This is a genomic window from Lentilactobacillus rapi DSM 19907 = JCM 15042 (assembly GCF_001436255.1).
GTDB classification, from domain to species: Bacteria; Bacillota; Bacilli; order Lactobacillales; family Lactobacillaceae; genus Lentilactobacillus; species Lentilactobacillus rapi.
Window position 1 is genome coordinate 1 of the sequence record NZ_AZEI01000073.1, and the last position, 44880, is coordinate 44880.

Sequence of the window (44880 nt, forward strand, 5' to 3'; positions counted from 1 at the left end):
AAACATAATAAAACCCCTTGAATTAGATTTCTCCAATTCAAGGGGTTCAGTTCAGAAGTGAATGCATTACTTTTTTGGCTTAAATTCTGAGATCAAATCGCCTGTCGTTTCAAACTCGTTTTTGGAAATTAAAACGAGATTATTGGAAGGGGGCACATCTTCAGACGCATTCGATTTACCATAGATCCTCTTGTAAACGAATATCGTCTTTGTCCGTAATCTTGCGGACAACCTTACAAGGATTGCCGACTGCTAACGAATTTGCCGGAATATCCCGGGTGACCACACTGCCGGCGCCAATGACACAACCGTCGCCAATTGTAACGCCGCCAATGACCGTTACGTTGCTGGCTAACCAGCAGTTGCTGCCGATCGTAATTGGCTTGGCATATTCGTCGTCATATTGACTACCATCCGGCTTGGTTTTCATATTCCGTTCTTGGAAACGCAAAGGGTGAACGGGAGTCACCAACGTTACGTTAGGGCCGATCAGAACATCATCCCCAATTTTAATTGGGCCGGAATCTAGAACGGTAAAATTAAAGTTGGCGTAAAAGTTTTTGCCGGTCTCAGTGTATTTCCCGTAATCAAAAAACATGGGTCCCTGAATGAAGGTTCCTTCTTGGTGGTTGGGCAACAGCTCATCTAAAATGGCGTTGCGCTGATCAACTTCTTCTTCGTCCAAATTGTTATATCGTTGGCAGAGCCGATGAGCAGCTACCCGTTCGCCGGCCAGTTTGGGATCGCCAGTATCGTAGATTTTGCCACTAAGCATTTTTTCAGTTGCAGTCATGATAATCCTCCAATAACTTATTTAATAATTTAATTTTAGAGGAAATGTAAGCGCTTGTCGAATTGTAAAATTAATGTATATTTTGTATAAGTTGACTTTACTTTATTGAATGAATAATTTATACTCTGGGTCAAAGGTGATGATTATGAAGAAAAATTTTGGTGATTCAATCTCAAATAAGGTCTATGAATATCGAGTGCTGGCAAGACTATCTCAAAAAGAACTGGCTGACAAAGTCGGGGTCACGAAGCAAACCATCTTTGTGATGGAAAAAGGGCATTATATTCCATCGATGTTGCTGGCTTTTCGGATCGCAAATTTTTTTGATGTTAACGTAACTGATATTTTTACGTACTTGAAAGGAAATGATGAAGATGATCAGTGAATCTTGGTTTGAGCCCTTACGCGTATGGGCAGAACAATCCGTTGCTCAATATAATCAGGTTATTGGGTCTTGCCTCGTGTTTTTCTTTGCGGCCTGTATCTTTTATTTTTATGAATGGATCTATCTCTGGCGTGCTGACGAACGGATTAAAGTCATTAGGTACGCAAGTTATTACTGGATGTTTGGGGCCGTCGTTTTTTGTGATCTTTTATTTCCCAAAACGTATCTGTGGCACATCTTCTTTTTACTCAAGTACGGTATTGTTTTAACGGTCGGCGCACTCTATATCGTCATTCGAAAAATTAGGGATGCCGCGTAATGTCGATAATGGGCCACTATAGGAGTGAAGCGATATTATTAAAGTGATTTTTCAGTTTGCGATCCACGTTATGCCGATCATCGCTTTATTAGGATTGGCGTTTCTGATTGGATTTACGGTGGGCTTGTATTATTGATGAAGATGATTTGGGGGTGGTAAAAGACTGGGGTGATAAAAGGAGACGATTAACTTGAAATCAGTATTATTTGTCAATAATCTTAATAAGAGTTTTAAAAGTAACCAGGTTCTTTTTAACGTGACTTTTAGTTGTAAAAAAGGTCGGATTGTTGGCTTGATTGGCACCAATGGTGCTGGAAAAACAACAATTATGAAGTCAATTTTAGGACTCGTTAAGAGTAATGGTGAAGTTGAGATAAATGGGAAAACTGTCCACTTTAATCACGCTACGGGTGTTGATTCTGTCGGTGCTTTAATTGAGTACCCAGGAATTTATCCTTATTTAACTGGTAAGCAACATTTGAATATGCTTGCCAATGAAAAGAATAAGGCAGAAATTAATGACTTGGTTTCCGAGTTTAAAATGGACGGCTATATTAACAAGCGCGCCAAAAAATATTCGCTAGGGATGAAACAAAAGCTTGGCATTGCGATGGCTTTGGTTAACCAGCCAGATCTAGTCATTTTAGATGAACCGATGAACGGACTTGATCCTCAGTCAACTTATGACTTGAGGAAGTTAATCTTGTCTAGGGCGCAATCTGGGACAACCTTTTTAATTTCAAGTCATATTTTGTCTGAATTGCAAAAGTTGGCAAATGATGTTGTCCTTCTTGATAAGGGGCGGGTTATTAGAAATACTACAATGCAGGCGCTTCTCTCTAAGAGCTTAAAACGCATTGCATTAAGAACCGATGATGATCCTAAAGCAAAAAAGATTTTACAAGAAAATGGGTATCATTTAGAACCAGGTGAGCGAATTAGCATTGTGTTGGAAGATGGGAGAGGGATTGAGGAAGCTATTAAACAATTAACCGAACAGAATATTCTGATTCAGGATATTGTTCATCAAGACAGTGACCTTGAAAAAGTAGTTTTAGATTTACTGAAAGGCTAGAAAGGAGAATATCATGATTATTTTGTTCAAGCAGGAACTATATAAATTAACCCGAAGACGGAGTACCTGGGCTTGTACTTTGGGTATTATGGCTATTAATGTTTTTCTCGCGGTTATCAGTAAGCTCTATCCTCAACACTTCATCCCTAAAGAATTGTTTGTCTCTAACTATGCGGCCGATTCTTTTGTAGCATTACTATTAATTGGGTCGGCAGCATCGCTCATCTCCTCAGAGTTTGAGTACAATACGATGAAAAACATCGTTTGCCAAATACATTCTCGGCCCAAAATATTGCTGGCAAAATGGCTGCTTTTGTTGACATATTCTGTATTCTTGTACATTTGGTTTTCTGGACTTACATATTTAAATCAATTCATCTTTTTTAGAAATGACTATTCTTTGACGAGCTTGATAAGTGATCAAAAAACGCACCTGTGGGAATATTGGCTAGAAACGATCTTTAGTAATTTCTTGACCACGTGGTTGGTGTTGAGTGTGGTTCTTCTGATATCAGCCATTTTGAAAAAGAGTACCTTGGCAATAACTGTTGGTGTTTTGGGTTATTTTGCGGTAAACATCGTTGGTAAGGTGACAGCTCAGTTAATTCAGCGTTGGCCACTTTTAAAATGGAACCCAATCAATTTATTGAATTATTCGGAACAAATTGCGCAGCCCTCGATGCAAAGGGTAACCGGATTAAATTTGGATCAGCTACTTGTTGGAAATATGATGTACATCATTTTGTTCATGCTGGTTGGAGTATGGCTGTTTTCAAACAAAGAGATTTAGTTTCACTAATAATGAGTCTGTTCTCAAATAGTGCATCCTAATATTGTTGTTTGCTATCGATACGGTTACGTGGCTGGCAAAACTACTTTATAGCTACCCATTCGAAACATGTGGACGCTTTGGATCTATGTGATGCTGATCGTTATCTCGCTGGCATTAACATTTCTGATGTGGTATACAGTGGGCTTATATTATTAATAATGAACTCATTAAGACAATAAATTCTTGGGATACACAAATCCACCAATTTGGTATTTTTTGAAAGTACCGAATTGGTGGATTTTGTTAATGATGAATTAATAGATATACATAAACTTGTATGAATAAGGGTGAAATATGATATGGATTTATCCTTATATGACCTAAGAACTAGTGTGTTCGAATTGAAACTTGAGCTTTTTTTCTAAATGCGTGAGGGGGACATCTCAGTCCAACGCTTAAATTGGCGGCTGAAATTCGCGAGGTTGCTGTAACCCAGTTCGAAAATGAGAGCCAAATCCGTACGGAGTTTGACTCTCATTAAGTATCTCTCAATTATTTATCCTGTTTTAGCTCAATATCCTGGCTCGCAATCCGGTTTCTCATCAAAATTGCCGCCCCTAATGCCCCTAAAAGCACAAGAACCCCCGAAGAAATGGCTACCGCAGCCATGCCGTTATCGTAGGCAGCAATGACGATTTTTTGAAGCGTTGAGGCAAATGGCATTTGCTGCATGCGGGTTGAGAACGCGATCGTGTGACCGGAAAATGGCCCCGCGTTGACTAATGCATCCTTGATCCCGTTGACGACTTTAGCCGGCATCTGAATGAGGTGCAGGTGATTATTTAAATGAGTTTCATATTGGGCATCTTGGATCAATCCCAAGCCAACCACGCCGACGGTTGTTCCGAACTGACGGAAGACGTTGAGCAGGCCGGAGACCATGCCCATTTCTTGGGGAAGGGCGCCTTCCATGCCGGCTGTGTTCAGCAGTGGGTTGACCATTCCGTTGGTAATCCCCATCAGTACCATTCCTGGCCACAATTCAACGAAACTAACTGTTGGACTGATTGCGTAAGCCATGGCGAAGAAGCCGATCCCGCCGATGACCATACTGCCAACAATCATCCACTTTTTCGAGAAGCGGGAACTGAGAATGCCGGCAACCGGGCCCAGTACCAGCGACCAACCACTAATGGTCAACTGGCGGACTCCAGTTTGGACGGCTGAGTAGCCGATGTAGTTTTGCATCAAAGCGGTTAAAAAGGCGTTGTAGGCGTAGATCCCGGCACCTAATGCGAAAGCAATGATGATGGTTCCTAAGAAATGGGGGCGTTTAAACATCTTGATATCAATCATTGGATCGCCCACCTTGGCTTCAATGAAGACAAACACGATCATGACTAAGACCCCGCCGACAAGCAAGCCACTAACCCGGGCATCGAGCCATGACCAGTGGGGATGACTTTCTTTAACAATTAAGTCATAGATCACGGCAAACAAACCAATCGCTGAAGTGATCATCCCAGCCAAGTCAATTTTGTGGTTCTTCCCATAACTTGGCGTTTCCCGCACATAAATCAAGGTCAAAATCACGGCAATGATGCCAAACGGAACGTTGACGTAGAAAATTGATGGCCAGCCAAAATGCTCAACCAAATAACCACCAATTAACGGTCCCGAAGCCGCAGATGCCCCGATAATGGAGCCGAGAATTCCAAGGGCCAACCCACGATCTTTGCCATCAAAGTTGGAGGCAACCAGTGCCATTGACAGGGAGGTCATGCCCGCACCGCCAATTGCTTGAACCCCACGGCCAATGTCGAGGATTAATAAATTAGGCGCCATTCCATTGATTGCGGAAGCTACCACAAATAAAATGAGTGATCCTAAGAAAATCTTTTTACGACCGTACATGTCGCCTAATTTGGACATGATCATTAACGTGACGGCATAAATCAAGGTGTAGGCGTTTAGCACCCATTGTAAATCCGTAAAGGTGGTTTTAAACCCGCGGACCATTGTGGGTAAGGCCACGTTGACGACAGTGACATCAAGTAGTCCCATGAAAACGCCGAGCCCCATTGCGGTGAGGGCGATCCATTGCTGTGTTTTAGTTTGCTTCTTCATTTGTTTTTCCTCTGTTCTGATTGATTTCTTGGCGACATTTTTCAACCCAACGTTGCTTTGCCTGGCAGATTGAAATACTTAAATTAAGTGAGCGGATTGCCCAGCGGAGATGATCGCGGTTGTCTGGATCGTTGTCCATTAGAGTTTGTAAATGATCATGGACGGCTTGATAGGCCTGCAAATCAGCTTGAACTGAGTTCGCGTACTCATTAAAAATCTGCAACTGAGTAGCTGGATCAACGCCAGCCATTCCCCGAAACTTGAAGCGAAAAATTGATTCGCGTTTGGCGTCTTGGGCGACGGGTTCCGCCATGAGTTCGGTAAACCGTTTGGCGCCGAGTTCGGTAAGATGGGCCAACTTTTTATTGCGGTGATTCTTTTCAATGACTTTAAATTCGATGTAACCATGCGCTGCTAATTTCTGAAGCAGTGGGTACATCACGCCATTGGAAATTTCCCGGCGGGGAACCAGACTGCTTTCTAAAATCCCCCGTAGTTTATAGCCTGACATGTCGCGTGAGGTCAGCATGCCAAGAATTAAGAGTTCGTACAAAGTGAAACCTCCATTTGTTAATATGTCGAAGCGACTTATCTATAATAGGTCGTTGAGACGGGTAATGCAAGTGAAAAGAGTGTGCGTAGCAAAGCGGTTAGAAGTTGGAGCACAAGCCCCTCCCAGCGTAAATCCCGGTTTTGGGGATTTATGCTGGGAGGGGCTTGTGTGCAGACTTCTGCTTTGCGGAGCACCATTCGGCCATGTAGACCTAATTCCCGATTCTGGAATTTTCACTGGTGGTGCTTATGCGCAGGTTATTGCTTTGCGGAGCACCATTCGGCAATGTAGCCTAACCCGGTAATCCCGGTTTTGGGGATTTATGCTGGGAGGGGCTTGTGTGCAGACTTCTGCTTTGCGGAGCACCATTCGGCCATGTAGCCTCGGTAATCCGGGCTTTGGGGATTTATGCTGGGCGGGACTTATGTGCAGACTTCTGCTTTGCGGAGCACGATTCGCCAATATGACCCAATCCATTTTGCGGAATTAAAAAAGCCAACCTGCTTCTTCAACAAGGTTGGCTTGGCATTACTATTCTCATATGAAAATCTGATATGCATTGCTTTGTGGTGCATTCTACCGATTCATTCGGCGATAAATCAAATACAGAATCAAGGCAAAAATAATCCCAAAACCGATCAGCGGTTGTTCTCTAAAAATTAAATGGAGAAAATACACGGAGTGGAAGCCGTGAATTCCTACAACAAAAAAATTAAATATATTCATAAATGTTGGCTTCTTTCTAGTATACTAACAGTTGTAATCTTATTTTAGACCAAAAATGGCCGTCAGGAGGAAAATATGAATATTGATTGGTCATTGATCTTCAACATCATTGTTGTGGTCAACGCAATTTTTGCTATTTTTACCGTCTTTAGGGAGAAGCGAGACATTGCTGCTATCTGGGCGTGGTTGCTGGTGCTGGTGTTTTTGCCGCTAGTTGGTTTCATTGCCTACGCCTTTCTTGGCAGAAAGCTACCTAAAAATCGGTTATTCAAATTACATAAGCACGTGCAAATGCAGCTGGACGAACGGCTGAATGAACAGCGGAAGCAATTGGGTCACAATGCCAAGACACCTGCCGATGAAGTCGTTAAGCGGTCTCGGACAGCCGTTGATATGTTCATGACGACAGATGCTGCCTTCTTGTCGCGGCAAAACAAAGTCCATATTTTTACGAATGGCAATGACCTTTTTCACCGCGTGATTGAAGACATTGAGGGCGCCAAAAAGAGCATTCACATTGAGTTTTACACGTTTTATAACGATAAAATTGGCAATGAAATTCTTGGTCTTTTAGTCCAAAAAGCCAAGCAGGGCGTTGAAGTCCGGGTCATCTACGATTCTTGGGGGTCAATGGGAACAACCCGCAAATTTTTCAAGCCATTAATTGATGCGGGCGGCCACGCCTTTCCATTCTTGAACACCCGCTCAGTTGTCTTGGATTTCCGGATTAACTTTCGTGATCACAGAAAGATCATCGTGGTTGACGGGATCATCGGCTATACCGGTGGCTTCAACATTGGCGACCAATACCTCGGCCGCAAGAAAAAGTTCGGCAATTGGCGTGATACACACATCCGCATTATTGGGTCCGGCGTCTTTGGTCTGCAGGCGCGCTTCATTCTTGATTGGAACGCAACCAGTCCCCGGGATCAAATTGATGAAGAGGAAGTTGAAGCGAAATACTTCCCAGTTACGACCACTAAAGGTAATGTTAACATGCAAATCGTTTCCAGTGGGCCGGATTCTGACTTGCAGCAGATTAAGATGGGCTATATTAAGCTGATCACGATGGCAAAAGATTATTGCTGGATTCAGTCGCCGTATTTAATCCCAGATGATAGTGTGTTGGATGCGTTGCGGATTGCTGCCATGTCCGGCGTTGATGTTCGGATTATGGTTCCCAGCATGCCGGACCATCCGTTTGTCTACCGTGCCACCCAGTACTATGCCCACCAACTGGCTGAAGAAGGGGTTAAAATATACTTCTATAACAACGGCTTCATCCATTCGAAGACAATGGTGATTGATGACGAGATTTCTTCGGTGGGATCAGCCAACTTGGACTACCGCAGCTTCAAGTTGAACTTTGAAATCAACTCGTTTATTTATGATCAAAAATTCTCGACAGAAATGCGCGACATTTTCTTGAATGACATGGACGAAAGTAGCTTGCAAACGCCTGAACGGTTTAAGCAACAATCGCTATGGCTTAAGTTTAAACAAACGTTTAGCCGCTTACTGTCACCGATTTTGTAGTTGGAGGTCAAAATGACAATCATTGGGAAAAAACTGGCATTTGAAGACATTGAGCCTGGTAATACTTACGAGAATTGTCGATTTGCAACTTCAATGCAGGAAATCCGGGTGTCTGATGTCACTTTTAAGCAGTGCCAATTTGAGCAGGATAACTTTGGCGGCAGTGAATGGCTCGATTGTACCTTTAACAATAGTTCGTTTGCCAATGACCGATTTGAGGGGAGTACCTTCTATCGGGATCAATTTGAAAGCTGTCAGTTGATTGGGGTCGAGTTTCAGGAGAATAATTGGAAGAATTGTACCATTAATGATTCCAGGGCTGATTACGCTAATTTTAGCGGTTCGAAGTTGAATCATTGCACTTTTACCGATTCCAGCTTCAAAGAAGTCTACTTTAGATACCTTAAACTAGTCGGTGGTCTCAAAACCAGCCGCTGCAATTTTGAGGGGGCCAGCTTTGTCAACACTAAGCTCAAAGGGGTCGATCTTTCCCAGAGTGAGTTTGGCTATCTGGAGGTTAACCCAGATGATTTAAAGGGACTGACGATTAATCAGTTCCAAGCCGCTTCGCTTATTGGATTGCTTGGAGTTAACGTTAAATAATTTGGTAGGCAAATCAATTGAAAGCCATTGCCAACTCGAAGTATAATAATGGTGGAAGGTGAGTAGACTAATCACCTGTTAGGCAAGTGAAAGATATACAGAAATGTGTAGGCGCTAAGTCATCGAGCTTAGATCCGTGTAGCTTGTCAGTACCACTCAACAGAAGAACGAAACGAAATGTTATACCGACCAGAAGTTATGGTCAATGATTGGTCTAATACCTTTCAGGAAGTATTGTTAGATAGTGCCACATCACTCAGAGGGCGATGGGGTGCTATTTTTTGTAAGCAGTTGCTTTGGGTGGTAGTTGTATTAATACTCATATGAGTATATGATGTAATCAAGTTAGTAAGTTCAGTTCATTACTTGGCTTGCTAGCCTAGTGAATTTCGAATGGTCTACACCCCTCAATTATTCTAATTCACGGAGGTGGTTGCCATGTCGAAGTGAGTGGGTCGGAGGTATCTTATACGCTCGCAATAACTTGCGCCAGACGTTTTATATCGTTTGTCGTGGGGTCGTGTGTCTATCAATTGCGTATAGGAATATAAAAAAAGCTAACCATTAAAAACGGTTAGCCAACCTCATCATTCTAATTCACGTTTGTAGCTGTTGGAGGGGTTTCCAGCAGCTACTTTTCATATACAATAATATCATAAGGTGATAAATATGGCAAAGCAAAGGTACACAGAAGCGCAACGGGAAGCCAACGAACGATGGCGAAAGAAGAATCGTGAACGGACGCAATATCTAAATAAACGTTCAATTACGAAGCATTTTATCAGTGATTTGGCGACAGATGACGACTTAAGAGAGATACAAGAGTGGGTACGAAACAGGCTTAAACAAAACGAGTAAAAAATGCATTCAGTAGCATGGAGGTGTGTGCGATAACGGCTGTTTTTGTAATAAAGACGTAAAAGCACTTTTCATTTTCAAATGGGGGGGTATAATTAACCCCATAAAATTACCGGTTAGTTATATCGTGATAAACAAACGGTGTTAATTTTATTAAAAAGGAAAGTACGATATGGATTTGATCACGATTGCAAATAGGAGAGGTGCTACATGGACGCATTAAAGAAATTAAGCGAATTGCACGACTACGTGAAGAAAAATTATGAACAAGGCAATTACGATAGTGCCAAAGCCGACTACCAACAATGGGCCGACAGTTCGACTCATCGTGACCACAGTTCGGCTACTGCAACTCAAAGTGATTACCAGATGGGCTTCGAACAAGCAGTTCGTGATCATGAGCAGAATCGTGGTTTCCGTCATTATCCAGAAAGTTTGGTTGAGCTCGGGAATACGGTGACTGACAATCAAATGACCGAGTTGTCCGAATTTATCAAGGGGTATCATGAAGGTAAGAAGCACGTTCAAGAATCATAAAACTGTGTTCTGGTAGTAAAAAAGTTCTCTTGATCAGCAAATGGTTGGAAGGACTTTTTGATAGCTTATTCAAATCATTGTTTATCAAGTTAGATATCAATATTACGAAAAGGAGCTTCTAATGGCATCATACAGCCACTAGAAGCTCTTTTTGTAATAATCAAGATTATCTGGATTGATTTTTGGTCAGAACCATTAGATATTAAACGTTGATTCTTTACCAGCCATCACGAACTCTTTAACGTCACCATCCATATGAATCAAAACTTTCGAGTTACCCTTCAAGCCCTTGGTCGTAACGGTCACTTGATCACCTTTGCGAGTGACAGATACAGAACCGGCGTGGGCGCCATGCTGGTCAACGACTCTGGTTGTCGCTTCGGCACCGTCTAAAATTTCGTAAACATTAATATCAGGGGCATCCGTGTAATCATACTCGGCGTGTTCCGCAGCCGGATTTCTCAAGATGACGCTGTTTTCTCGAGCCAACAATGGCAGAGTTAAGTTGTCATATTGTTCAGCGAGCCATTCGCCACCCTTTGAGATGTCATACGTCTTTTCGGTGAGAATGTTGGTCCATTTGCCAGCTGGCAGGTAGTACTTAACATTGCCTTCCGCATTAAAGATTGGTGCTACCAGTAACTTGCTGCCAAGCATATATTCGTGCTCAAGGAAGTAAGTGTTGCGATCCTTGGTGAATTCCAGGAAAGCAGGCCGCATCAATGGCGTGCCAGTCTCATGCGTATTAACTGCTTCATCGAAAAGATAAGGCATCAAGGAGAGCTTCAAATCAACAAACTTGCGGGTATTTTCGACCGCTTCTTCATCAAACAACCACGGCACCTTGTACTGAACACTGCCGTGATAACGGGAGTGAGACGATAGGAGGCCAAATTGGGTCCACCGTTTGTACAAGTCTGGCGTCGCATGTTCTTCGAATCCGCTGATGTCATGGCTCCAAAAGCCAAAGCCGGAAACGAGGAATGAGAGGCCGCCACGAAGAGAATCGGCCATTGATTTGTAACGGGAAAGGTTGTCGCCACCCCAATGAACTGGGAACTTTTGCGAGCCAACAGTGGCTGAACGGGCAAAGACAACCGCTTGGTCGGCTCCCCTTTCTTGTTTGAGCAAGTCATAAACCGCTTCATTATATTGATAAGTGTAGTAATTATGCTCACGTTTCGGATCGGAACCGTCAAAGAATACGGCGTCTTCAACCGGAATTCGTTCACCAAAGTCGGTCTTGAAGCAGTCAACGCCCATATCAAGTAAGGCCTTTAACTTGCTTTGGTACCACTTAACGGCGGCAGGGTTCGTGAAGTCAACGAAGCCATTTCCAGCTTGCCAGAGATCCCATTGCCAAACGTTACCATCTTCACGCTTGATGAAGTAGCCATTTTGACGGCCTTCTTCAAATAACGGGGATTTTTGGGCAATGTAAGGGTTGATCCAAACACAGACCTTAATCCCGCGGTCATGGATCTTTTTGATTAAGCCTTCTGGATCGGGGAATTGTTCAGGATCCCAGAGGAAGTTACACCATTCGAAGCCTTTTTGCCAAAAGCAGTCGAAATGAAAAACGTCTAATGGAATCTTGCGGTCACGCATGCCATCAATGAACTTCATAACGGTTTCTTCCCGATAGTCGGTGGTAAATGAGGTTGATAACCAAAGACCAAATGACCAGGCAGGTGGTAATGAAATTTGGCCGGTCAAGCGGGTGTATTTGTTCAAGACATCTTTTGGCGTTGGCCCGTCAATCACGTAGTACTGCAAGGATTCACCCTCAACGCTAAATTGAGTGCGGTCAACGTTTTCCGAAGCAATTTCAAACGACACTTTTTCCGGCTGGTCAACGAAGATACCATAGCCCTCACTGCTTAAATAGAATGGCACGTTCTTGTATGCTTGTTCGCTACCGGTGCCGCCATCCCGGTTCCAAATGTCCACGGACTGGCCATTTTTAACCAAGGCAGTAAAACGTTCGCCGAGACCATAAATCAGTTCATCGACGCCCATGGAGAGCTGTTCCCGCATGTAATGCTTGTTGGTGTCCTTATCATGAATAACGCCTTCAGCTTTTTCCATCGACTTGGTAATCACCTTATCACCATGGAGAAAATCGAGTTCGAAATCGGATTTGAACGGTACTTTTACGGTTAACGAACCAGATTTGAACGATAATTCTTTGTCATCGGTTTCGATGGCAACATTGGGATGTTCATTTTCCAATTCAAATGAAGGCCCAGGATTGTTTTGATCAAAGTGGGTTAATTTAACCCCGATCACACCCTCAACGGGGGAGGTCAACTTAATCGTTGTCATTCCCAGGTTCAGTTCGTCATTGCGATCGTTAATCTTATTAAATGGTGCGTAGAGCGTTAATGAATCGTCGGTTTTTCGATAATCAAAAACTTCTTTTGGCGACTGAATCTCGTATTGAGGTCGAGTCAACCAGTAACCATCAGTAAACTTCATAAAGCGACACCTCTGAATTTGTATTTGAAAGTTGAATTTATTAATCGTCACCAACAGTGTAATTGTTCCGAAAATATTTGTCAACGCTTTCATCAGAAAACGTTTGTGACGTTGCTACAATAGTGGGGATCTCGTTGGAATAACTTCTATGCTAAAAAGCATGCCAAATATTGTTGACTTATGTAATCGGTTACAATAGAATTCAATTCGAAAGTTGAATTTATTAATGTTAAACAAAACTGACGAGGTGTTCATTATGAAGCAAACAGTTTCCAATGGAGAAACGTCCAAGCCAAAGCCCACAGCTGCTCTCAAGAATATGGTGCCCTGGAATGAACGATTCTCATATAGCTTAAGTGACTTTGCCTGTAACCTATCATTTCAAATGGTTGGAACCTATTTAATGATTTTCTATACGGATACATTTGGAATTAGTGCCGCCGCAGTGGGGACCCTATTCCTGGTTGCCCGGATAGTTGATGCTTTTGACGGTCCTTTCTGGGGTATTATGATTGATCATACCCATACGAAATGGGGAAAGAGCCGGCCGTATTGGTTGTGGTTCTCGATTCCATTTGCGGTCTTCTGTGTTTTGGTATTTACCACACCAAACCTGAGTTTAACCGGTAAGCTCGTTTGGGCCTATATTACCTATATTGGTGTCGATGTTCTTTATTCGGCAGTTAACATTCCAATTACTTCGATTTTGCCATCATTAACCAGCAACCCCCAAGAACGAGTAACCTTATCAACGATTCGCCAATTTATGGGAACTGCCGGCGCTGCGATCATTACTGGAATTACCTTGACCATGGTTGCCTTCTTTGGCGGGGGCTCCACGACTAGTGCTCATGGTTGGTTCATTTGGGCATTAATTGTTGGAATCGTGGTTGTCCTGATCTTCGCAGTTGTCTTTAAGAACACTAAAGAACGGGTTCAAACCAAGAGTTCGCGTCAATCAATTCCGATCAAGGAATCACTAAAGGCACTCAAGCGTAACTGGCCTTGGGCAATCATCATCTTTATCAACTTTATTTACTGGATGGGGATGCAGACCCGTTCTCAAGTGACGGTTTACTTCTTCAAATACAACATGAACAATGCCGGCTTGGCTTCGTTTGTCTTGAGCTTGCAGTTTGTTTCATTGTTAGCAGTTGTTTTAACGCCACTGACTTCCAAAATGATTGGAAAACGAAATACGATGTTAGCGGGAATGATTATGGCGGTTGCCGGCCAACTATTGTTAAGTGTTGGGGCGACTCATTTGAGTGTGACGATCATTATTATTGCCACGATTATCGGCTACCTTGGTACCGGGTATGTTTCCGGCTTGATCGCTGTTATGCTGGCGGATGCCGTGGATTATGGCGAATGGAAGAACGGTGTCCGGGCCGAAGGAATTGTAACCTCATTCTCAAGTTTCAGTGCCAAGTTAGGAATGGGAATCGGTGGCGTCATCACGGGCTGGATTCTGTCAGTCACAGGTTATGTGGCTAACAAGACCCAATCCGCTGCATCATTGCACGGAATCGAAATGAATTACATTTGGGTACCATTATTGGGATTTGCCCTTTCCGCAATCGCCTTGATGTTCTATCATGTTGATAGTATCGAAAAGAAGATGCAAACGGATTTGGCAGCTAAGCATGAGAGGGAGAATGAAGAGAAATAGTGTGTGGAGCAAAGCGGTTAGAAGTCGGAGCATAAGTCTCCACAACTGATAATTCCTGGTTCTGGAATTTTCAGTTGTGGTGCTTATGTGCAGACTTCTGCTTTGCGGAGCACCATTTGGCTATGATGCCTGAGGAATCTTGGACTTGGATTTCTGGATAAGGTGCTTACATGCAGATCCCTGTTTGGAGGAGCTGTCCTAAAAAAGTGAGCGGAGTAAAGCGGTTAGGAACTGGAGCCTAAGTCTCCTCAATCAGAAATCCCGGTTTTGGATTTTTGATTGAGGTGCTTAGGTGTAAGTTCCTGCTTTACGCAGCTGTCCTATCCCAATAACAAAAAAGTGAGCGGATAACATTGATTATTAATAAAGAAGTGATGAGAAATCATAACGAACGAACGGTTCTTCAAGCGATTATCAATAATGGACCGATTTCTCGCAATGACATGTCAAAATTGTTGGGCTTGAACAAAATGTCGGTTTCAGACATTGTCGGTACCTTTATTGACCGAAAATTGGTCAACAGCCTAGGTGAAGACAAATCTACCGGAACAAGCGGCAGAAAGCCTGAACTTGTCGAGTTTAATGCTTCATATGGTTACGTTATCAATTTCAGCATTTCTGGACACCAACTCGAGATGTTGGCAACCAAGCTGGACGGGCGGACGCTTGAACACAGTATCCAGCCAATTAATAACCAATCAATTTCTCAAATTTCAGCAATGATGGAAGAACAAATCAATCAGTTGCCCAAATTTGATTCGGTCAACGGTCTGTTGGCAATCTCAATTGCGATTTTTGGAGTGGTTTATGATGGTGAAATTATTACTTCACCGTTTATTGACTACGATGATTTTGACCTGGTGGGCTTCTTCCGCGACAAGTATTCGGTGCCCGTCATTTTGGAAAACGAAGCGAACCTGTCTGCGATTTTCGAACAGGATTTTAGTAAGCAGGAGTTGCAAAATATCGTTTCGGTTAGTATCCACGAAGGAATTGGGGCGGGCATCATCTTGAATACGCAGCTGTATACGGGAAATTATGGTCAAGCCGGTGAAATTGGCCGGATTATTATTCAGGATGCCGGCCGAAGGAAACGACGACTAACGGCGTTGCCAAACTTTGATTCGGAATGGTCCCAAACCCGGATTATCAAGAAAGCCGGTGCTCTCAAAAAGAATCAGGCTTATGCATTGGCAGACCTAATTAACGATTATAATCATGGTGATCCAGACATTGCAGAGTTGATTGAAGATTTCTGCTACCACCTGGCGATAGTAACGGCGGATCTGATTGCTGCGTATGATCCGCAAATGATCTTCTTCAATTCGCCGTTAATCGAACAAATTCCAGAAGTTTTGAAAAATATCCAAATGAAATTGACTTTCATGCCCCTGGTACCGCCACTGGTTATGTCAAAGGATGTAAACTTGGCAACCTTGCTGGGAGGCGCCTCAATGGCAATCCATAAGGCTTTGGATATGCAGGGAGTTAGATTGATTTTTCACCATTAGGACAGTGTGCGGAACAAAACGGTTAGAAACTGGAGCATAAGCCCTTCCGACCCTGAACCCTGGGCTTGGGATCGGGGTCGGAAGGGCTTATGTGCAAGTTTCTGTTTTGTGGAGCACGATTCATCCATATCGCCTAGGACCTTAACGGAAGGGCTTATGTGCAGACTTCTGCTATGCAGATCAACCCTAATCCATATAATTTATTTTTTTGACAAAGATACCCACACACACTCGTTTTACCAGTCACCAATATAACCAACACAAACAAATCGGAAGTGATAATCACATGAAATTAGATCACGATTTAATCAATCAACTAACTTTAAAAGAAAAGGCTGCTCTCGTGTCAGGCAAAGATTCCTGGTACACAGCCACAATTGAACGGCTTGGCTTACAACCAATGATGATGTCTGACGGACCATCCGGCTTGCGAAAACAGGTTGGGACCTCAGAGCAGACCAACATTAACGATAGTGTTGAAGCGGTTTGTTTTCCAGCGTCAGCGCTGACAGCCTGTTCGTTCGACCGTGAACGCCTTAACCAACTTGGCGAACATTTAGGAATTGCCGCTAAAGCCGAGAAACTGGGAGTTTTGCTGGGACCGGGGATTAATTTAAAACGTAGTCCGCTTGCTGGCAGAAACTTTGAGTATTTTTCTGAAGATCCCTATTTAGTGGGTGAATTAGCGGCTGCCTACGTTAAGGGAGTTCAAGCTGAAGGCGTTGGGGTCAGCGTCAAACATTTTGCGGCTAATAATCGCGAGGATCAACGGTTTACCTCATCTTCAAACATCGACGAACGAACGTTGCGGGAACTATATTTGGCAACTTTTGAAAAAATCGTTAAACAAGCCGATCCGGCCACAATCATGTGTTCATACAATGAAATCAACGGCACCCTCAATTCACAGAATCAGCGCCTGTTAACGAAAATTTTGCGCGATGAATGGGGATTCAAGGGGCTGGTCATGTCTGATTGGGGTGCAGTAGCTGATCATAAGGCTGCTATCAAAGCCGGCTTAGATTTGGAAATGCCTGGCAAGGGCACCGAGTCCGTTGACGAAATTGTGGCCGCCGTTGAAGATGGTTCCCTGTCCGAAGTGGATTTAGATCGCGCGGTCAGTCGGGTTTTGAAAATGATTGAAAAGTGGCAGCCTGATGATGCTGACCAAAGCGGCTCATATGACATGAATGAGCAACATGAATTTGCCCGAAAACTGGCAACGGATAGTTTTGTGTTATTGAAAAACGAACATCATGTTTTACCAGTTAATGAAGGTGAAAAGCTGGCGGTGATTGGCGAACTCGCTGAAAATCCCCGCTATCAAGGAAGTGGCAGCTCTCACGTCAATGCTCACCATTTGGTCACTCCACTGGCAGCCATTAATCGTGCCCGGCCAGATACAACTTACAAGGCTGGCTATTCGTTGGCGACTGATGACATTAATGCTAAAAGTGTTGCGGAGGCGGTTTCGGCTGCTAAACTCGCTGACAAGGTCATTATTTTTGCCGGCTATCCAGAGCGAATGGAATCGGAAGGCTTTGATAAAACTAGTATTGATCTGCCAACCAATCAAAATCAGTTAATTGACGCGGTGAGTCAAGTTAACGATCAGGTGATTGTGGTGCTGCAAAACGGTTCGGCAGTCCGAACGCCTTGGATCGACAAGGTTGCCGCCACACTGGAAACTTATTTAGCTGGTGAAGCTGTGGGTGAGGCCACTTGGGATGTGTTAAGCGGTAAAGTAAATCCCTCGGGTAAATTGGCTGAAACTTTCCCATTACGGCTGGAAGATACGCCAAGTTACCTAACGTTTGATGCGGATCCGGATGAAGAAAATTATCGTGAAGGCTTGTTCATGGGTTATCGTTACTATGATAAAAAGAAACAGCCAGTTCAGTTCCCGTTTGGCTTTGGGTTGAGTTATACGACCTTTAAGTATGACGATTTGCAGCTCAAGGTTGGCGCTGATCACGTGTCAGGGAGCCTGCGGGTTACAAATACTGGCTCCCGTCCAGGTGCCGAGGCTGTCCAAATTTACGTTGGTAATCGGACTAGCCGAATTGAGAAACCGGTGAAGACGTTGGCAAATTTTGTGAAGGTCTCCTTGGCTGCTGGTGAGGAAAAAGTGGTTACTTTTGATTTAGATCAGCGCGCATTTAGTTGGTATAATCCCAAAGCGGCTAATTGGCAGCTTGATAACGGTGCGTATGAAATTTTGGTAGGGTCAAGCAGTGCTGATATTCGGTTGAATAAAATGATTGAGCTGAATTGGACACCGGAACGACCGATCAAAGTGGATCAGAGAACTTACATTGGTGATTTGATTAAGCAGGATAAGTTCGCCGAGGCCGTCAAACAAGCTGGCTTATCAGACATCTTCAGTAAGCTGGCTGATGACGATGATCCTACTGCCAAGATGTTTCAAAATATGCCGTTGCGAGCTGCGACGACGATGGGCGTTTCACCCGAAAAGATTAACAAGCTGATTGAGATTATGAATAACTAACATGGATATGTCGATTAAAAAAGAGATTGTGACGAAAGGCGATTTGATCCCAGAATTTAAGTGAAAAAAGTAATGCATTCTGATTTTGGAATGCATTACTTTTTTGCTTAAATGGCAGGGATCAGCCGTTTGTCGCAAGTTTTGTCAATATCAAAATGGAAAGCTAAGTTGCATTTATAAACACTTTGCCGACTAATGTCCCAACCACTTAATGTCACTAATTGAGTTTTAGCTAACCATTATTCTCTAAACTCGTTTCCCTGATAATCCGTACTATATTGATCCACAGCCTTGATAGCCGCAAAGACGTCATCCGGTGTAATATCAGTTGGCATGCACTTCATCGTATCGTTTTCGTCGCAAGCTTGGGTGGCAACCTTCATTAAGTCCTTATCCGAAGCATCACCAAGATGAAGATCGGCTAAGGTTGTTGGCAGACCAAGTTTCAAGTCGAAGTTCAGGAATTTCTCGAAGCGCTTCTTGTCACTGCCATCGAGAATCAATTCAACCAGCGTACCATAAGCGACTTTTTCACCATGAGTTAAGTGATGAATATCACCGGACAATGCGGTGAAGCCATTATGAATCGCATGAGCCGCTGCTAACCCACCACTTTCAAAGCCAAGGCCACTCAACAAGGTGTTTGCTTCAACCACTTTATCCAAAGCTGGAGTTGCAACATGTTGCTTGTTGGCGGAAATTGCTAATGGACCGTATTCAAAAAGCGTATCTTCACAAGCTTGGCCAATTGAGCCGGCCACGATGGTTTGCTTAGCGCCCAACATGTTATTGGCATTGGCGGTCCGAACATCGGTTGCTTCAACGTTGGTAGCTAATGCATCAGCCATGCCAGAAATCAGGAGATGAACTGGGGCGCCGGAAATAACCTTGGTGTCCAGCAAAACAATTTCTGGGTTCTTCTTATAGAATCGATAGTGATCAAATTGACCATCATCGGTATAAATAACTGAAAGTCGTGAACACGGTGCATCGGTTGAAGCAATCGTTGGGGCAATCATTACGGCAATCCCCAAGTTGTCAGCAATGGCCTTTGCTGAATCGGCGGTCTTTCCGCCACCCAGGCCAATGATGATCTGATCTTGGCTATCTTGACCGATCTTGGTCACACGATCAATTTCTGTTTCCGAAGCTTCACCTTTGAAGGTGACCAGGTTGACGTCAAACCCATTTTTTTCTAAGTACTCGTTAAATTCATTACCAACAATTTTCAGAACGTTTGAATCCGAGAGAAGTAAGACCTTTTTACCATATTTTTCGATGTAAGATGAACTGTCGAACAATTCACCGGGACCCTGAATATAGGTGCTTGGACTAGCAAATAATTCTGTCATAATTTAACCTCCTCAAAATAAAGTGAGCGGAGCAAAGCGGTTAAAAGTCGGAGCATAAGTCTCCACCAACAGAAATCCTGGTTTTGGGGATTTTTGTTGGTGGTGCTTATGGGCAGACTTTTGTTTTGCGCAGCTGTTCTGCTATTGTGATAAAATTCACTCACACCCTTAGTATAACGGGTTTGGAAGCGGAAACAACCAAATTGCCTGACAAAAAAGCTTCATCGTCTGAACTGGAGTGTTCGGTCGATGAAGCTTTTGATGTGATGTTGCCGAAAGGGAACTTTAACGGATTAGACTCACTTATATAGGACAGCTGTGCAAAGGCAAAGCAGAAATTTGCGATCAAGTATCAGGCTCCATAGAGTAATGATGCTCCGCAAAGCAGAAGTCTGCACGTAAGCACCTCGAACAAAAATTCCAAAATCAGGAATTTCCGTTCGAGGCGACTTACGCTCCGACTTCTAACGGCTTTGCTCCGCATACTACTTTGCCAAGTCATATCTCAAATTAATCAAATAAATCACCACCGCACCAATCGTCATCGTTACGAATTCACCGATGCCGGCCGTGAGGTAGGTACTCCAGAACGTTGGCCAGAATGCTGTATGGCCGATAATTGCAATTTCAAATCCAATAATGAACATGTAGAACGTTCCAATTAGAACTGACGCCACTAATTTTGAAACGATTGACTTCATATGCTTGGTTACTAAGTAAATTGTCACCAAATTAATCAACGTTTCGAACGTGCCAACGATCATATCAATCGCACCATTTGGCGACATGATATTGGTAATAAAGCAAGCAAGCGTAATGGCGATGATATAGCGCTTGTTGAATGGAACTAGGTTGTTCAGTCCTTCAGAAAAGCGGAATTGAACGGGCCCGTAACTTACGGCTGCAAAGACCATCGTCAAAACGATGTAGAGTGCAGCAACAACGGCAGCCTTGGTTAAATCAAGAACGCTGTCGATGCCGAGAACATTAGTCTTAGAATTCATAAATAAATTCCTTCCTTGTAAATTATTTAGTTGTCAAGACAACCTTTTAACCTTACCGCTTTTCGAATCGAAGGTCAAAAGGTTTTAGCGATTCAGGATCCAGAGGAAGAAGACAAAGACGACGGCTAATCCGTACATCATTGCACTGACTTCTTTCCCACGCTTGGCAGCGATCATGGTGATTGGGTAGGTGATGAAGCCAAGGGCGATCCCATCGGCAATACTATAAGTGAATGGCATGCCGACTAATGTGATGAACGCAGGCGCAGCAATTTCAAACTGTTCCCAGTGGACGTTTTTAAGGGACTGAGCCATTAACACCCCAACAATAATCAGGGCAGGCGCCGTGACTTGGCTGGTAATGACGGTCAATAGCGGTGAGAAGAATGTTCCCAAAATAAAGAGAATTCCAACCACGATAGCGGTAAAACCGGTTCGGCCACCAACGGCAATCCCAGCTGACGATTCAACGAAGGCACCCATCGGGGATGTTCCAAGTAGCGAGCCGGCCAACATGGTTGAAGAGTCGGCGATCAATGCGCGGCCAATTCGAGGGATCTTGTTGTTCTTGATGAAGCCAGCCTGTTCAGCCAAGCCAACCAAAGTGCCGGCTGTATCAAAGAAGGTTACCAGCAAGAAGGTCAGCACGACGACAATCAGTTGAAGCGAGTTAATGTCGCCAACGTGGGTCAAGGCAACTCCAAATGTCGGTGCCAGGCTTGGCATTGCGGCTACCCATTGATGGGGAAGCGGAATTAGGCCCGTTGCCATCCCCAAAATGGCGTTGAGTACCATGCCAATAAAGATGGCACCGGGAATTCGCATGCTCATGAGGATGATGGTCACAATCAAGCCAAAGATGGTTAGCCAGGTTGTTCCCACTTGAAATGAACCTAGGCTGACCAACGTATCTTTGTTTGCTTCAATTAAGCCGCCGTCATTCATCCCAATAAAGGCAATGAACAAGCCGATCCCACCGCCAATTGCGGCTTTTAAATCTGCAGGAATCGAATCAATGATCTTTTCCCGCAACTTTAAGGCAGTTAAAATCATAAAGATGATTGAGGCAACAAAGACACCAGCCAATGCAGTTTGCCAAGACACCTTCATACCGATGACAACGGAATAAGCAAAGAAGGCGTTGATTCCTAAACTGGCAGATATGGCGATGGGGTAATTAGCGAGGAACCCCATCAAAAAGCAGCCGAATGCCGAGGCCAGCGCAGTTGCAGTAAAAACGGCACCCTTGTCCATGCCGCTAACTCCTAAGACATTCGGATTCACAAATAGGATATAAACCATTGAAACAAACGTGGTAATCCCAGCGATGGTTTCAGTTCGGAAATTTGTTTTCCGACCCTCGAAATCAAAAAAGTGGGCAATTGAATTTAACATAAATAATAGCTCCTCTATTGTTCGGATATAAATAAAAAAAGAACATATTTATACTATCATTATAGTAGAATATGTTCAATCTGCGAATCAATTAGGATAAATAGATATAATTGTTTATGTCGATCTTGGAATACTAATTAGTTATTCTTCAATACATCAAGCATGGCTGCGTTGAAATCCACTAAGTCGTCGGGGGTTCGACTAGTCACTAAGTTATTGTCGATAACGACCGACTGATCCTTCACGCGCGCCCCTGCATAGTAAAGATCAGGTTGAACAGTGAGGTAGGCAGTCATCGTGCGCCCCTTGGTGAGGCCAGTTTGGATGAATAGCTGAGGACCATGGCAAATCGCAAAAGTTGGTTTGTCTGCAAGGAGAAATGCTTTGACAAAGTTGACAAATCTGTCGTCAGCCCGTAATTGATCGGGGGAAAAGCCTCCAGGGATCAGTAAACCATCAAAGTCTGCCGGGGTAACATCAGCGATTGATTGATCTGCGGTGATATCGACACCATGTTTGCCCTTGATTTTGTTGCCGGCCTTGTTTTCAATCACGGTCACTTCATGGCCGGCATTCTTTAAGGCGTCAACTGGGGAGGTATACTCAATATCCTCAACGTCATTGGTGACAATTACAGCAATTTTACTCATTAGTCTCTTCCTTTCTTGTTAAAGCATGGTATCTATTTTATACTGAGTATCAAATCGATACAATAACGCACTTGCAGGTGCGTGCCCATTTTCGGAGGAGAAAAAATGACTGACGTAATCAGAAAAGACGTAAAGGATCGATTAGAGGGCGGCGATTTCAGCTGTTCAAAAGAATTTACCTTATCGATGTTTAGCGGTAAATGGAAAATTGTTGTGCTGTTTCATTTAGGAACTGACGGTGCCTATCGGTTTAACGAATTAATGCGGTTAATGCCAAAAGTGACGCACAAGGTACTGACCAATCAGCTTCGGGAAATGGCAGAGGACGGTCTGATTTCACGGGAAGTCACCACCGATTCCCGGGTAAAAGTGACCTACCGGATAACGGATCTGGGCCGGACCCTGATGCCGATCATTAATCAGATGTACGAGTGGGGCGAAAAACGAATTAAGGAATTGCAGATCGAGCCTCAATATAGTGTGAAGCCGGTGAGCAAAGTTCGAAGCCAAAACTAAGTGTTCTTTTAGATAGCTGTCTAGTTCTGATTTAATAATTCCTAACGTTTATAGTTTAAAAGCATTATCTACTTCATTAAATTCTTCGTCAGTCAATGCAATATTCATTGCCTTGGCGTTGCTTTGAACCTGTTGAGGTGTTTTTGCCCCCGGGATGACAACCGAGACATCCGGGTTCTTGATGTACCATGCCAAGACAACTTGGGCGATTGTAGCGTCGTGGTTATCCGCAATTGGCTGCAAGTTTTTCACTGACTGGACGATGCCACTAAAGCGGCTGCCAGCAAAGTTTGGATCATTTTTTCTTAAATCACCGGCTGGGAAATCAACTGGTGAGCCATCATACTTACCTGTTAGTAAGCCCGATGCTAGCGGGAAGAATGGCACAAAGGAGATGTGTTCTTTCCTCAAGTAAGGGAACAACGCCTTTTCCGGTTGGCGATGAATTAAGCTGTATTGGTCTTCTACGACATCGACTTGATGATTCTTGTTGGCTTCTTTGAGCTGGGCCAATGAAAAGTTTGAAACGCCAATCGCCTTGATGAGGCCTTCCTGCTTGAGTTCGTCCAAAGCAGCCACTGCTTGGTCCTTTGGCGTCTGGTCATCTGGAAAATGGATGTAAAAAATGTCGAGGTAGTCGGTCTGCAGGCGCTTTAAGCTTGCTTTCACAAATCGTTTGAGGTCTGCTGGATCATTGCTAATTGTGGTGTGCCCGTTTTTATCAACAAGCTGAGCACCTTTCGTAGCGATGGTGATTTTTGAGCGATCATAGTCTTTGATCACCTGGCCAATGAGTTCTTCCGAACGTCCCAGGCCATACGCGTAGGCAGTGTCAAGCATGGTAATGCCACTATTTAAGGCAGCTCGGACCGAGTTCATCCCATCTTCTTCGCTAAGATCCGGAAACAGGTTATGACCACCAACAGCATTGGTTCCAAATCCCAGTGGCGTTGTTTCAACAGCTGATTTGCCAATCTTTACAGTTTGAGTCATGTGCCATCCTCCTTTGATTTCTGTTGACATATATGGTACATATTAATTATGAAACAACTGAACTAAATAATAAATCATTTAGATTAGGAAGTTACGCCTTTGAAAAAATTATTGATCTTAAATGAAAATAATCTCGTTGTTCCCCAATTTGAGAAGCTATTGGCAGCCGAGCCTCAAATCAGCTATGAAGAATACCAAGGGGATCTTCAAGACATGACGGGCTATGCCAAGCGTTTAAAGGACGTTGACTGGATTTTTTCAGCCGTTGGACCGCTGGACGTTGATTTGGATTTTGGAGAATTATTCGATGCCATTGACGAAGTTCAGCCACCCCTGAGTCATTTTGTGATGCTCTCTTATGCCGGAGTTGATGATGAATTAGAAACTGTCCCCGTTTACGAGGGGGTTAAAGATTCCAAAGAATTTATAAAACAGCAAAGATATGCAATAAAAATTGTCGATGAGGCAGAAATTCCGTATTCTATAATTAGGATGACGAAGTTGACTGATCAAGCTGGATTAAATTATCAACTATTTAATGAAGGAACCGCAATGCCATACGGAGAGGTGTCCAGTGGGGCAGTTGCGAAGCTGGCATTCGAGATGTTCAACAATAATGACTTCATTAATCGATCGGTCGGAATTATCAGCAAATAGAATTGGGGTGATCATATGGCAATTAAATTGGATTCAGATCAAGTGAAGGTGTTGAAAGCACAATTATCCGAAGCAAATAAAAATTCTCATTTTGTGATTATCGAGGCGTTTCAAAAGGATGAACACACTGGCGTCCGCATGGTGACGGATTGGAATAACTATGTGAACATGAAGACGACCAATAAGGAAAATTTCCAGTTTAGAATCATTAGGGACATTCTGCCGATCACTGACAATCTGGTGTATTGGGCCGTGGCACAACAAAATTTGCATACTGCCACTCAAAAGGGCCAACAAAATGAACAGGTGATCGATGATTTGGAATACTACACCAATAAGGTGATGGAAGAAAATAAAGTGAAGAGTAGCGGCTAACCTGAATGTTGCCTGGCGACACAGGTTTCCACGATGCAGCTTAGGACAGATGGAGGCTTACATGAATTCTAAAGAAGTTGCCCAATACGTCGATTTGGCGATGAAAAATCTGCATTTCATGAAAATGCAAAGAGAAAATGTGGTGTCTGAGGTTCAACGGTTGCTGAACCATTTATCAATTGAAGAAGTTCAGAACCAATTGAATGGACACAAATAAATCCAAATGGGACTGGAAGTGATCATACCTTCCGAGTCTCATTTGGATTTATTTGTGTAAGTAACCACTATGGTCGGCTACTTTTTACTCCTCTTTTAACCTTCTCGCCATCAAATCGGCCTCAATTTTCGGCTGCATTTTATCGAACTGATAGAAATACATCAGGATTAACCCAATGCCAAACCCAATTAGTGGAACCCAAATATAATTCATTTCAATTGCTTTCAAGGCTTGAGGTGTCTGCTGGTGGTTGGCTATATAGCCGTTCATACTCAATAGGAATCCGGTAACGGCACCGCCAACGCCCATGCCGAAGTTGGAGGCAATTCCGGAGAATGAGGTCACTAAGCCTTCTGCTCGAACACCGCTTTTCCATTCGCCATAGTCCACGGTGTCGGCTAGCATCACTGGTAGTAAGCCCGCGAAGAAACCGTTCCCAAAATAACCCAGAATTGTCGCAGCAGCCAGAATTGGTACACTCAAATAGTGAGCCCCAATCCCTAAGATTGCTTGACTAATCACGCAAAGTCCCAACCCAATTGACATTGTGCCTTTCTTGCCAAAGTGAGCGGTCAGGAAAGGGGTAAAGACAATCACGACTAACGAAATAGCTTGCAGACCCAACATAACTGAGGCCAACCCCGCATCGTGCATGTTGTATTTAAAGAAATAGACGGTTACTTGAAGCTTGGTTTGCATGCCGATCCAGAAGAAGAAATACATCAATGAAATGATCATCCACGGCCAATTCCCCTTTAAAGCCTTGATGGACTCTGATAATGGTAATTTGTGATCATTTTTGGGATGAACCCGTTCGCGGGTATTCTTAAAAGTGACCAGTAGTAGACAGCTGGTCAAGACGCCAATGATTACGGCAGTCAGGAAAAAGCCGAGCTGGTTGTTGCCACGACCCAAGAGGGCGACCATCGGCAGAACCATGACTGAAATCAAGGTTGCCCCAGTGGTTGCCAAAACTTGGCGGACGGTACTCAACCGGACTCGTTCTTGAGGATTGCTGGTGAGGGATGGCAAAATCGAGGTGATTGGAATGTTGATTCCCAGATATAACACGTCGATTGCAATGTAGGTGACATATGCCCAAATCAGTTTACCCATCGAATCTAACGGCACCGAAGAGAAGGCCAGGATGAAGAAGATCCCGTATGGAATGGAGAACCAAAGGAAGAATGGTCGGCTCTTACCCCATCTGGTGTGGGTGTGGTCAATCAAGATCCCCCAAGCGGGGCCACAAACTGCGTCAACGATTCTGGCGACGAAAAACAACGTGCCGATTGCGCCGGCAGCGACGAGAAAAACGTCAGTGTAGTAATACATTAAGTAGGTTCCGACCATTCCATTGGCGATATTGCAGGCGAAATCACTGACGCCATAACTCACCCGTTCTTTGTTACTCAATTTTTCAAGATGCTCATCGGGCTGGGTGTCGGTACTGAGCTCTGAAACAGATAAGTCATTTTCTGATTTCATGATTTGTCATCCTTCCATTCCCTAATCAGCTAGGTTGGCTGAATCCAGAACCTTTGTCCAAGATTCGGATTCATCCTTGGCTTCAACAGTCAATAATTTCGTGTTAAGGTCTGCGGTTAACCGGGCCGCTGTTTTGCCATCGGCTGAGCTGCGGACAATGCTGATTTCTGATTGGCTTGGCTGCTCAACTTGGATGCTGCCATCGAGGTCAAATGCGGCGCTGGCATTGCGGAATCTCAATAATGCAAAGAGGTCCTTCACAACGGGCCGTTGGGTTTCCTGGTCAATTTCAGCTAATGAATAGTAATGCCGGTTGATGTTACGGCCTTCTTTGGTTTTCTCGAGTAAGTCCAAATCATTTTTGCCAGCCAACAAGCCTACGTAATAGATCTGCGGTATTCCTGGCGCAAAAATTTGAATTGCCCGGGCCATTAGATAAGCTGGGTCGCTATCACCAAGAGCGGAGTAGTAGGTGGTATTGATTTGGTAAACATCCAGGTTGTGATAAGCCGTACTTGAGTAGACTTTTTTGACGTTGGCACCGACCTTGTACATTTCAGATTTGGTGTAATCGAGTTCTTGATCACTCAAAATGTCTTTGGCATCGACGACCCCAATGCCGTCATGGGTGTCCAAAGTTGTGAATTGATGCATGGGGCTGGATTTCAGCCAGGCGGCCAACCGGGTTGCATCACCCGAGTAGAGGCTGTAAAGAGTCACGATTGGAAGGGCAAAGTCGTAACTGAAGTAATTGTGGTCAGTTAATTTACGGACAATGTGATAATTTTCGTGGATTTCCGGTAAAAGGGTAGCTCCTTGGGGTTGGGTGATCTTGTTGATGCTGTCCAACAAGTTCCAAATTTCAGGTTCTACGAAAAAATCATTGGTATCTAATTTCTTAACCGCATAGGCAAAGGCGTCCAAGCGAATAATTGAAGCCCCATTTTTCATGAGAAATTCCAAGGTGGCTTTGATGAAATCCTTGGTGGCTTGCTTGGTCACATCGAGATCGATTTGATCGTCACCAAATGTATTCCAAACTTTGCCGGTTTGGCCGTCCGCAAAGGTGATTTCTTGGACGGGTGCCTTGGGCTTACGCTTATAGATCAGGTCGATGTCCTTTTGAGTGGGGCGTCCAGCCGGCCAAAATTCATCCCAGTGAATAAAGAGGTCACGATATTTTGACTGGTCGTGATTCTGCAGGAAGTCTTGGAAATACTTGGAATGCTTGGAAATGTGGTTCACCATAAAATCAAACATCAGGTAATAATTCTTGGCAAGCGTTTGAATATCGTTCCAGTCTCCAAACTTGGGATCAACCTGTTGGTAATCAACGGGTGAGAAGCCCCGGTCACCGGCAGACGGGAAGAATGGCAAGATGTGGACGCCACCGACCACACCATCGAGTTGCGTACTGAGCACGTGTTGCAAGTCTTTAAGATTATCTCCAAGACTATCTGGATAGGTAATGAGCATTGCTTTATTTGTGAGTTTCATGAATTTTTCCTTTCATACATATACATATAGAGGTTGGCTGCCCACGGCTTGAGGGCAATTAGCGAATCAAGGGCTGCAGCCGGATCGTTACTTAAGACCAGGTTGGTGAGCTTGAACTGATCAGGGACCTGGAATTCAGCTGGCTGATCGCTTAAATTAGTGACAACCAGATAACCGGAATTGTTTGCTTCACGCGTGTAAACGTAGAGTTGATGGTCGTGGGTATCGATGAGGTGATATTGACCTGACAGCAGTGTCTCATCCGTGAGGCGGAGATCAATCAGCTGCCGATAAAAGTTCAAAGTGGATTGAGGCGATGGCTGTTGGTCGGCCACATTAATCTCTGGATAGTTTGAGTTAACTTCGATCCATGGTTGGGTGTGACTGAAACCGGCAAATTTGCTTGTTGACCACTGCATCGGTGTTCGGGCGTTGTCGCGGCTCTTTGCCCGTAAGCTGGTCATGATTTTGGCAACCGGCCAGCCGGCGGCCAATTTTTCTTGGTAGAAGTGCTTGCTATCGAGGTCACGGAATTGATCGATGTGATCAAATGAAACGTTGGTCATCCCAAGCTCTTGTCCCTGGTAGACAAACGGGGTTCCCTTCATCAACAGATACATCATGCCAAGTGCCTGGGCGCTTTTTTCACGGTAATCAGTATCGTTGCCAAAGTAGGAGACGGCTCGGGGAAGATCATGATTTTCAAGGAATAGGGCGTTCCAGCCGTTATCTGCCAACCCATTTTGCCAGCGGGTGAGAGCAGCTCTTAACTGAGCAACGTCTACTTGACCGACCGTGAACTTTTCCCAAAAGCTGACGTGGTCAAATTGAAAAATCATGTTGAAATAGCCATGTTGCTCATCGACCCACTGTTGGGCCCTTGACACTGGCACGCCGCCAGCCTCGCCGACGGTCATCAGGTGATCGGGTTTGAAGTCATCACTTAATTCCTGAAGAAAATCGTCAATGCCGGCCACATCATTCATAGCCTCATCAGGTTGATCAACGTCAGCGAAGGTTTGCAATTTCTTCAGATGGGAGATCGCGTCCAGCCTGAATCCGTCAACTCCGTGGCTGGCCCACCAATCAATGATCTCACTGACAGCTTGATGAACCCGGGGATTTTCCCAGTTCAGGTCAGGCTGTTGTTTGGCGAATAGGTGATAATAATACTCATCGGTTTGGGGATTGTATTCCCAGGCCGAGCCGCCGAATAAGGACTGCCAATTGTTCGGCGCCTTGCCAGCTACTGGCTTTTTCCAAATATAAAAGTCGTGGTAAGGATTGTTTTGAGACTTCTTGGCTTCTTCAAACCAATGGTGCTGGTCGGACGTGTGGTTGATGACTAAATCGAAGACTACTTTGATACCTTTATCGTGAAACTTGGTAATCATTTCAAAAACGTCTGCTAATTTTCCATATTGGGGATCAATCTGTTCGTAATTCGACACATCATACCCATTATCAACGTTTGGTGACGCGAAGAATGGGGATAACCAGACAAAGTTGACTCCTAGTGATTTGATGTAGGGAATCTTTTCAATAATTCCCTGAATGTCGCCGACACCATCTTGATTGCTGTCATAAAAACTTTTCGGATAAATCTGGTACCCAATGGCATTTTGCCACCAGGGTGGTTGGGATGAGGATTGATTCAAGCTAAACACCTCCAAATTAATGTAACCCTTTTCATGAGTTCATCATACAGGTTTGCTTTTTCTGTGTCAATCGTTTGACATAAATTAACATAAAATGGATTTAAAAATAGCTTGTGGTATACTTGGTTAGAAATAAAACGTAAGGAGACAGGCATATGCAGCCGAAATTAGATGATGTGGCCAAATTGGCCGGTGTGTCAACTACGACAGTTTCCCGGGTGATCAATGACCGGGGATACTTATCGGAAACCACAAAAGAAAAGGTATATAAAGCCATGCGGCATTTGAACTATCAACCTAGTTCGGCTGCCCGGGCACTCCACGGTAAACAATTTAAATTAATTGGCTTGATTTTTGCCGGGATCACCAATCCGATTATTGCTGAAGTGGTCGAAAAGATAGAAGACCGCTTGTTTAATAAGGGCTATAAGGCAATTATCTGCAATAGTTTGGATAATCCGGATAAGGAGCGGCAATATTTGAGAATGCTGATGGCTAATCAAGTGGATGGGATTATCACGGGTTCTCATAATGAAGGGATTAAGGAATATGGGATGACCGAACTGCCGATTGTCTCTTATGACCGATACTTCAAGGATAAAATTCCAACCGTTCGAAGTGACAATTATGGTGGTGGTCAATTGGCAGCCAAGACACTGATTGACAAAGGGGCTAAGAAGCTGTTACTTATATCCGGTAGTATCGATGTTCAGATGCCGAATAACGATCGAATTACAGGCTTCAACAAGGCCGTCGAGGAGCGGGGCCTCACTCCACAAACCGTTGAATTACCATTCAATTCAACACCTGCCATTAAACGGGCAACCATCCACCAATCATTGTTAATCGACCATCCCGATGCCGTTTTCTGTACCGATGATTTGACGGCAATTTTATGTATGCAGGAAGCTAAAAAGCTCGGTTTAAAGATACCGGCAGACCTGCAAGTAATCGGTTTTGATGGTTCCACGAATGTCCAGGAGTACAATCCGGATTTAAGTACAATTGTCCAGCCCTTGGACGATATTGCTGATCTACTCGTGCGACTGTTATTTAACCGCCTGAATGATGAGGGTGAAAACTTGTTGGATGAGTATACATTGCCGGTCAAATTGATTCAAAGAGCATCGGTTCGAAAGTGAGCTGACCAACCGGCTGATCCTGGCCATTTAACAAAAAGAACCAACTATTCCTAATTTGAATCAGGAATAATTGGTTCTTTTTGTTAAATTCTGGGATTAAATTGCCTTCCGTCCCAATCTTGTCCCTTTGAGGTTGAATAGTGAAACTATCAAAATACTATGTACCGCCTGGGGTTGCCAGGCGTTATTAGGAGTAAGAACCTATCAGCGTTTGTTTGAACTTGAAAGATATATTGGGGGTAGATCGTAAATTCTTGCTTCCGATATTTAATCGTGGGTTACGCTGACGGGCTCTCTTAACAAGATCAATGCAAGCATAAAGCTTTCATTTAGGTCAAATAATTGGATGTAAACTACATCCAATATCAATAATAGACTTTTTTTACCAATGTTCAATTATATTGATCTTTGGCTGATGGGAATTGAATAAAGCAGTTTGTGGTGGCCCCTTTGACGGGAATGATGATCGCTTGCTTCCACCTGCTGGGACTATGTTATTATGAACATAATCTAGTGAGGTGATCCAATGACACTTCAATTTGTGTTAGGAAAAAATGGGTACGATCATCAAGAAAAAATGATGCGTATTCTTAAAAATGATCGGCAACAACATGCCGGAGACAATTTCTTTTACCTAGTTCCCAATCATATTAAATTTGAATCTGAAGTTGAAATTCTTAAACGGTTGGCCGACCCAACCGCTGCCATCGCTGCCGAAAGTGACGTTCAAGTTTTGTCATTTACTCGGCTGGCCTGGTTCTTTTTGCGCAATTCGCCTAAATATCAGAAACAACGGATTAGCCAAGCCGGCATTAACATGCTGCTGTATCAAATTATTTTGGATAATCAAAATAAACTGATTTTGTTTTCTCAAGAGGTCCATCATCCCGGGTTTGTTGACCAAGTGGCTCATCAAATTGCTGAGATGCAAGCCGGCAACGTTTTACCGGAAGATCTGCTTGAACTCTATGAAAATGAAGATACGGTGATCAGCAATGACCTTCGCGACAAATTACACGACTTTTCAATTATTTATTCGGAATATGTGAAGCAGATTGATGATCGGTACTTCGATAATCATAATATTTTGAATCTGCTGAGTGATCATTTAGAGCAGCTTGACCTTTCAACTTATCACTTTTATATTTCGGATTTCTCCAAATTCACCGCTCAAGAATCTCGCTTGGTGGAGACGCTGATTAGTAAAGCCGCCAGCGTGACGGTTTCTTTGACGTTGGACCAAGCATATCGAGATGAGTTGCCAGAAGAACCCAACTTATTTTATCAATCGGCCAAATTATTTCTGCGGCTATATAAATATGCGGCTGCTGAAAAAGTGCCCTATGTCGGCGCGGTAATGGCCGACCAACCACGGGTAACTCAAGACCTGCTGAAATTAGAGCGGTATTGGGAGCAGTCGAGTCGAATGGGGGCAAACACGCCCAGTCAGCTTGAATCTAAAAAGGCCATCCAAGTTTATCAGGCTGACAATTTGTACTCGGAACTTGATCAAGTGGCCACGATGATTCATGGGATGGTTGCGAGTGGGCAGTATCGTTATTCTGACTTCTTGATTTTGACCCGCCATTTGGATGCCTACAACAATATTTTAGAGCCAGTCTTTTCGCTGCAAGCGATTCCCTACTTTAAAGATATTCAAAAGTCGATGGTCGACCATCCATTGGTGGAACTGCTGGGTTCATTGTTTGATATCTACGATCCAGCCCGTCATCGCAACTACCAATACGATGACGTCATGCGCTTTTTGAAATCCGAATTGGTGATCCCCCAAGTCGATGGGCACCCAATGGCAATTGCTGATTATCGCGAGGCAGTTTCCCGCACTGAAAATTTGGTTCTCAAGAACAATTATCAGGGAAGTCGCTGGACTCAAGACGAAGACTGGCAGTATGTATGGGTTGCTGACGATGATGAAGGCACGGTCATTACTGATCAGGACAAAGAAATTACCCAACAGATCAATGTGATCCGTCACCTGGTGAAAGACACCCTGCCGAAATTTTATCGACAACTAGCCAAAGCAAGGACGAATCGCGACGCGGCTAGTGTCTTGTATCGTTTCTTGACTGAGGCTGGGGTGGTTGACCAATTACAAGCCTGGCGGGACGCAGCAGTTGATGATAATCACATTAATCGTTCCAATCAAATTGAGCAGGTTTGGCGGATGTTTTGCTCATTGCTGGACGAAAGCGTGGCAATTATTGGTGATAAGCCATTTGTCGCGGCAGATTTTTGGGCGCTGATCTATGCCGGATTTGAAGGGGCCGATTACTCTCAAATTCCGTCAACATTGGATCAAGTGACCGTTTCTGAAAGCGGGATGGTTCAGATGAACAACCACAAAGTGACGTTCATAATTGGCGCCAACGATGATAATATGCCCGCTCGAACAGTGAACGAAAATTTGTTTGGGGATGACGATGTTGCTCAGCTACAACAAAATTTAAGCGACGATCAATATCTCAATGATTCCTCTGATGCGCAAATGGCCTTTGAACCTTATTTGAATTATTTAGCCTTTATGACCCCCTGTGAGAAGTTGATTTTTACGTATACAGGCCAGACCAATGATGAGACAAGTGTTCAGCTGTCACCGTATGTCCAACGAATTGCGACCCATTTTGGCTTGAAAGTGAATCATTACCCGGCAATTCCAACCAGTGATCAGCCAATCGATCTTTACGTTGGAACCAAGCGGGGAACATTACATCATTTAATTCAAGTGATTCAGGCCGCTTACAGGGATGATCCGACGGCACCGACATTATCGACGGCATGGCGGTTTATTTTTAGCGCCTTGGAAAACGATTCTGAGCTTAACCAGCTCACCAACCGCTTACTGGAAAGTATTGCCTACAAAAATGATCCTAAGCCATTGACGCCCGACATTGTAACGGGCCTCTATGGAGATAAATTAGATGTGTCGATTTCGCAGTTGCAGTCATTCTATGAAAATCCCTATGAATATTTTCTAAAGTATGGGCTCCGATTGCAGGAACGCCAAAAGTTTGAGTTATCGAGTGCCAGTACCGGAACCTTCTTCCATGAAGCGTTGGATCGAATCTTTAAAGAAGTTCATGAACAGCAGATTGATCTGACGACCTTGAGTGATCAGGATATTGAAGACCTGGTCGCTGAAAATGTTCAGAAGATGATTACGAATCCTGACAATTATCAGTACGTGATTTTGGCGAGTTCCAACCGGATGAAATACCTGACTTCTCAGCTGCAGGCAACAATTCAGGAAATGATTCGGGTCATGCGTGATCAGCAAACTGCCACCCCAATGCGCCCACGAACGACTGAAAAAGTTTTCGGCCAACCAAGTGGTGACAATCTCAAAGGCCTTTCATTTGAGTTGCCTAATAATCGGCAAGTGAATGTTCGTGGCCGGATTGACCGAATTGATTCGATGACGGTTGGCGATAAACGATATTTTGGAATTGTTGACTATAAGTCTGGCAACAAATTGTTTGATTACACGGAAGCTTACACCGGAATTTCGATGCAGTTGTTGACCTATCTGGACGTCTTAAAGCACAATTTGTTGGAATTGAGCCCGGATGATCCGGATGCCTCATTAGCGGGTGCCCTTTATTTGCACATTATTAATTCCAAATTAAAAACCGTTGATATCCAAAAAACTGGATTTAAAGAAGCCCTGTTGGATCAGCACAAATATCAGGGGATTTTAGTCTCCGATCCTGATTTGGTCAGTGGCTTGGAGCCTCAACTTGAGGTGGGAAGCGCTCAGGTTTATCCATATACATTAAAGAAAAATGGTGAGCCATCCAAGAAATCTGCATTAATTTCCGAAGACGCACTTGAGGCCTTTTTGACGCACACTGAACACTTGATTGTCGATGCAGCCAACAAGATTTTTGCCGGGGACATTAATTTATCACCGACTAAGTACGGCAGCCGGTCGGCCATGCAGTACACCAAATTTAAGTCGATTATGAACTTCGATCCATTATTAGGGAATCAAGATTCGCCCAATAATCGCTACCGAATCATTAACAAGCTCAAGCCAAATGACATTATCAAAAAGCTGAAGGAGGAAAAGTAATGGATTACACGCCAGATCAAGAAAAAGCGATTAATGATCGCCCTGCAGGTAATCTCCTGGTTTCTGCCTCGGCTGGTTCTGGGAAGACCCGGGTGTTGGTGGATCGAATTATCAAAATGGTCAAAAATCACGAAGCCAACATCGACCAACTGCTAGTAGTTACTTTCACGAACGCTGCTGCCAAGGAAATGCGGCAGCGGCTTCAGCGATCATTGCGGGAAGAATTCAACGCAACGGATAGTCCACAAGAGAAAGCAGCCCTGTTGACTCAAATCCAGAAGGTCTCGGTGGCTGATATCACCACGATGGATGCCTACTGTCAGAAATTAGTTTCCAGATATTATTATATTTTAGGGATTGACCCGAACTTTAGAATCCTTTCTGATGATACGGAAAAAGAACTCCTGAAGGATCAAGCATGGCAAGACGTGCGTGAAGACTTATATGGCAATGATCAGGATGGCTCCTTTGCCCGGTTAACCGAAAACTTTTCCAATGATCGCAGTGACGACGGCTTAACCAACGTGGTATACAAGATGGACGAATTTGCCAGTGTTACCGACGATCCCGACGGTTGGCTGGAAAATTCGGCACAATTTTATGATTTTCAGGGGCAAAGCTTGATCAAAAGCGATTTTTACCGCCAGTTCATCAAACCGCAAATTGATGATTTCTTCAGCCAGGTCGAGATGGATCACTTCTTAATGATTCAGTTGGCTCAGCAAGCCGAACTTTTCAAAGATGAGGAAGCCCTCGATAAGCAGCTCGATTCACTCAAGAATTTGAAGCAGCACATCGATAACTGTAGCTCGTGGGATGAGTTACGGGATGCTGTCAATCAATTTACTTTTGATAAGCTTCCATCGGCAACGGGCCTTGAAGCTGATCAACAAAAGGTTCACACCCAAATTCGTGATATTAATAATAGCATCAAGAATAAAGACAAACGATTCCAAAAATTTCAGGCACGCTACTTCTTGTTAAACGAAGCCACTAACATTAAGATCATGCAGGCAGCCAAGGGCCGGATTGAAAAATTGGTGGCCGTTGTTCAACAATTTCGTCAGGCCTATCGGGAACTCAAAAATCAACGCCACCTAATGGAATTCATTGACATTGAGCACGCTGCTTATGACATTTTGAATAACTCCAGTGACCAAGCAAAGCTGATCCAACAGAAGCTGCAGAATCAGTATTACGAAATCATGGTCGATGAGTATCAGGATAATAACCGGCTGCAGGACGCTATTTTAAATAAAATTGCCAAACCGGATCAGGGAAACCGGTTTATGGTTGGTGACTCCAAACAGTCAATTTATCGGTTTAGATTGGCAGATCCCCAGATGTTTATTGATAAAGAGGAAAGCTATACGGATCAAGATAATGATAACGAGTTGGTCTCCCTGGCGGAAAACTTTCGGTCTGCCCAAAATATTGATGATTTCACTAACCTGATTTTTGAACAAATCATGGATAAGCAGGTTGGCGAAATTGATTATTCAAAAGCTAAGCTGAAATTTGGAAATACAGAGGCCCTCAAAAGTTATCCTTCCAAGGTTTCCCTACTAATTTATGAGAATAGCACTGGCGCTGGGGATGAGGAAGTTGAGGACACCCAGATCGAAGATAGTGATACTGGTCAAGTTGAAATGATTGCCCAAAAAATTCGCGCCCTGTTGGATAATCACGAGCAAATTTATGATCACGATCATTTACGTGATATCACGCCCGGTGACATTGCCATCATCTCGCCAACCCACAATAGTGAGCTGACAATGGCCGATGTTTTCAAGCAATATCACATTGAAGCGGAGATTACTGGTGCTAAAAGTTATTTAAAAACAACCGAGATTCAAGTGATGATGTCCCTATTATCGGTTATTGACAACCCTTATCAGGACATTCCCCTGGTTGCTGTCTTGCGGTCACCGATCGTTGGCCTTGATGAAAATCAGCTGGCGTTTGTTCGGATTAACCGGAAAACGGGTGATTATTATCAAGCGGTACTGGATTTCGTTCAGCAATATCCAACGGCGGCACCAACCGATTATGGGCAACGGGTTTATAGCAAAATCGCCACTTTTTTAAGCCAATTGACTCATTTTAAAAATGTTGCCCAACAAGACGGCCTCGTGGCTTTGATTTGGGATATTTATAATACGACCGGTTATTTAGACTATGTTGGCGGGATGCCGGGCGGCTACCAGCGCCAAACCAACTTACATGCCTTGTACGAGCGGGCCGCTGATTATGAAAAGAATGGCTTCAAGGGGCTGTTCAGGTTTGTCCTGTTCATTGAACGGATGCAGGACCATGATAAAGACCTGGCGACAGCCAATCTGGCCACCGCGGCTGACAAAGTTCAGGTAATGACCATTCACGGGAGTAAAGGCCTCCAGTTCCCGGTCGTTTTCTTAAACGATGTTGGCAAGAAGTTCAACGATCAGGATTTACGAGGCAACTATATTTTGAATGATCATCTTGGAATTGGCATCTCTTATTTAAATACTGAAACCCGAGAGGTATTTGATCCATTGCAAAGAGAAGCCGTTAAGGCGGTTACAAAGAATGCGTTTTTATCTGAAGAAATGCGTAAATTATATGTGGCGATGACCAGAGCTGAACAGCGACTTTATTTAGTTGCCAAGGTTAAAGGTTCTAAAGATCAACCATTTGATGAGAAAAAGCAGATTTTAACCTGGCAGTCAAAGACCAACGTTGGGAGATTATTGTTGCCGACTGCCACTCGTAACAGTGCTCAGAATTATTTATCATGGATTGGCCCGGCAATTTCTCGGCATCCGTTGGTATTAAACGAATTTGGTGATAGCCAATCCTTTGACGAACTGGCCGCTGATCAATCGAAGTTCGATATCCAGTTTTTCGACAATGCCAAGTTGACCAAAGCAATGAAGCAGGCAGATAAAGCCGCACTATCTCCTAACGACTGGATCGATCAATTGACTGTTTCTCAGTCTTCGGATCCCGAATCAGCTAAAATAGCGGGTTTGATGGATTACGAGTATCCTTATCAGGCCGCAACCCACACCACTGCCTATCAGTCAGTTTCTGAGATTAAGCGGTTATTTGATGATCCGGATAATATTCAGTTGGGCAATCATTCGTTATTAGATGCTGATCAGGTCATTCGCCCAAGCCGTTATACGCAGTCGAGCCTAGCTGCCCCCACGTTTATTTCTGGTAACGGAAAGCAGCAGCCTTCGCCAACCGACGTGGGAACTGCGACCCACATGCTGCTTCAACAGATCAATCTTTCAATAACTCCAGATCAGAAATCCGTTACTCAGCTCCGTGATCGGTTGGTTGAGCAAGGCATTATTCTCAAAAATGTCGCGGATAAGATTAACATTGATGGGGTTTTAAAATTCTATCAAACTTCTGTCGGGCAACGCGTTTTAAGCAACCCCGAGCAAACCCAGCGTGAAGCCCCATTTTCATTACTGATGAAGGCCAGCGATGTCTTCAAAAACTTCAATGACGATGATCAACGTATCCTGATTCATGGGATTATTGATGGCTATTGTGTCACTGATGATGGCGCTTATTTGTTTGACTACAAGACTGATCGATTGACGCCCAAGGTGACCGTTCAAACAATCGTTGATCGATATCGCGGTCAGCTGGAGCTGTATGGGATGGCATTGGCAAAAATTCTTGGTCGCCCAATTACTGAAAAGTATTTGTATTTATTAGCGGACCAACAATTAATTAAAGTTAACTAATTTTACGGATTGCTAAAGGTTGAGCAAAAAGGGTCGTGCCAAAATCCTGTGGTGATATACTCGAGTAGATATTTCAGAGCAGGGGATTGGATACAATGAAGAAATTGTTGCAAATAATATTGGCGATAGCGTTGATGCTGATCGCAACAGGGTGTTCCAACACCACTCAAACGCGTCATAAAACGGGTGTGGTCGGTCAACCCCAAATCGTGAACTGGCGCCACTCGTCTGAATCTAGACCGTACCCGACCATTACGCGGGCCAATGATCGCTATCTGCGGGTTTCAATCGGCAGACAGCGAGTTTATGTGATGAGCCCCAATAATCGGGTTCTGTACACAATGTATGCTTCGACCGGTCGGGATAATTCCACGCCGAAAGGAACTTTCCATATTCAACAAGAACGCGGTAACTTCTTCTATAATCAACATTCCAAGGAAGGCGCCCGTTATTGGACATCATGGAAAGACCATGGAATCTACCTTTTCCACACGGTGCCAACCGATGCTGACGGTCACTATATCAAGTCGGAAGCCAAGACATTGGGGAAGCAGGCCGATTCGCACGGCTGCATTAGGCTGTCGATCCCGGATGCCAAGTGGATTAATCGGACTGTGCCAGCAGGAACGAAGGTTGACGTGCAGTGAGCGCTGGGGATGAGTTGGGTGAACTCCCACCAATACATGAAGCAGTTTTAATCTTGATAACTAAGAAGTGCTGGTTTTAATGACAAACCGAAACCGGATCAGACCGGGATATATTCATTTCCAATTGATACTTATTCGCTTGGATCGACACTGATACTTAGATTAAAGTCGTGCTCAAACGGCTGATCCCTGCCATTTAACAAAAATGACCAACTATTCCAAAATCAGGAATAATTGGTCATTTTCGTTAAATTCTGGGATCAAAATGCCTTTCGTCCCAACCTTTAAAAAATCATTAGCTCAAGTTAAACAAATTCACTAAGATGATTCCCATTACTAAAACGACAGTGATGATCCCGATCGAAAACTTGGTGAAAAATTTGCCATTAATTTTATTTAATAGGAAAAAGGTAATTCCCAGACAAATAATGCCGATCACATACATCATAATTAGCGCCGTTTTGACTGTTAAATCTGATTCTGCCATTCCTATCACCCCATCAAAAACATTTTACCTCATTTTTAATGATTACCCAATAATGAGTTGATAGGCGTATCGGGGAGTGGCTTCGTGACCCTTTTCGGTCATGTAAATTGTGCCACGCTTGGTAAAACCGTTGGTGGTGATGACATGTTGCATGCCTAGGTTATCGGGATGGGTGTCAATTCGAATGTCCTTGTAACCAAGAACGCCGGAAATCGTGATCAACCCAGTGATCATCTTGTCTGAAAGGTGCTGGCCACGGAAGTCTGCTGACATGGCAATTCTGTGGATAGCGGTGTAGCGGCCGTGGACGCCGTTGACCCACTCGCCGTCGTGAATATTGAGATAATTGACATCCAGCCCTTGATGCAGAGCAGCGGTTCCGGCAATTTTGCCGTCAATGATCAGGACATAGGTAATGCCGAATTTGACGTCGGTTTCTAAAGCCTCATCGTCTGGGTAGCCATTTTGCCATTGGTCGATGCCTTGTTGTTTGAGGTACGCTTTTGCTTCTTTGATGATTTTTTTAATTGTTGGTAAGTCTTCATTGGTTGCTTGTCGTAAATATGTTGCTGGCATTGTGCTCACATCCTCGTTGGTATTTCTAACCATAATAATTAGATTAAATTAACACGAAAGAGCATTATAGAGCAAAAATATGGGACATGCAACCGGAAATATTCGTGAATTTTGGGCAATAAAAAAGATGATCAGCCGTGGTGCGTGGGCATTAGTCAGCAGAGCGTTTATAAATGCAATTGAGCTTTGCGTTCTTATGTTGATAGAGCCTGCACTAAACGGCTGATCTCGGCCATTTAACAAAAATGACCAACTATTCCAAAATCAGGAATAATTGGTCACTTTCGTTAAATTCTGGGACCAAAACGCCGATTGTCCCAGTCTTGGATGACCTCAGGGCTTGTCGCCCGCTTTAGTCATCTAGTACTTCATTTGTTTTTTCGGCAGCTTTTTCTTTTACATCCTCTACCTTATCTTTCGCCTTGCCGGATGTCTTTTGGGCCTTACCCTTTAATTTGAGCTTGTCGTTTCCGGTCATGTCACCGATACTTTCTTTGACCTTACCAACTACTTCATCTTTTTTATTCTTTAAGTCTCCCATTGTTACACATCCTTTCTTATCTATGCTATAAGCATATATGAATATCAACAGATCTGCAAAGTTAACGCCTGACAATTTATAACGATGAGAATTGTATGAGTTATCTCCTAGACCCGCAAAGAATGTGCTATTATTGTCTTAAGACTAGGGGGTGCAACGAATGGCTAACAATAATAGCGTTACAAAAACACAATCCGAAAGTAATGAAGTTAAAAAGCATCAACAAATTTTGACTATGATTGCGTTGATGACTTCTAAATTGCTTGGTGAAAATACATATGCAAAAAGTTCAATCTTTTCCGAGAGGATGGCCAGAGGGGGCCAACTTTTTCTTGATAAACCCATTGAACAAAGTATGTCACTTGCGGAGTTCAAATTATCTAAGGAAGTTCAGATGGGTTATTTGGTTGCAGTTGACGATTTGAGATCGGTAACTCTGGACCAGGTTCATTACATGTCTCTGTGGGCAACTGGTCAAAACGATGACACCATCGTCAGTCGGGCGGCCGGAAATGCTTTTTCAGTCTATTTAGCGCAAAGTACGGATCAGAAAAAATTTGTCAATGGGTACAAGACGGCAGTCATTCAATTTATCCGCGCGATTGCTGGTGAAAATGGCGTGGTGGCAAAGATAACCAGTGCTTTTCAGAAGCTATCTTTTGCTGACGCCGAGAAGCTGGCCAATGATTGGTTTGGCAGCGTGAATGGTTACATGCGCGGGGCCAGTCCTTTCCGCAAGATTACGGATGGAACTGATGATCCAGTGGATGAGCGAATCGTTCAGGGCCTTTTTGACGAAATTAACAATGGGTATTTGACAACTCATTCGTTCGGCGATGACCAGATGCCATTGCTTGGTAACTATATCTATTCCGGTGATGATTTCAGTGATCAAACTGATTTGCCAGCTATGATGACTCAGTCCTTGACCGATATCAGTTTATCTGAAGCGATTAATTTGTTCGTAAATGGTCGGTTCAGTGAAGTCCTTGACCTATTATGTTCACTAGGGCTCTATACATTTGTGTATCAATTCGTGAATGCAGGGCAGGCTGATCTGGTTGGTATGCCGGTGACGACAGCTACTGATATGCAGCAAGTTATCAAAATCACTGGCTCACAGCTAACTGATATCTTCGAACGATTCAGCTTGCCAGTAACCCTTGCGGAACTGGCGGCTGACTTACCGATTATCGATCTCAGTAATGCCGGAACCGCCAGAAATGCGAGTCAACAGAATTTTCAGCAGAATTTAAGCGTGGTGATGGATAATAGCCACCAGCCGTTTATTAACGATCGTGGTGAAACAACCCCTGTTAATTATGGCTTTGTTGAGGCCCTTCATGGATTGATTCAAGCTACTTATTGTTTACCAATCCTTGTTCAATATACGGTGACGAGAAACCAGCTGTTAGCACAGATCCAAGCTGGTGATTATACGGAACCAAGGAACGTGGCCCCTGCTGATTTTAATATTGCTTCATCGTTAGGGGATTACGTGGAACAACTGGCTCGTTTCCAAGTGGATCAGCTGATGCCAATCGTTAAACGTGGTAAGGATGACTATGATGGCCTGAACCAGTCTGGCAGCCTCAGTGCGTTCAACCACTTGATGCGAGTGGCACCCCAGATGCGAGCGGTTAACCCGAAATACGCTGAGATGCCCAAACAAACAAAGAAGTTGTATTACTGGCTATATCAAAGCTCATTTGCAAGTGAAATTGCTGCGGCAGATAGAGTCCAGCTTTGAATAATCATGATACGATAAAAGGATCGACGGTCAAGCAGTTATCTGCCTGACTGTCGATCCTTATTTATAACGTCCTTTTGTTAAATCGCCCGAATTCCGATTGCGGACCCCATGCCGCCACCCATGCATAGGGAAGCAATCCCAATTTCTTGATGGGTTCTTCGCAGATTGTGGATCAGTGTCGTGATGATTCGGGCACCGGAGTCTCCGAGGGGATGGCCTAAAGCAATCGCGCCGCCACTAATGTTGACTTTTTCTAATGAAAGGTGGAGGTCGCGGGTAACCGCAATACATTGCGCGGCAAAGGCTTCGTTTAGCTCAACCAAGTCAACGTCTGCAATCGTCATTTTTAATTTGGTGAGGAGGCGGTTGATGGCAAGGTAAGGCGCGTATCCCATGATCTCAGGATCGATCCCAGCCTCGGTATAGCCAAGAATTTCTGCGATTGGCCGGAGACCTAGCTCTTTGGCATGGGAGGCCGTTGTCAGGATCAGGGCCGAGGCGCCATCGTTTAGTCCGGCGGAGTTCCCGGCGGTAACAGTCCCATCTGGTTTGAATGCGGGCTTTAATTGAGATAACTTTTCCAAACTCGTGTCGAATCTGACGGGTTCATCCTGATTGATTGGGTGTGCCAGTTCTTTAGTCTTGATAGGAATCAGTTCATCATCAAATTGATGGTTACGAATTGCAGCAGCGGCGAGTTGATGTGACCGTAACGCGAACGAATCCTGCTCCTGGCGGGTAACGTTAAACCGGTTGGCAACATTTTCGGCGGTGATCCCCATTAACTCACCTGAAATAGAATCTCGAAGGCCGTCGTGTTCCAATGCATCGTGCATGGTGACTGCCCCAAACTTAGTTGCTTGACGTTGATTCATGTTGAGGTAAGGCGCATTTGACATGCTTTCTGTACCGCCAGCGATGATTATTTTCGATTCACCAAGCAGCAGTGCTGAACTTGCTTGGTGGACGGCTTGCATGCCGGATCCGCAGACTTGATTAACTGTGAATGCTGTCTTGCTTTGAGGAATATGACTTTGTAATTCGATCTGACGAGCAATATTTTGACCGTTCCCCGCTTGAATCGCGTTGCCAAAAATTACTTGGTCAATTAATGAGGCAGGGATATTTGTTTTCGCAAGCAAATTTTTAACGGTCATTGTCCCGAGTTGTTCTGCCGTGACATTTTTTAATGCACCGTTAAGTTTACCTATTGGAGTCCGTTTGCCTTCAATGATTACGATATTGTCCAAATTCATTGGCTCCTTTGTAAAGATTTCATGTGCTAGTATAACGGGTTATTCACCTCAATAGCGAACTTTTGACTCAACCTTAATGAATTGCTAAATCATTACTTAATAGAAAAAACGATTAATTTTGAAATAGTAGTTGACCTGGATCAAAAATCCTGATAGTATATTACTCGTTGCTTAGTTAGCAATTGCATATATACCAATTACTTCTTAAAAAGTTTTTGTTGACTTACAGGATTTGATGAGATATAATTGTTATTGCTGTTGAGGCAATGAAACATAAGGATTTCGAATGACGAACGATTTACTAGGAGTCATCAAAAATGTTTGTGTTTCTCATGTAGACCTTTGAAAACTGAACAAAATTTTCGACAAACAAATGTGCAGGGCGTTCC

The 44880-nt window shown here is 43.8% G+C and carries 36 protein-coding genes; 20 read left to right on the forward strand and 16 right to left on the reverse strand.

Annotated features, from left to right (window positions below; translation table 11 throughout):
- Positions 1–175 precede the first annotated feature (175 nt).
- The gene (locus FD12_RS07785; RefSeq protein ID WP_056982484.1) at positions 176–793 is read right to left on the reverse strand and encodes a sugar O-acetyltransferase; all 618 of its coding nucleotides are present in this window, start codon (positions 791–793) and stop codon (positions 176–178) included.
- 145 nt (positions 794–938) lie between these two features.
- On the opposite strand from FD12_RS07785, the gene FD12_RS07790 reads away from it, so the two are divergent.
- The 4 genes from FD12_RS07790 (at position 939) to FD12_RS07805 (ending at position 3362) form a co-directional block, all read left to right on the forward strand.
- Positions 939–1178 (forward strand): helix-turn-helix transcriptional regulator, encoded by a 240-nt coding sequence (locus FD12_RS07790; protein WP_056982486.1) that lies wholly within the window; start codon positions 939–941, stop codon positions 1176–1178.
- A complete protein-coding gene (locus FD12_RS07795; protein ID WP_056982488.1) occupies positions 1168–1497 on the forward strand; it encodes a hypothetical protein in 330 nt (109 codons plus the stop codon). The genes FD12_RS07790 and FD12_RS07795 overlap by 11 nt, the downstream gene beginning before the upstream one ends.
- Before the next feature lie 190 nt (positions 1498–1687).
- Positions 1688–2572, forward strand: a complete 885-nt coding sequence (locus tag FD12_RS07800) for an ABC transporter ATP-binding protein (protein ID WP_056982490.1) — start codon at positions 1688–1690, stop codon at positions 2570–2572.
- Positions 2573–2585: 13 nt separating this feature from the next.
- Positions 2586–3362 carry an ABC transporter permease gene (locus FD12_RS07805; protein ID WP_056982492.1) on the forward strand — a complete coding sequence of 259 codons (777 nt, stop codon included), beginning with the start codon at positions 2586–2588 and terminating at the stop codon, positions 3360–3362.
- Positions 3363–3896: 534 nt separating this feature from the next.
- Here FD12_RS07805 and FD12_RS07810 read toward each other — a convergent pair.
- Positions 3897–5471 (reverse strand): MFS transporter, encoded by a 1575-nt coding sequence (locus tag FD12_RS07810; RefSeq protein WP_056982494.1) that lies wholly within the window; start codon positions 5469–5471, stop codon positions 3897–3899.
- The gene (locus FD12_RS07815; protein ID WP_054748202.1) at positions 5455–6024 is read right to left on the reverse strand and encodes a PadR family transcriptional regulator; all 570 of its coding nucleotides are present in this window, start codon (positions 6022–6024) and stop codon (positions 5455–5457) included. Before FD12_RS07815 ends, FD12_RS07810 begins: the two co-directional genes overlap by 17 nt.
- 801 nt (positions 6025–6825) lie before the next feature.
- Here FD12_RS07815 and cls point away from each other — a divergent pair.
- From cls to FD12_RS07835, 4 genes are all read left to right on the forward strand, one after another.
- Positions 6826–8286 carry a cardiolipin synthase gene (gene cls, locus FD12_RS07820; RefSeq protein ID WP_054748205.1) on the forward strand — a complete coding sequence of 487 codons (1461 nt, stop codon included), beginning with the start codon at positions 6826–6828 and terminating at the stop codon, positions 8284–8286.
- A 12-nt stretch (positions 8287–8298) separates the two neighbouring features.
- The gene (locus FD12_RS07825; RefSeq protein ID WP_056982496.1) at positions 8299–8889 is read left to right on the forward strand and encodes a pentapeptide repeat-containing protein; all 591 of its coding nucleotides are present in this window, start codon (positions 8299–8301) and stop codon (positions 8887–8889) included.
- Positions 8890–9558: 669 nt separating this feature from the next.
- On the forward strand, positions 9559–9747 hold the full coding sequence (locus tag FD12_RS07830) for a hypothetical protein (protein WP_054748209.1): 189 nt from the start codon (positions 9559–9561) through the stop codon (positions 9745–9747).
- Between the two features lie 210 nt (positions 9748–9957).
- Positions 9958–10284: a hypothetical protein gene (locus FD12_RS07835; protein ID WP_054748211.1), complete on the forward strand. Its 327-nt coding sequence runs from the start codon at positions 9958–9960 to the stop codon at positions 10282–10284.
- A 195-nt stretch (positions 10285–10479) separates the two neighbouring features.
- Here the strand turns inward: FD12_RS07835 and yicI are convergent, their stop codons facing one another.
- On the reverse strand, positions 10480–12762 hold the full coding sequence (yicI, locus tag FD12_RS07840) for an alpha-xylosidase (RefSeq protein WP_056982498.1): 2283 nt from the start codon (positions 12760–12762) through the stop codon (positions 10480–10482).
- A 256-nt stretch (positions 12763–13018) separates the two neighbouring features.
- On the opposite strand from yicI, the gene FD12_RS07845 reads away from it, so the two are divergent.
- The 3 genes from FD12_RS07845 (at position 13019) to FD12_RS07855 (ending at position 18454) form a co-directional block, all read left to right on the forward strand.
- Positions 13019–14434: an MFS transporter gene (locus FD12_RS07845; RefSeq protein ID WP_054748213.1), complete on the forward strand. Its 1416-nt coding sequence runs from the start codon at positions 13019–13021 to the stop codon at positions 14432–14434.
- A gap of 353 nt (positions 14435–14787) precedes the next feature.
- The gene (locus tag FD12_RS07850) at positions 14788–15945 is read left to right on the forward strand and encodes an ROK family transcriptional regulator (protein ID WP_054748215.1); all 1158 of its coding nucleotides are present in this window, start codon (positions 14788–14790) and stop codon (positions 15943–15945) included.
- 286 nt (positions 15946–16231) lie between these two features.
- Positions 16232–18454, forward strand: a complete 2223-nt coding sequence (locus tag FD12_RS07855; RefSeq protein ID WP_056982500.1) for a glycoside hydrolase family 3 C-terminal domain-containing protein — start codon at positions 16232–16234, stop codon at positions 18452–18454.
- Positions 18455–18693: 239 nt separating this feature from the next.
- On the opposite strand, the gene FD12_RS07860 is transcribed toward FD12_RS07855, so the two are convergent.
- The 4 genes from FD12_RS07860 to FD12_RS07875 form a co-directional block, all read right to left on the reverse strand.
- Positions 18694–19806, reverse strand: a complete 1113-nt coding sequence (locus tag FD12_RS07860) for a glycerol dehydrogenase (RefSeq protein WP_056982501.1) — start codon at positions 19804–19806, stop codon at positions 18694–18696.
- Between the two features lie 485 nt (positions 19807–20291).
- Positions 20292–20810, reverse strand: a complete 519-nt coding sequence (locus FD12_RS07865; RefSeq protein WP_054748220.1) for a QueT transporter family protein — start codon at positions 20808–20810, stop codon at positions 20292–20294.
- 84 nt (positions 20811–20894) lie between these two features.
- On the reverse strand, positions 20895–22205 hold the full coding sequence (locus FD12_RS07870; RefSeq protein ID WP_056982503.1) for an NCS2 family permease: 1311 nt from the start codon (positions 22203–22205) through the stop codon (positions 20895–20897).
- A 137-nt stretch (positions 22206–22342) separates the two neighbouring features.
- On the reverse strand, positions 22343–22855 hold the full coding sequence (locus FD12_RS07875; protein ID WP_054748222.1) for a type 1 glutamine amidotransferase domain-containing protein: 513 nt from the start codon (positions 22853–22855) through the stop codon (positions 22343–22345).
- Positions 22856–22960: 105 nt separating this feature from the next.
- On the opposite strand from FD12_RS07875, the gene FD12_RS07880 reads away from it, so the two are divergent.
- Complete coding sequence (locus FD12_RS07880; RefSeq protein ID WP_054748224.1) at positions 22961–23371, forward strand: winged helix-turn-helix transcriptional regulator; 411 nt, start codon at positions 22961–22963, stop codon at positions 23369–23371.
- 48 nt (positions 23372–23419) lie between these two features.
- Here FD12_RS07880 and FD12_RS07885 read toward each other — a convergent pair whose 3' ends face one another.
- Complete coding sequence (locus FD12_RS07885; protein WP_056982505.1) at positions 23420–24364, reverse strand: aldo/keto reductase; 945 nt, start codon at positions 24362–24364, stop codon at positions 23420–23422.
- Positions 24365–24463: 99 nt separating this feature from the next.
- On the opposite strand from FD12_RS07885, the gene FD12_RS07890 reads away from it, so the two are divergent.
- From FD12_RS07890 to FD12_RS14050, 3 genes are all read left to right on the forward strand, one after another.
- Entirely contained in the window at positions 24464–25021 is a 558-nt protein-coding gene (locus FD12_RS07890) for an NAD(P)H-binding protein (RefSeq protein WP_056982507.1), read from the forward strand.
- Positions 25022–25036: 15 nt separating this feature from the next.
- Positions 25037–25396, forward strand: coding sequence for a hypothetical protein (locus tag FD12_RS07895; protein WP_054748226.1), 360 nt, complete (start codon positions 25037–25039; stop codon positions 25394–25396).
- 61 nt (positions 25397–25457) lie between these two features.
- The gene (locus FD12_RS14050) at positions 25458–25613 is read left to right on the forward strand and encodes a hypothetical protein (RefSeq protein WP_164480512.1); all 156 of its coding nucleotides are present in this window, start codon (positions 25458–25460) and stop codon (positions 25611–25613) included.
- Positions 25614–25697: 84 nt separating this feature from the next.
- On the opposite strand, the gene FD12_RS07900 is transcribed toward FD12_RS14050, so the two are convergent.
- The 3 genes from FD12_RS07900 to FD12_RS07910 are packed head-to-tail and all read right to left on the reverse strand — an operon-like array spanning position 25698 to position 30265.
- Positions 25698–27101 (reverse strand): glycoside-pentoside-hexuronide (GPH):cation symporter, encoded by a 1404-nt coding sequence (locus tag FD12_RS07900; RefSeq protein ID WP_225427301.1) that lies wholly within the window; start codon positions 27099–27101, stop codon positions 25698–25700.
- A gap of 21 nt (positions 27102–27122) precedes the next feature.
- Positions 27123–28598, reverse strand: coding sequence for a sucrose phosphorylase (gtfA, locus tag FD12_RS07905; protein WP_056982509.1), 1476 nt, complete (start codon positions 28596–28598; stop codon positions 27123–27125).
- Entirely contained in the window at positions 28595–30265 is a 1671-nt protein-coding gene (locus FD12_RS07910; protein WP_082622220.1) for a glycoside hydrolase family 13 protein, read from the reverse strand. The genes gtfA and FD12_RS07910 overlap by 4 nt, the downstream gene beginning before the upstream one ends.
- 146 nt (positions 30266–30411) lie before the next feature.
- Here FD12_RS07910 and FD12_RS07915 point away from each other — a divergent pair, with 146 nt between their 5' ends.
- The 4 genes from FD12_RS07915 (at position 30412) to FD12_RS07930 (ending at position 39878) form a co-directional block, all read left to right on the forward strand.
- Complete coding sequence (locus FD12_RS07915) at positions 30412–31398, forward strand: LacI family DNA-binding transcriptional regulator (RefSeq protein WP_054748228.1); 987 nt, start codon at positions 30412–30414, stop codon at positions 31396–31398.
- 526 nt (positions 31399–31924) lie between these two features.
- On the forward strand, positions 31925–35488 hold the full coding sequence (locus FD12_RS07920) for a PD-(D/E)XK nuclease family protein (protein ID WP_056982513.1): 3564 nt from the start codon (positions 31925–31927) through the stop codon (positions 35486–35488).
- Positions 35488–39231 carry a helicase-exonuclease AddAB subunit AddA gene (addA, locus tag FD12_RS07925; RefSeq protein WP_056982515.1) on the forward strand — a complete coding sequence of 1248 codons (3744 nt, stop codon included), beginning with the start codon at positions 35488–35490 and terminating at the stop codon, positions 39229–39231. The genes FD12_RS07920 and addA overlap by 1 nt, the downstream gene beginning before the upstream one ends.
- Positions 39232–39326: 95 nt before the next feature.
- Entirely contained in the window at positions 39327–39878 is a 552-nt protein-coding gene (locus FD12_RS07930; protein ID WP_054748230.1) for a L,D-transpeptidase, read from the forward strand.
- Positions 39879–40173: 295 nt separating this feature from the next.
- Here FD12_RS07930 and FD12_RS07935 read toward each other — a convergent pair whose 3' ends face one another.
- The 3 genes from FD12_RS07935 to FD12_RS07945 all read right to left on the reverse strand — a co-directional run bounded on the left by FD12_RS07935 (position 40174) and on the right by FD12_RS07945 (position 41482).
- The gene (locus FD12_RS07935) at positions 40174–40365 is read right to left on the reverse strand and encodes a hypothetical protein (RefSeq protein WP_054748233.1); all 192 of its coding nucleotides are present in this window, start codon (positions 40363–40365) and stop codon (positions 40174–40176) included.
- A 42-nt stretch (positions 40366–40407) separates the two neighbouring features.
- Positions 40408–40941 carry a GNAT family N-acetyltransferase gene (locus FD12_RS07940; protein ID WP_056982517.1) on the reverse strand — a complete coding sequence of 178 codons (534 nt, stop codon included), beginning with the start codon at positions 40939–40941 and terminating at the stop codon, positions 40408–40410.
- A gap of 352 nt (positions 40942–41293) precedes the next feature.
- The gene (locus FD12_RS07945; RefSeq protein WP_056982519.1) at positions 41294–41482 is read right to left on the reverse strand and encodes a CsbD family protein; all 189 of its coding nucleotides are present in this window, start codon (positions 41480–41482) and stop codon (positions 41294–41296) included.
- 160 nt (positions 41483–41642) lie between these two features.
- Between FD12_RS07945 and FD12_RS07950 the strand changes: the two genes are divergently transcribed.
- On the forward strand, positions 41643–43232 hold the full coding sequence (locus FD12_RS07950; RefSeq protein WP_056982521.1) for a hypothetical protein: 1590 nt from the start codon (positions 41643–41645) through the stop codon (positions 43230–43232).
- A gap of 80 nt (positions 43233–43312) precedes the next feature.
- Here the strand turns inward: FD12_RS07950 and FD12_RS07955 are convergent, their stop codons facing one another.
- A complete protein-coding gene (locus FD12_RS07955) occupies positions 43313–44485 on the reverse strand; it encodes a thiolase family protein (RefSeq protein ID WP_056982523.1) in 1173 nt (390 codons plus the stop codon).
- Positions 44486–44880: the final 395 nt, after the last annotated feature.

Bases quoted from the DNA above. Each gene is read 5' to 3' on its own strand.
- FD12_RS07855 (WP_056982500.1), top strand. From the start codon at position 16,232: ATGAAATTAGATCACGATTTAATCAATCAACTAACTTTAAAAGAAAAG.
- FD12_RS07880 (WP_054748224.1), top strand. From the start codon at position 22,961: ATGACTGACGTAATCAGAAAAGACGTAAAGGATCGATTAGAGGGCGGC.
- FD12_RS07870 (WP_056982503.1), bottom strand. From the start codon at position 22,205: ATGTTAAATTCAATTGCCCACTTTTTTGATTTCGAGGGTCGGAAAACA.
- FD12_RS14050 (WP_164480512.1), top strand. From the start codon at position 25,458: ATGAATTCTAAAGAAGTTGCCCAATACGTCGATTTGGCGATGAAAAAT.
- addA (WP_056982515.1), top strand. From the start codon at position 35,488: ATGGATTACACGCCAGATCAAGAAAAAGCGATTAATGATCGCCCTGCA.
- yicI (WP_056982498.1), bottom strand. From the start codon at position 12,762: ATGAAGTTTACTGATGGTTACTGGTTGACTCGACCTCAATACGAGATT.
- FD12_RS07795 (WP_056982488.1), top strand. From the start codon at position 1,168: ATGATCAGTGAATCTTGGTTTGAGCCCTTACGCGTATGGGCAGAACAA.
- FD12_RS07875 (WP_054748222.1), bottom strand. From the start codon at position 22,855: ATGAGTAAAATTGCTGTAATTGTCACCAATGACGTTGAGGATATTGAG.
- FD12_RS07865 (WP_054748220.1), bottom strand. From the start codon at position 20,810: ATGAATTCTAAGACTAATGTTCTCGGCATCGACAGCGTTCTTGATTTA.
- FD12_RS07950 (WP_056982521.1), top strand. From the start codon at position 41,643: ATGGCTAACAATAATAGCGTTACAAAAACACAATCCGAAAGTAATGAA.
- FD12_RS07790 (WP_056982486.1), top strand. From the start codon at position 939: ATGAAGAAAAATTTTGGTGATTCAATCTCAAATAAGGTCTATGAATAT.
- FD12_RS07945 (WP_056982519.1), bottom strand. From the start codon at position 41,482: ATGGGAGACTTAAAGAATAAAAAAGATGAAGTAGTTGGTAAGGTCAAA.
- FD12_RS07825 (WP_056982496.1), top strand. From the start codon at position 8,299: ATGACAATCATTGGGAAAAAACTGGCATTTGAAGACATTGAGCCTGGT.
- cls (WP_054748205.1), top strand. From the start codon at position 6,826: ATGAATATTGATTGGTCATTGATCTTCAACATCATTGTTGTGGTCAAC.
- FD12_RS07885 (WP_056982505.1), bottom strand. From the start codon at position 24,364: ATGACTCAAACTGTAAAGATTGGCAAATCAGCTGTTGAAACAACGCCA.
- FD12_RS07895 (WP_054748226.1), top strand. From the start codon at position 25,037: ATGGCAATTAAATTGGATTCAGATCAAGTGAAGGTGTTGAAAGCACAA.
- gtfA (WP_056982509.1), bottom strand. From the start codon at position 28,598: ATGAAACTCACAAATAAAGCAATGCTCATTACCTATCCAGATAGTCTT.
- FD12_RS07940 (WP_056982517.1), bottom strand. From the start codon at position 40,941: ATGCCAGCAACATATTTACGACAAGCAACCAATGAAGACTTACCAACA.
- FD12_RS07920 (WP_056982513.1), top strand. From the start codon at position 31,925: ATGACACTTCAATTTGTGTTAGGAAAAAATGGGTACGATCATCAAGAA.
- FD12_RS07810 (WP_056982494.1), bottom strand. From the start codon at position 5,471: ATGAAGAAGCAAACTAAAACACAGCAATGGATCGCCCTCACCGCAATG.
- FD12_RS07915 (WP_054748228.1), top strand. From the start codon at position 30,412: ATGCAGCCGAAATTAGATGATGTGGCCAAATTGGCCGGTGTGTCAACT.
- FD12_RS07900 (WP_225427301.1), bottom strand. From the start codon at position 27,101: ATGAAATCAGAAAATGACTTATCTGTTTCAGAGCTCAGTACCGACACC.
- FD12_RS07845 (WP_054748213.1), top strand. From the start codon at position 13,019: ATGAAGCAAACAGTTTCCAATGGAGAAACGTCCAAGCCAAAGCCCACA.
- FD12_RS07930 (WP_054748230.1), top strand. From the start codon at position 39,327: ATGAAGAAATTGTTGCAAATAATATTGGCGATAGCGTTGATGCTGATC.
- FD12_RS07835 (WP_054748211.1), top strand. From the start codon at position 9,958: ATGGACGCATTAAAGAAATTAAGCGAATTGCACGACTACGTGAAGAAA.
- FD12_RS07785 (WP_056982484.1), bottom strand. From the start codon at position 793: ATGACTGCAACTGAAAAAATGCTTAGTGGCAAAATCTACGATACTGGC.
- FD12_RS07935 (WP_054748233.1), bottom strand. From the start codon at position 40,365: ATGGCAGAATCAGATTTAACAGTCAAAACGGCGCTAATTATGATGTAT.
- FD12_RS07805 (WP_056982492.1), top strand. From the start codon at position 2,586: ATGATTATTTTGTTCAAGCAGGAACTATATAAATTAACCCGAAGACGG.
- FD12_RS07830 (WP_054748209.1), top strand. From the start codon at position 9,559: ATGGCAAAGCAAAGGTACACAGAAGCGCAACGGGAAGCCAACGAACGA.
- FD12_RS07860 (WP_056982501.1), bottom strand. From the start codon at position 19,806: ATGACAGAATTATTTGCTAGTCCAAGCACCTATATTCAGGGTCCCGGT.